Source organism: Acetobacter sp. UBA5411 (assembly GCF_002409645.1).
Lineage (GTDB): Bacteria > Pseudomonadota > Alphaproteobacteria > Acetobacterales > Acetobacteraceae > Acetobacter.
Genome location: NZ_DHNR01000019.1, coordinates 254,196 through 309,793 on the forward strand (window position 1 = coordinate 254,196; position 55,598 = coordinate 309,793).

At 56.3% G+C, this 55,598-nt stretch carries 57 protein-coding genes, 2 tRNA genes and 1 pseudogene (2 of these 60 cut by a window edge); 27 read left to right on the forward strand and 33 right to left on the reverse strand.

Annotated features, from left to right (window positions below; genetic code table 11):
• Together B3759_RS06315 and B3759_RS06320 are read left to right on the forward strand one after the other, a co-directional pair.
• On the forward strand, positions 1–330 hold the 3' portion of the coding sequence (locus tag B3759_RS06315; RefSeq protein ID WP_291364733.1) for an OprO/OprP family phosphate-selective porin. It extends 1,368 nt beyond the left edge of the window; 330 of the gene's 1,698 nt are visible here — the last part of the coding sequence; its start codon lies off the left edge, out of view; it ends in the stop codon at positions 328–330.
• 68 nt (positions 331–398) lie between these two features.
• Positions 399–1,658 (forward strand): MFS transporter, encoded by a 1,260-nt coding sequence (locus B3759_RS06320; protein ID WP_408736453.1) that lies wholly within the window; start codon positions 399–401, stop codon positions 1,656–1,658.
• A gap of 23 nt (positions 1,659–1,681) precedes the next feature.
• Here B3759_RS06320 and B3759_RS06325 read toward each other — a convergent pair whose 3' ends face one another.
• On the reverse strand, positions 1,682–2,341 hold the full coding sequence (locus B3759_RS06325; protein WP_291364735.1) for an HAD-IA family hydrolase: 660 nt from the start codon (positions 2,339–2,341) through the stop codon (positions 1,682–1,684).
• A 114-nt stretch (positions 2,342–2,455) separates the two neighbouring features.
• Between B3759_RS06325 and glmU the strand changes: the two genes are divergently transcribed.
• From glmU to B3759_RS06340, 3 genes are all read left to right on the forward strand, one after another.
• The gene (gene glmU / locus B3759_RS06330) at positions 2,456–3,811 is read left to right on the forward strand and encodes a bifunctional UDP-N-acetylglucosamine diphosphorylase/glucosamine-1-phosphate N-acetyltransferase GlmU (protein WP_291364737.1); all 1,356 of its coding nucleotides are present in this window, start codon (positions 2,456–2,458) and stop codon (positions 3,809–3,811) included.
• On the forward strand, positions 3,811–5,637 hold the full coding sequence (gene glmS / locus B3759_RS06335) for a glutamine--fructose-6-phosphate transaminase (isomerizing) (RefSeq protein WP_291364739.1): 1,827 nt from the start codon (positions 3,811–3,813) through the stop codon (positions 5,635–5,637). Before glmU ends, glmS begins: the two co-directional genes overlap by 1 nt.
• A gap of 352 nt (positions 5,638–5,989) precedes the next feature.
• A complete protein-coding gene (locus B3759_RS06340) occupies positions 5,990–6,955 on the forward strand; it encodes a DMT family transporter (RefSeq protein WP_291364741.1) in 966 nt (321 codons plus the stop codon).
• 206 nt (positions 6,956–7,161) lie between these two features.
• Here the strand turns inward: B3759_RS06340 and B3759_RS06345 are convergent, their stop codons facing one another.
• Both B3759_RS06345 and B3759_RS06350 read right to left on the reverse strand, forming a co-directional pair.
• Entirely contained in the window at positions 7,162–7,899 is a 738-nt protein-coding gene (locus B3759_RS06345) for a YfdX family protein (protein ID WP_291364744.1), read from the reverse strand.
• A gap of 171 nt (positions 7,900–8,070) precedes the next feature.
• On the reverse strand, positions 8,071–8,859 hold the full coding sequence (locus tag B3759_RS06350) for an inositol monophosphatase family protein (RefSeq protein ID WP_180952751.1): 789 nt from the start codon (positions 8,857–8,859) through the stop codon (positions 8,071–8,073).
• A 191-nt stretch (positions 8,860–9,050) separates the two neighbouring features.
• Here B3759_RS06350 and B3759_RS06355 point away from each other — a divergent pair, with 191 nt between their 5' ends.
• Together B3759_RS06355 and B3759_RS06360 are read left to right on the forward strand one after the other, a co-directional pair.
• Positions 9,051–9,611 (forward strand): VOC family protein, encoded by a 561-nt coding sequence (locus B3759_RS06355; protein ID WP_291364748.1) that lies wholly within the window; start codon positions 9,051–9,053, stop codon positions 9,609–9,611.
• On the forward strand, positions 9,611–10,129 hold the full coding sequence (locus B3759_RS06360; protein WP_408736454.1) for a cupin domain-containing protein: 519 nt from the start codon (positions 9,611–9,613) through the stop codon (positions 10,127–10,129). Before B3759_RS06355 ends, B3759_RS06360 begins: the two co-directional genes overlap by 1 nt.
• 57 nt (positions 10,130–10,186) lie before the next feature.
• On the opposite strand, the gene B3759_RS06365 is transcribed toward B3759_RS06360, so the two are convergent.
• A complete protein-coding gene (locus B3759_RS06365; RefSeq protein ID WP_291364750.1) occupies positions 10,187–10,564 on the reverse strand; it encodes a VOC family protein in 378 nt (125 codons plus the stop codon).
• A gap of 168 nt (positions 10,565–10,732) precedes the next feature.
• Here B3759_RS06365 and B3759_RS06370 point away from each other — a divergent pair, with 168 nt between their 5' ends.
• The 4 genes from B3759_RS06370 to radC all read left to right on the forward strand — a co-directional run bounded on the left by B3759_RS06370 (position 10,733) and on the right by radC (position 14,412).
• Positions 10,733–11,431, forward strand: a complete 699-nt coding sequence (locus B3759_RS06370; RefSeq protein WP_291365000.1) for an HAD hydrolase-like protein — start codon at positions 10,733–10,735, stop codon at positions 11,429–11,431.
• A 172-nt stretch (positions 11,432–11,603) separates the two neighbouring features.
• On the forward strand, positions 11,604–12,701 hold the full coding sequence (locus B3759_RS06375) for a branched-chain amino acid aminotransferase (RefSeq protein WP_291364752.1): 1,098 nt from the start codon (positions 11,604–11,606) through the stop codon (positions 12,699–12,701).
• 95 nt (positions 12,702–12,796) lie between these two features.
• Positions 12,797–13,519 (forward strand): Crp/Fnr family transcriptional regulator, encoded by a 723-nt coding sequence (locus B3759_RS06380; protein ID WP_291364754.1) that lies wholly within the window; start codon positions 12,797–12,799, stop codon positions 13,517–13,519.
• A 140-nt stretch (positions 13,520–13,659) separates the two neighbouring features.
• The gene (gene radC, locus B3759_RS06385) at positions 13,660–14,412 is read left to right on the forward strand and encodes a RadC family protein (protein ID WP_291364756.1); all 753 of its coding nucleotides are present in this window, start codon (positions 13,660–13,662) and stop codon (positions 14,410–14,412) included.
• Between the two features lie 56 nt (positions 14,413–14,468).
• Here radC and B3759_RS06390 read toward each other — a convergent pair whose 3' ends face one another.
• Complete coding sequence (locus B3759_RS06390) at positions 14,469–15,554, reverse strand: alpha-E domain-containing protein (protein WP_291364758.1); 1,086 nt, start codon at positions 15,552–15,554, stop codon at positions 14,469–14,471.
• Positions 15,536–17,044, reverse strand: a complete 1,509-nt coding sequence (locus B3759_RS06395) for a circularly permuted type 2 ATP-grasp protein (protein WP_291364760.1) — start codon at positions 17,042–17,044, stop codon at positions 15,536–15,538. Before B3759_RS06395 ends, B3759_RS06390 begins: the two co-directional genes overlap by 19 nt.
• A 206-nt stretch (positions 17,045–17,250) precedes the next feature.
• Here B3759_RS06395 and B3759_RS06400 point away from each other — a divergent pair, with 206 nt between their 5' ends.
• Entirely contained in the window at positions 17,251–18,093 is an 843-nt protein-coding gene (locus B3759_RS06400; RefSeq protein ID WP_291364762.1) for a DUF1217 domain-containing protein, read from the forward strand.
• A gap of 48 nt (positions 18,094–18,141) precedes the next feature.
• On the opposite strand, the gene B3759_RS06405 is transcribed toward B3759_RS06400, so the two are convergent.
• A complete protein-coding gene (locus tag B3759_RS06405) occupies positions 18,142–18,927 on the reverse strand; it encodes an alpha/beta fold hydrolase (RefSeq protein WP_291364764.1) in 786 nt (261 codons plus the stop codon).
• A 142-nt stretch (positions 18,928–19,069) separates the two neighbouring features.
• On the opposite strand from B3759_RS06405, the gene B3759_RS06410 reads away from it, so the two are divergent.
• Complete coding sequence (locus tag B3759_RS06410) at positions 19,070–20,548, forward strand: pyridoxal phosphate-dependent decarboxylase family protein (RefSeq protein WP_291364766.1); 1,479 nt, start codon at positions 19,070–19,072, stop codon at positions 20,546–20,548.
• On the opposite strand, the gene B3759_RS06415 is transcribed toward B3759_RS06410, so the two are convergent.
• From B3759_RS06415 to B3759_RS06425, 3 genes are read right to left on the reverse strand one after another with little or no spacing between them, the layout of a single operon-like run.
• Positions 20,531–22,435 carry a cobaltochelatase CobT-related protein gene (locus tag B3759_RS06415; protein WP_291364768.1) on the reverse strand — a complete coding sequence of 635 codons (1,905 nt, stop codon included), beginning with the start codon at positions 22,433–22,435 and terminating at the stop codon, positions 20,531–20,533. The genes B3759_RS06410 and B3759_RS06415 overlap by 18 nt on opposite strands.
• 19 nt (positions 22,436–22,454) lie before the next feature.
• Positions 22,455–23,447, reverse strand: a complete 993-nt coding sequence (cobS, locus tag B3759_RS06420) for a cobaltochelatase subunit CobS (RefSeq protein ID WP_291364770.1) — start codon at positions 23,445–23,447, stop codon at positions 22,455–22,457.
• 41 nt (positions 23,448–23,488) lie between these two features.
• Positions 23,489–24,094 (reverse strand): J domain-containing protein, encoded by a 606-nt coding sequence (locus tag B3759_RS06425; protein ID WP_099347462.1) that lies wholly within the window; start codon positions 24,092–24,094, stop codon positions 23,489–23,491.
• Between the two features lie 84 nt (positions 24,095–24,178).
• Here B3759_RS06425 and B3759_RS06430 point away from each other — a divergent pair, with 84 nt between their 5' ends.
• The 3 genes from B3759_RS06430 (at position 24,179) to B3759_RS06440 (ending at position 26,549) form a co-directional block, all read left to right on the forward strand.
• On the forward strand, positions 24,179–24,487 hold the full coding sequence (locus B3759_RS06430; protein WP_408736394.1) for a BolA family protein: 309 nt from the start codon (positions 24,179–24,181) through the stop codon (positions 24,485–24,487).
• On the forward strand, positions 24,484–25,044 hold the full coding sequence (locus B3759_RS06435; RefSeq protein ID WP_291364774.1) for a LolA family protein: 561 nt from the start codon (positions 24,484–24,486) through the stop codon (positions 25,042–25,044). The genes B3759_RS06430 and B3759_RS06435 overlap by 4 nt, the downstream gene beginning before the upstream one ends.
• An 86-nt stretch (positions 25,045–25,130) precedes the next feature.
• Positions 25,131–26,549, forward strand: coding sequence for a pilus assembly protein TadG-related protein (locus B3759_RS06440; protein WP_291364776.1), 1,419 nt, complete (start codon positions 25,131–25,133; stop codon positions 26,547–26,549).
• A gap of 49 nt (positions 26,550–26,598) precedes the next feature.
• On the opposite strand, the gene B3759_RS06445 is transcribed toward B3759_RS06440, so the two are convergent.
• The 6 genes from B3759_RS06445 to gpt form a co-directional block, all read right to left on the reverse strand.
• Positions 26,599–27,066 (reverse strand): hypothetical protein, encoded by a 468-nt coding sequence (locus tag B3759_RS06445; RefSeq protein WP_291365002.1) that lies wholly within the window; start codon positions 27,064–27,066, stop codon positions 26,599–26,601.
• Between the two features lie 279 nt (positions 27,067–27,345).
• Positions 27,346–27,422: transfer RNA gene (locus B3759_RS06450), tRNA-Arg, on the reverse strand.
• 75 nt (positions 27,423–27,497) lie between these two features.
• A complete protein-coding gene (locus B3759_RS06455; RefSeq protein ID WP_291364778.1) occupies positions 27,498–27,803 on the reverse strand; it encodes an ETC complex I subunit in 306 nt (101 codons plus the stop codon).
• A 43-nt stretch (positions 27,804–27,846) separates the two neighbouring features.
• Positions 27,847–27,923 (reverse strand) — tRNA-Pro (locus B3759_RS06460).
• Between the two features lie 15 nt (positions 27,924–27,938).
• Positions 27,939–28,859 carry an N-acetylmuramic acid 6-phosphate etherase gene (locus B3759_RS06465; protein ID WP_291364779.1) on the reverse strand — a complete coding sequence of 307 codons (921 nt, stop codon included), beginning with the start codon at positions 28,857–28,859 and terminating at the stop codon, positions 27,939–27,941.
• Positions 28,860–28,865: 6 nt separating this feature from the next.
• Complete coding sequence (gpt, locus tag B3759_RS06470; protein WP_291364781.1) at positions 28,866–29,348, reverse strand: xanthine phosphoribosyltransferase; 483 nt, start codon at positions 29,346–29,348, stop codon at positions 28,866–28,868.
• Positions 29,349–29,500: 152 nt separating this feature from the next.
• Between gpt and B3759_RS06475 the strand changes: the two genes are divergently transcribed.
• The 4 genes from B3759_RS06475 (at position 29,501) to B3759_RS06490 (ending at position 32,937) form a co-directional block, all read left to right on the forward strand.
• Positions 29,501–30,754 carry an MFS transporter gene (locus B3759_RS06475; protein WP_291364784.1) on the forward strand — a complete coding sequence of 418 codons (1,254 nt, stop codon included), beginning with the start codon at positions 29,501–29,503 and terminating at the stop codon, positions 30,752–30,754.
• The gene (locus B3759_RS06480; RefSeq protein WP_291364786.1) at positions 30,732–31,190 is read left to right on the forward strand and encodes an NUDIX hydrolase; all 459 of its coding nucleotides are present in this window, start codon (positions 30,732–30,734) and stop codon (positions 31,188–31,190) included. The genes B3759_RS06475 and B3759_RS06480 overlap by 23 nt, the downstream gene beginning before the upstream one ends.
• A gap of 79 nt (positions 31,191–31,269) precedes the next feature.
• Positions 31,270–32,169 carry an ABC transporter permease gene (locus B3759_RS06485; RefSeq protein WP_291364788.1) on the forward strand — a complete coding sequence of 300 codons (900 nt, stop codon included), beginning with the start codon at positions 31,270–31,272 and terminating at the stop codon, positions 32,167–32,169.
• Positions 32,170–32,175: 6 nt separating this feature from the next.
• Positions 32,176–32,937 (forward strand): ABC transporter ATP-binding protein, encoded by a 762-nt coding sequence (locus B3759_RS06490; protein WP_291364790.1) that lies wholly within the window; start codon positions 32,176–32,178, stop codon positions 32,935–32,937.
• A gap of 109 nt (positions 32,938–33,046) precedes the next feature.
• Here the strand turns inward: B3759_RS06490 and B3759_RS06495 are convergent, their stop codons facing one another.
• Genes B3759_RS06495 through B3759_RS06505 form a run of 3 tightly spaced genes read right to left on the reverse strand, consistent with a single transcriptional unit; the run spans position 33,047 to position 34,966 of the window.
• A complete protein-coding gene (locus B3759_RS06495; RefSeq protein WP_291364792.1) occupies positions 33,047–34,201 on the reverse strand; it encodes a 5-(carboxyamino)imidazole ribonucleotide synthase in 1,155 nt (384 codons plus the stop codon).
• Positions 34,185–34,727 (reverse strand): 5-(carboxyamino)imidazole ribonucleotide mutase, encoded by a 543-nt coding sequence (gene purE, locus B3759_RS06500; protein ID WP_291364794.1) that lies wholly within the window; start codon positions 34,725–34,727, stop codon positions 34,185–34,187. The genes B3759_RS06495 and purE overlap by 17 nt, the downstream gene beginning before the upstream one ends.
• A gap of 38 nt (positions 34,728–34,765) precedes the next feature.
• Positions 34,766–34,966, reverse strand: coding sequence for a YdcH family protein (locus B3759_RS06505; RefSeq protein WP_077812842.1), 201 nt, complete (start codon positions 34,964–34,966; stop codon positions 34,766–34,768).
• 256 nt (positions 34,967–35,222) lie between these two features.
• Here B3759_RS06505 and B3759_RS06510 point away from each other — a divergent pair, with 256 nt between their 5' ends.
• The gene (locus B3759_RS06510; protein ID WP_291364796.1) at positions 35,223–35,393 is read left to right on the forward strand and encodes a YdcH family protein; all 171 of its coding nucleotides are present in this window, start codon (positions 35,223–35,225) and stop codon (positions 35,391–35,393) included.
• 69 nt (positions 35,394–35,462) lie between these two features.
• Here B3759_RS06510 and B3759_RS06515 read toward each other — a convergent pair whose 3' ends face one another.
• Positions 35,463–36,038 carry a DUF1013 domain-containing protein gene (locus B3759_RS06515; RefSeq protein WP_291364797.1) on the reverse strand — a complete coding sequence of 192 codons (576 nt, stop codon included), beginning with the start codon at positions 36,036–36,038 and terminating at the stop codon, positions 35,463–35,465.
• A gap of 288 nt (positions 36,039–36,326) precedes the next feature.
• Positions 36,327–36,554: a 50S ribosomal protein L31 gene (gene rpmE, locus B3759_RS06520; protein ID WP_291364799.1), complete on the reverse strand. Its 228-nt coding sequence runs from the start codon at positions 36,552–36,554 to the stop codon at positions 36,327–36,329.
• Between the two features lie 280 nt (positions 36,555–36,834).
• Here rpmE and mscL point away from each other — a divergent pair, with 280 nt between their 5' ends.
• Positions 36,835–37,299 carry a large conductance mechanosensitive channel protein MscL gene (gene mscL, locus B3759_RS06525; protein WP_291364801.1) on the forward strand — a complete coding sequence of 155 codons (465 nt, stop codon included), beginning with the start codon at positions 36,835–36,837 and terminating at the stop codon, positions 37,297–37,299.
• Positions 37,300–37,458: 159 nt separating this feature from the next.
• Complete coding sequence (locus B3759_RS06530) at positions 37,459–37,965, forward strand: hypothetical protein (RefSeq protein ID WP_291364803.1); 507 nt, start codon at positions 37,459–37,461, stop codon at positions 37,963–37,965.
• Between the two features lie 140 nt (positions 37,966–38,105).
• On the opposite strand, the gene B3759_RS06535 is transcribed toward B3759_RS06530, so the two are convergent.
• The 4 genes from B3759_RS06535 to aceA all read right to left on the reverse strand — a co-directional run bounded on the left by B3759_RS06535 (position 38,106) and on the right by aceA (position 43,161).
• The gene (locus B3759_RS06535) at positions 38,106–38,849 is read right to left on the reverse strand and encodes an LrgB family protein (protein WP_291364806.1); all 744 of its coding nucleotides are present in this window, start codon (positions 38,847–38,849) and stop codon (positions 38,106–38,108) included.
• A gap of 2 nt (positions 38,850–38,851) precedes the next feature.
• Positions 38,852–39,265 carry a CidA/LrgA family protein gene (locus B3759_RS06540; protein ID WP_291364808.1) on the reverse strand — a complete coding sequence of 138 codons (414 nt, stop codon included), beginning with the start codon at positions 39,263–39,265 and terminating at the stop codon, positions 38,852–38,854.
• Between the two features lie 225 nt (positions 39,266–39,490).
• Positions 39,491–41,710, reverse strand: coding sequence for a malate synthase G (locus tag B3759_RS06545; protein ID WP_291364810.1), 2,220 nt, complete (start codon positions 41,708–41,710; stop codon positions 39,491–39,493).
• A gap of 170 nt (positions 41,711–41,880) precedes the next feature.
• Positions 41,881–43,161, reverse strand: a complete 1,281-nt coding sequence (gene aceA, locus B3759_RS06550) for an isocitrate lyase (protein ID WP_291364811.1) — start codon at positions 43,159–43,161, stop codon at positions 41,881–41,883.
• 133 nt (positions 43,162–43,294) lie between these two features.
• Here aceA and B3759_RS06555 point away from each other — a divergent pair, with 133 nt between their 5' ends.
• The 3 genes from B3759_RS06555 (at position 43,295) to B3759_RS06565 (ending at position 46,244) form a co-directional block, all read left to right on the forward strand.
• Positions 43,295–44,725, forward strand: coding sequence for a helix-turn-helix domain-containing protein (locus tag B3759_RS06555; protein ID WP_291364814.1), 1,431 nt, complete (start codon positions 43,295–43,297; stop codon positions 44,723–44,725).
• A 320-nt stretch (positions 44,726–45,045) separates the two neighbouring features.
• Entirely contained in the window at positions 45,046–45,585 is a 540-nt protein-coding gene (locus B3759_RS06560; protein WP_291364816.1) for a PadR family transcriptional regulator, read from the forward strand.
• Between the two features lie 35 nt (positions 45,586–45,620).
• Entirely contained in the window at positions 45,621–46,244 is a 624-nt protein-coding gene (locus tag B3759_RS06565; protein ID WP_291364818.1) for an O-methyltransferase, read from the forward strand.
• Positions 46,245–46,344: 100 nt separating this feature from the next.
• Here B3759_RS06565 and B3759_RS06570 read toward each other — a convergent pair whose 3' ends face one another.
• The 8 genes and pseudogenes from B3759_RS06570 to B3759_RS06600 all read right to left on the reverse strand — a co-directional run bounded on the left by B3759_RS06570 (position 46,345) and on the right by B3759_RS06600 (position 55,157).
• Positions 46,345–47,706, reverse strand: coding sequence for an amino acid permease (locus B3759_RS06570; RefSeq protein ID WP_291364820.1), 1,362 nt, complete (start codon positions 47,704–47,706; stop codon positions 46,345–46,347).
• A 170-nt stretch (positions 47,707–47,876) separates the two neighbouring features.
• Positions 47,877–49,301, reverse strand: coding sequence for a hypothetical protein (locus B3759_RS06575; protein WP_291364822.1), 1,425 nt, complete (start codon positions 49,299–49,301; stop codon positions 47,877–47,879).
• Between the two features lie 734 nt (positions 49,302–50,035).
• Entirely contained in the window at positions 50,036–50,572 is a 537-nt protein-coding gene (locus B3759_RS06580) for a DUF3035 domain-containing protein (protein ID WP_291364824.1), read from the reverse strand.
• Between the two features lie 11 nt (positions 50,573–50,583).
• Positions 50,584–51,120: a signal peptidase II gene (gene lspA / locus B3759_RS06585; protein WP_010666078.1), complete on the reverse strand. Its 537-nt coding sequence runs from the start codon at positions 51,118–51,120 to the stop codon at positions 50,584–50,586.
• Positions 51,121–51,124: 4 nt separating this feature from the next.
• A complete protein-coding gene (locus B3759_RS16940) occupies positions 51,125–52,306 on the reverse strand; it encodes a class I tRNA ligase family protein (protein WP_422652819.1) in 1,182 nt (393 codons plus the stop codon).
• Positions 52,292–54,277 (reverse strand): annotated as a pseudogene (ileS, locus tag B3759_RS16945) (isoleucine--tRNA ligase); the annotation flags it as partial. The pseudogene ileS and the gene B3759_RS16940, both read right to left, overlap by 15 nt.
• 131 nt (positions 54,278–54,408) lie before the next feature.
• Entirely contained in the window at positions 54,409–54,618 is a 210-nt protein-coding gene (locus tag B3759_RS06595; RefSeq protein WP_099349168.1) for a TOBE domain-containing protein, read from the reverse strand.
• 11 nt (positions 54,619–54,629) lie between these two features.
• Positions 54,630–55,157 (reverse strand): TlpA family protein disulfide reductase, encoded by a 528-nt coding sequence (locus tag B3759_RS06600; RefSeq protein ID WP_291364830.1) that lies wholly within the window; start codon positions 55,155–55,157, stop codon positions 54,630–54,632.
• A gap of 72 nt (positions 55,158–55,229) precedes the next feature.
• On the opposite strand from B3759_RS06600, the gene argH reads away from it, so the two are divergent.
• Positions 55,230–55,598, forward strand: the 5' portion of a protein-coding gene (gene argH, locus B3759_RS06605; protein WP_291364832.1) for an argininosuccinate lyase. 1,071 nt of this gene lie beyond the right edge of the window; 369 of the gene's 1,440 nt are visible here — the first part of the coding sequence; the start codon lies at positions 55,230–55,232; its stop codon lies off the right edge, out of view.

The following is a 55,598-nucleotide window of genomic DNA, read 5'->3' on the forward strand; positions in this document are numbered from 1 at the left end:
GGTCACGCTCGCGCCTTCGACGTCAAGAGAGCCTCTTTCCTACCGCCCGGTATCACGGAAGATTTTGATCCGTTCCAGAATCACTGGGGAGCGATGGAACTGTCTGCCCGATGGGACGAAACCAATCTCAACGACCGTCCTGATGCACTGACGGGATTTCGGGGTGGTCGCTCCACAACATGGGAGAGCGCCGTAAACTGGTATCTGAGCCAGCATTTCCGTCTTACGCTGGATTATTCTCACTTCTCTGTCAGCCGCAACAGCCAGACCTTCAATATCCTCGGTCGGAGTGGCAATGCTCTTGCCGGGCGGGTGCAGGCTGCGTTCTAGGTCGTCGACCTGATCCGGATAAAACAGAAAAGAGTGGGGTTTCTGGCGGAACCCGCCGGAGAACGTACATGACCCGACAGGCGATGGCTCCTTCCTCAGGTTCCATAAGGGAAGGGGGATATGAATACGACCTGACAACCGCACGTCATGTCGTTGCCGCCTCCCTGCTCGCGTGGCTGCTCGATGCCTGTGATTTCTTTATTGTCCTCTTTACACTTGATGATGTTGCAAGAAGTTTTCACGTTCCGCTGGAAAGTGTCCTACTCGCGCCGACACTGACTCTGCTGACACGTCCTGTCGGCGCGTTTGTGTGTGGTCGTGCGGCTGACCGGTATGGCCGCAAGCCAGTGATGATCACGACCATCACTGTCTATTCCCTGATCGAGGTTCTTTCTGCTTTTTCCCCCAACCTGACGGTTTTCCTGATTTTGCGCGCCCTGTTCGGCATTGCGCTGGGTGGAGAATGGGGTGTGGGAACGTCCCTGATCATGGAAAGCGTTCCGCCGTCATGGCGGGGCGCTGCGTCCGGAATTCTTCAGGCCGGTTATCCTGCGGGCTACCTGCTCGCGTCTCTTGTTTTTCTGCTGCTACCCGTCATGGGCTGGCGCGGCCTGTTCATTCTGGGAGGCAGCGCGCTCGTCGCTGCGGTCTATATCTGGCTTCGCGTGCCCGAAAGTCCGGAATGGCTGCGAGCCAGACAGAAACAGACCTCCACCCGTGCGCCTGCGCTATGGCCGGTGATACGGGATAATGTGGGTCTGTGCCTGTTCGCCGTGGCCCTGATGACTGCATTTAACTTCATGAGTCATGGGTCACAGGATCTATATCCGAAGATATTTCTGGGGCTGGAACGCGGTCTTTCTCACCCCACCATCACGCTCGTTGTCGTGCTGTATAATATTGCCGCCATTGTGGGTGGGCTGTTTTTCGGGATGCTGTCCCAGAAGATTGGCCGCCAATACAGTATTGCGCTGGCGGCCCTGCTGACATTGCCGTTTCTGCCGGTCTGGGCGCTTTCCCATTCCGTTTTCTGGCTGGCGGTAGGAGCCGTGTGCGTACAGTTCTGCGTGCAGGGCGCGTGGGGCGTGGTGCCAGCCTATCTCAGCGAACTTTCGCCTGTGTCGGTCCGTGCCACATTCCCCGGTCTGGCCTATCAGTGCGGTAACCTGATCGCCGCCAGCAACGCGCTGCTCCAGACCAGAATGGCGTCCCTGTTCGGAAAAGGTCTGGCTCCTGTGCTGATGCTGACGGTCGGCGGCGCATCTCTTGTGGTTCTTACCCTCATCCTGCTGAACGCACGCCTGCATGGTCGTCAGACTTCGGCCTGACATGACCGCCGGAGGTGGTGGCTTCAGGAAACTTTCAGGAGCGTATCGGCGATGACCGGTATGTCCGAAATCCTGTCCGCTTCTGCCGTTGCGCCATCGGCATAGGCGGGGAGGCCATATCCCCAACGGGCAAAGATCGATTTTGCGCCCGCTCCACGCGCGGCCAGAATGTCATTGGCATGATCGCCAACCATGATTGAGCGGGCAGCCGTGCCATTGGTGAGCGCAATGGTGCCCAGAAGGTGCGCAGGATCGGGTTTGCGGACAGGGAAGGAATCTCCGCCACCGACGGCGGCGAACAGATCCATAATACCGAATGTCCGTAGAATATCGTTGGCGGCGGCAACGGGCTTGTTGGTGCAGACCGCCAGCGTCCAGCCCTCGCCGACAAGACGACGCAGCGTTTCTTCCGTGCCGGGAAACAGGCGGGATCGTTCCGTCACACGCGGCCCGTAAATTTCCATGAAGCGGTGAATCGCGGTCTGTCGGTCGATATCCTTTGTGTTCGCGTGATCAAGCGCCCGCTCGACCAGCTTGCCCACGCCGTCGCCAATCATGCTCCGAACGGCGTCCTGCGATGGGGCAGGAAGACCATATTCAGCCAGTAACAGTCCCACACAGTCCGAGAGATCAGGGAGTGAATCCACAAGCGTGCCGTCGAGGTCAAAAACCATCAGTCGCATGAAGTGCTGCTTTCTTCTTCACCGTGTTCGGAAAATGAGAGTAACGCGAAGTGAAACAGAAACATACCTCACGGGTTTGACAGTCTCCCGGCAGTGGCTTACCGCCAGAAAGCTATGACAAAATCGTCCGTAAACCGTTCTTCCACAGCCGTTCTCCTCGCAGCCGGTCTCGGCACGCGGATGCGCTCGTCACTGCCCAAGGCGCTTCAGCCGCTGGCGGGGCAACCCATGCTGAGCCACCTGATCGCCAGCGCGGCCAAGGTGTTTGACAGCGTCGTTGTCGTTATCGGTCCTGACATGGACGATCTTGCCCGTTGTGCCGCGCCCCATGCGACGGTGATCCAGCATGATCGCCTCGGCACGGCGCATGCAGCGCTTCAGGCGGAGGATCTGTTTGGTGACGGCGATGTGGCGGTTCTCTACGCTGATAACCCGCTCATCACGCCAGAGACGCTCCAGCGCATGCTCGACACGCGTCGCAGTGAAGCTGAACGGACAGACCTCGCTCTGCTGGCCATGCGTCCGGTCAATCCGGGTCGCTACGGTCGGGTGATCCTTAATCATGACGGCACGGTCGAAAAAATAGTCGAATGGGCTGATGCTTCAGAGGCCGAGCGTGCCGTTGATCTGTGCAATGCCGGTGTTTTCTGCGCCGATGCCGCCCGTTTCCGTGAGTGGCTGCACAAGGTCGGCAATGCGAACAGCAAAGGCGAATACTACCTGACCGATGTGGTCGGTATCGTCCGGGAGCAGGGTGGTATCATCCGCGCCGTCGAAGCGCCGGAAAGTGAACTGCTTGGCGTAAACTCCCGCGTCGAACTGGCGGACGCCGAGGCCACGGTTCAGCGCCGTCTGCGCCGTGAGGCGATGGAGCGGGGCGTGACACTGACCGCGCCGGAGACTGTATTCTTCTCGTTTGATACGGTGCTGGAGCCGGATGTCGTCGTGCAGCCGAACGTTGTTTTCGGACGTGGCGTGACAGTGCGTTCCGGCGCAGAGATCAAGGCGTTCAGCCATCTGGAGCAGTGCGAAGTCGGACCGAAATCGCTGGTTGGCCCTTATGCGCGACTGCGGCCCGGCACGACGCTGGGCGAGGGCTGTCACGTCGGCAACTTTGTCGAACTCAAGGCCACCACCATGGGTAACGGCGCGAAGGCCAATCATCTCACCTATCTCGGCGATGCAAGTATCGGTGCGGCCACCAATGTCGGAGCCGGGACGATCACCTGCAATTATGATGGCGTGTTCAAGCACCGCACGACCATCGGCGCGAACGCCTTTATCGGCTCCGATTCCATCCTCGTCGCACCTGTGAAGATTGGGGATGGCGCGCTGGTGGCGGCGGGAAGTGTCATCACCAGTGATGTGGAGCCGGACGCAATGGCGGTTGCGCGTGGGGTGCAGACAAATAAAACTGGATGGGCCGCACGCTTCCGTGCAGCGCTCCGGGCAAAGAAGGAACAGGGCTGATGTGCGGTATCTGTGGCGTCGTAGGACACAGACAGGCAACGCCGATCGTCTTTGAAGGTCTGCGGCGGCTGGAATATCGAGGCTATGACTCGGCTGGTATCGCCACACTGAACGCGGACGGCCATATCGAGCGCCGTCGTGCGGCAGGCAAGCTGGACAATCTTGGCAAGGTGCTGGAGCAGGCTCCGCTGCACGGCAAGACCGCCATCGGTCATACCCGTTGGGCCACGCATGGCGCGCCGACCGAGAACAACGCGCATCCGCATGGCACAGCGCGCGTGGCGATCGTGCATAACGGCATCATCGAGAATTTCGAGATCCTGCGGACCGAGCTTGAGGCCGAAGGCCAGAGCTTCGAGACCGAGACGGACAGCGAGACGATCGCCAAGCTGGTCGATCATTATCTCGGTGCCGGCCAGTCACCGCGTGAGGCCGCTTTTGCCGCGCTTCGTCGTCTGGAAGGCGCTTATGCCGTGGCGATGATCTTCGCCGAGCACGAAGGGCTGATGATCGGCGCGCGCCACGGCGCACCGCTTGCCGTAGGCTTTGGCGAGGGGGAAATGTTCCTCGGTTCTGACAGTCTCGCGCTGGCGCCGCTGACACGTCGTATCGCCTATCTCGATGATGGTGACTGCGTTGTCCTCAGTCGGGAAGGGGCCGAGTTCTTCGATCACTCAGGCGAGCGTGTCGAACGGACCATCCAGACGACGGCTCTCATTGCTGGTGCAGTCGGCAAGGACGGCTACCGTCATTACATGGAAAAGGAACTGCACGAGCACCCGCTGGTGATCGGGCAGACGCTTCAGCGCATGATCGACCCAGCCACCCGTAAGGTGGTGCTGCCGGAGATGCCGTTCGACCTCGCCAGTGTGCCGCGTGCCGTTATCACGGCCTGTGGTTCGGCGTTTTTCGCGGGTGTTGTCGGGCGTTACTGGCTGGAAGAAATCGCCCGTCTTCCGGTGGACATCGATGTCGCCAGCGAGATGCGCTACCGCAATCCGCCGCTGACGCCGGGTTCGCTTGGTATTCTGATCTCCCAGTCGGGCGAGACGGCGGACACTCTGGCTGCAATGCGCGGGCTGAAAAATGCCGGTCTGCCGATCCTCTCCGTCCTGAATGCCGAACACAGCAGCATGGCGCGTGAGAGTGATGTGGTGCTTGGCACGGTCGCGGGGCCGGAAATCTCCGTGGCTTCGACCAAGGCGTTCACAGCGCAGCTGACGGTACTGGCCTGCCTGACCATCGCGATTGCCCGCGCACGTGGGGAACTGGATGAGACGGGCGAAGAAGAACTGGTTTCTGCCCTGCTTGATCTGCCCAGCCGCGCTGCTGAGGTGTTCACCCATGACGACGCCATTCGCAAGATGGCGTCCGTGGTGGCCGAGGCGCGGGACGTGCTTTATCTCGGTCGAGGCAGCGCCTATCCGGTCGCGATGGAAGGTGCGCTGAAACTCAAGGAGATCTCCTACATTCACGCCGAAGCCTATGCCGCTGGCGAGATGAAGCACGGACCGATTTCCCTGATTGACCGTACAGTTCCCATTGTGGCCACGGTGCCGTCTGGCGTGCTGTTCGACAAAACCCTGTCCAATCTGCAGGAAGCAAAGGCTCGTGGCGGTCGTCTGCTGGCCTTTACTGATGAGGCCGGGGCAGACCGTTTGTCCGCCATCGCCGAACAGACGATTGCGCTGCCCAAGGTGCATCCGTTTGTCACGCCCATCATCCAGACGATCGGCGTCCAGATGCTGGCTTATGAAACGGCTCTCCTCAAAGGCACGGATGTGGATCAGCCCCGCAATCTGGCGAAGTCAGTTACGGTCGAATAAGGCCGACTATCGGGGAGCGGTCATGCTCCCCGATATAAAAAGACGCACAATAAATATATATTTTATGGTGGAGTGTATCTGACGCACGATTGCACGTTGGATTGATGCTATATTCAGTTTTCATATAAGTAATATAAAATTTTAGAGTTAATATTATTTGAAATGGCAGGCGGCTATCTTTGCCGGAGACCTGCGTATTTCGTAGTGCAGAAAAACACGGTGTAAATTTTTTTTTGTGTCGGCGGCATAATAGTGCGTGACGTTATATGGCGCGACGATTATACGCGGCTCCCTGTTTCAGATCTGCCCGACAGTTTTTCTCATTTCTCCAGCATACGGCGAACGAACTTCCATGACTCCGAGAGACCTTTTCACCGGAATGACGCTCGCGTTTGGAGCTTATGCGGCGTTCTCCATCAGCGACGCCTTTTCCAAACTGCTGGCTGGATCGCTGGACCCGTTTGAAGTCGCTTTTTCAGGCGGTATTTTCGGTTTCCTGATTCTGCCGTTCATCCGGCAGAAAGGGGAATCCTATCTCGATATCGTCCGTCCGCAGCTGTGGAAAATGTGGTTCCTCAGAGCGATCTGTGTGTTCGTCGCGACAGCGGCCAGTGTGGAAGCCTTCATGCTGCTGCCCATGCCTGAAGCATTGTCGCTGATGTTCCTGATGCCGCTGTTCGTGACGGTTATTTCTGTCGTTTTCCTGAAAGAAAAGGTCACGTTCTGGGCCTGGCTTGCGGTCATTCTGGGCTTTGTCGGGGTGCTGATCGTGCTGCGTCCCGGCTTCCGCGCCCTGCATTTCGGACATCTGTGCGCCCTGCTGGCAGCGTTTGCGAATGCGGGTAGCGTGATCGCCTACCGTCTTGCCGACCGTGAAAAGACCCGTCTGTCCCTGTTCGGTTCCAGTCTCATCGGACCGATTGTTGGAAATGGCATCCTGATGGGTGTGCATGCGACATGGCCTGCATCTGTCAAAGACTGGATCTTCCTGTTTGGCTACGGTTTTCTGGCGGCGCTTGGTCAGTTGCTGATGATGATGGCGACGGCGAAAGCTCCGGCAAACCGTGTGGCTCTGCCGCAATACAGCCAGATGGTCTGGGGTGTCGTGCTCAGTTACATCGTCTTTAAGGAGCCGCTGGATGGCTGGACCTTTGTCGGCATCACGGTGCTGATGTTTTCGGGCGTTCTGAACTGGATCCGTCAGCGTATCCGTTACGAGCGGATGGCCATGAGAGAGCGCAAGGAGCGTAAACTGGCCGCCAAGCGCGCCAACGAAATCGCGCGAGCCTCAGTGGTTACGTCGTCGAAGCGTTTTTGAGAGGAGAGTCAGGCGTCTGTATGATCTTCGAATACAGGCGTGTCGTTTTCTGGGCTTTGTCCTGCACTGCGCAGGGAACAGAGTCCACTTTGCCTGGATTGACCGAAGTAAACCGGAAAGCGGCAGCTTGGCTGCTCACGGAAATCAAGCATTAAAAAATTACTCCTGATCTCCACAGTGAATGATCAGGAGTAATCGTATCGGCCTTACTGGGCAGCTTTGGCTGCGGGCTGTGTCGCCGCCGGAGCTGCTGGTGCAGCAGAGGCAGCGGCAGGAGCGCCTGCGGGAGCAGCCTGCGCATCAAGCAGATCGTCTTCCACAAACACGAGGCCGTTCAGCGCCTGTGTCACTGCGTCAAGCGCGTCCTGCGGGTTATGGCCTTCCGTGAAGACCTGCGCACGGTTCACTGCGCCCTGCGTCTTGTTCAGCGGGGCCAGAGCCACGATGAAGTCCAGCTTGTCGTCAACAACCTGCATGGTCTCTGCGGCCTGAGGAGCCTTGCCAGCCTTGATCTGGCCGTTTGCGGCTGCGATAGCGGCTTTCTTCTCGGGAGCCAGAGTTTCTGTTTCCACGAATTCACCGCCGACCGGGATCCATACTTCCTGTGTGGTGGAAGGGGTGTGACCCGGTGCTGCCGGATGCTGAGGCGCCGGCGTCAGGGAAGCTTCAGCCGCAACAAACTTTTTGTCCGCTGTTGAAGCTGCTGTCAGGCTTTTATTCGCATCGTAGAGGAACGGGATGGCCTGATCCGTCTTGCCTGCAGCAAGCAGGTCATGGGCCTGAATCAGGTCACCGAAAGCGCGCTGACCGTCAGCGGAAAGATGCTTCAGGGAACGACCAGCCTTGTACTTCTCCCATGCGACATGCGCCGATGCTGCGTGAGCGAATGTCGGTGCTGTCGCCAGTCCGGCTGCCAGCATGAGAGAGAGTGCAATTTTCTTCATGTTTCAAACTCCTTGTCGTCATTCGAAAATGACATGGGCCGGAGGTTATCGTGCGGGCGTGCCGACGAGAACCCTGTTTGGGACATGAAAGGTAATAGTTTTGTAGCCATCGGTTACATGACGAATATCAAGACAGATCGCCGGATGGCATGACGCCACCCGGCTGCTACTTCAGACCAGCGGGATATTCACGGCCTTTGACAGTGTTTCTGCAATGCCCGGAGCGACGGCGAGAATGGTCGCGCCGCCGGTCAGACCACCGTCACGGAGAAAGGGAGAAACCTTTGCGCCTGCCTCTGCCAGAATGGGGAGAGCACCGGCGACATCCCAGAGATTGATAACGATTTCGATGTAGGCATCCAGTCGGCCGCAGGCCACATCGGTCAGCGCCAGCGCACCGGAACCTCCTGAGCGCGGCATCGCACCAGAGTCCAGAATGGCCCCGATCTTCTCCATGAAAACCGGTTTCGGCACCCGATTGCTCCAGCCCATCTCGATCATGGCGCTGCGCGTGTCGCTCACAGGTGACGCCTTGATGGGTTTGCCGTTCAGGAAAGCGCCCTTGCCGATCAGCCCGGTATAGGTCTCGCCAAGCGCAGGGGCGCAGACGATCCCGGCAACCGGACGGTCATCTTCCAGAAGGCCGAGCGAGACACACCAGCGATTACGTCCGCGTGCGAAATTGGAAGTGCCGTCGATGGGATCAACAACCCAGCGCAGGCTGCCGCTGCGTGTCGCGCCTTCTTCCTCGCCCTGAAATCCGTCGTCCGGAAAAAGAGCCGCCATACGCTTGGAGATGAATGCTTCAACCGCGCCATCTGCTTCCGTCAGCCAGTCCTGAGCGGATTTCTGCGTGCCCACCGGTCCGCCCGGAGGCGGTCTCATCGAAAGGGCCAGCCGTGCGGCATCATCCACAACGGCACGGGCCGCTTCAAAACGGCGTTCAATGGCAGCAGTCATGAGCATGTTTCCCGGCGCAGGCCGGTCTCCTGTCAGTCAGGATGACGATGCGTCACCCTTTCTTGAAACGGGACAAGAAATAGGCCGGAGAGAGGGCGTGCGTCGAGGGCGCCGGTTCCGGTCATCGGGTTTTATATGCAACTGACCGGCACAGGCTCCGTTGTTTTTACAGATAACCGGGAGGAGCAAGCATGAAAGAGGCTCAGGATCAGTCAGGTCTGCCGAGGGGGATTGATCATGTCGGCGTCACTGTTCCCGATATCGACGCGGCTCTTCATTTTCTGGAACAGGCCTTCGGAGCGGTTCCGCTTTATCGTAATGTGACGCCGGATCACCCGCAGGAAGGAAGCAGGGTTGAGAAGATCCTCGACCTTGTACCCGGAACGGTCGTGAAAGAAATGTGCATGGTGGCGCTGGGGCAGGGGCCTTGTATCGAGCTTTTTGAAATGCACGGGCCGGAGCAGCATGCCGCCCTGCGTCCCAGTGATTTCGGGCTTCAGCATTTCGCGGTCTATGTGGATGATATCGAAGCAGGATGCGCCCGTTTCACTGAAGCTGGTGGTGTCCTGATGACAGAACCGCAGAAGCAGCCTTCACTGGAAGAAGGGCCGGGCAATCTGTTCTGCTACGGAAAGACACCGTGGGGAATGATCGTGGAACTGCTCGCCACACCCAGTCGGGAGCGCTTCGATGCAGTGTCGCCGGAAAAACGCTACCAGCCCCCACGCAGGTCCTTGGAGGACGCAAAATAATGAAACGCAGCGCAATTTTTGTCGCTTTGGCGGGGCTTGTGAGTCTGTCGGGAGGAGCTCAGGCTGACGAGACACCGCCTCGCCCAACCATGTGGTACTGGCATAACTGGAGCGATCATAACGGCATCAGTCATATGACACGCTGCCCGATCCGTGATTTCGATCTGAAAACCATGTCGAAACCGGCGGGACCACAGTGGCAGAACCGGCTGAAGGAAGGTCCAGCTCAGGTAATCTTCACCGTGCAACCCGCGCACTGGAACGGAGCATGGCATCCGGACCCGAAGGTGCAGTGGATCATTCCGCTTAAAGGCTCATGGTATGTGACGGCCATGGATGGGCACAAGGTGGTCATGGGGCCGGGCGAAGTCTCGCTGGGTGAGGATCAACTCAGCCGTAAGGATCAGCAGGGCCGTATCGGGCATGATGCAGGAAATGTAGGGGATGGTCCCGTCGAACTGATGGTCATCCAGACAGATGAGACGCCGACCAGCGATCAACCCTGTCGTTTCAAATAAAAGTAGACCGTCTAACCGGTATCGGAAAATCCTCCGATACCGGTTGAAGAAACAGACTTACATGGAGTGCAGGGCGCACAGCTTGTTGCCGTCGGGATCGCGCAGATAGGCAAGATACATGTCGCCAGCGGGATTCTTGCGCACGCCCGGTGGGTCTTCGATCTGGGTGCCACCGTTCTCACCGCCAGCTTTCCACCATGCGTCGATTTTCTCCGGCGTCTCGATGGCGAAACCGATGGTCAAGCCGTTACCTGCGGTGGCGGGTTCACCGTTGAGCGGTTTGCCGATCACAAGGCGTTCGCCCTTGTGGATATAAACAAGGCGACCTTTCGGGTTCAGGGTTCCCGGTGTTCCACCGATTGCCGTGAAGATGGCGTCGTAGAATTTGCGTGATCTTTCGATGTCGTTACTGCCAAGCATGACGTGGCTGAACATAGGCGATCTCCAGAGTTTCTGATCGTGTCCGGGTCTGCCGTATCGAAAGCAGACCTGTCGGACACCATCCACGGTCCGGCACGCTACAGTCAGCCCGGACGATCCTACAAGAGTTCCTGTAGGAAACGCTGCATTGACGGCGGCCCGGATGCGTATTCAACTGCAACCATGACAGCGCATCCTCTCGCCGGTTCCTCGGTCCTTTTCGATCTTGATGGAACAATCATCGACTCCCGCGCAGGGATCATCGCAACAATCCGGAAAGTGATCCGTGAGCTTGGTCATGAACCTGATCTGGATCAGGATCTGACCTGGGTCGTGGGCCCACCGCTGCGAGATCTGATCGGAGAAGTTCTCCGTCATTATGGCGATGACCGGTGTGACGACGCGATGGCGTGTTACCGGCGGCATTACGAAGCTGAAGGCATGTTCCAGACACCGGTTTTTCCCGGAATGCGGGAGGCCATCGCGACCATCAAAGAGGCGGGCGCTACCCTCTATATTGCGACATCAAAACCCAAGGCGCTGGCCCGCGCCATTCTTGAACGTGCAGGGTTACTCGGAGAGTTCCGGGAAGTTTATGGCGCTCGACCGGATGACAGCGGTGCGGAAAAGCCGGAACTGATCGGCTCGGTTCTGTCGGACCACGGGATTGAAAAGCATCACGCCATCATGCTCGGTGATCGTCGGTTCGATATTTCCGGCGCGCATGCCAACGCCATCCGTGCAATTGGTATTGCGTGGGGATATGGCGGGGAAGGCGAACTGATCGAAGCGGGTGCTGAGGCCATCGCCGAGACGCCTTCCGAACTGCCGGACCTTGTTTCCAGACAGCTTCAGGCTGCCCTGAAGCATGTTCATGCCTGAAGAGCGGTTCCCAAGGGATTGACCAATCGGTCACCTCATTGGAAACAGTCGGCAGAATTGCGTTGCAACCGGATTGCCCAAAGCGGGAATTTCCGCTCAAGTGTGGCGCAATATCGGCCCTGAGGGCCATGAAACCATAGGTAAGCCCCTTGAAAGGGCAGGAGAGCAGGCCGTGAGTAGCGCCGAGGACATCAGCTTCGAAACCCTTCCGCATCCTAACCTCACGTCCCCGGAAAAGCGGGCGGAGCTCATGGCCAACCCGGCATTCGGGCGGATTGCAACCGATCATATGGTCATGATCCACTACAAGGACGGCTTGGGCTGGCACGACGCAAAGGTCATGCCGCGTGGTCCGCTGACACTCGATCCATCCGCTGCGGTCCTGCATTATGCTCAGGAAATCTTTGAGGGCATGAAGGCTTTCCGGACAGAGGATAATGGCATCGCCATCTTCCGTCCGGACGCCAATGCCCGCCGTTTCCGTTCTTCGGCGGAACGTATGGCCATGCCGCAGCTTCCGGACGCCCTGTTCATGCGGGCTGTCGATGAACTGGTGAAGGCGGACCGTGACTGGGTGCCGTCTGGCGAGAATGCCAGCCTGTATATCCGTCCTTTCATGTTCGCCAATGACGCGTTTCTTGGGGTCAAGCCGGCATCAGAATATCTATTCATGGTGATCGCAGCGCCTGTGGGAGCCTATTTCAGCTCCGGCGCTGTGACTGTCTGGGTTTCCGAGACCTACACGCGTGCGGCTCCCGGCGGTACGGGCGCTGCGAAATGTGGTGGCAACTATGCCGCCTCTCTGCTGGCGCAGGCAGAAGCCAAGGCCGAAGGGTGCGATCAGGTCGTGTTCCTTGACGCCGTTGAGCATCGCTACATCGAGGAGATGGGCGGCATGAACATCTTCTTCGTGTTTGATGACGGCTCCATCAGCACGCCAGCCCTGACCGGAACAATTCTGCCCGGTATCACACGTGATTCGATCCTGACGATCGCACGTGAAAAAGGCATGACGGTGCGTGAGGAAGCGTATTCCGTCGATCAGTGGCTCGCGGATGCAAAGTCCGGTCGTCTGACCGAGACCTTCGCCTGCGGCACGGCGGCGGCGGTTTCTCCGATTGGCACAGTGCGCAGCAAGAATGGCGGCGAAGTGAAGATTTCGGGCGGAAAAGGTCCGGGTCCGGTAACAAGCGCCCTGCGGGAAGCTCTGATCGGGACACAGCGTGGTCGTGTGAAAGACACCCATAACTGGGTGCACCGCGTCTGCTGACTCTGTTCTGCGGACAGATCTGACCATTCCCATGGAGCCGACACTTCTCAAGTGTCGGCTTTTGCGTTTCAGCTTCTTCAGTCACACAGGTTTCGATGAAGATCCTTGCCGTCGCTTTGCCGAAAGTCCGTATCTGCGCCGTGGGACACTGGCCTGCGGACCGTATTGACAAGGATGGCTTCCTGATTCTGGACAGTGTGGTTCAGAAGGAGCTGGCGGAGATCGCCTCACTCGTTTCCTACGAATGCAAGGAACAGATCTTCGCTCAGGCGACGCCCGCGCAGTATATTTACATTCCGCACTCAGGCGCGGTGCGTGTTGCTCATCAGCTTGCGGACGGCAGAAATCAGATCGTCGCTTTCTATATGCCGGGTGAGCCGTTTGGGCTGGGGGAGAACGGCGTTTATCTGAATTCGGCCTGTGCGCTGACAGATTGCCTGCTTATCCGTGTGCCGCGTGCTGCGCTGGACGCACTCTGCGCTCATGAGCCGCGGCTGCAACAGGATTGTCTTGTGGGAGCCATGGCGCAGTTGCGGCTTTCCCAGCGGCATCTGCTGATTGTCACGCATCAGAGAGTGCTGAAGCGGGTTGCCGACTTTCTGCTGGAATGCAGTCGGCAGCAGGAAGTTTTTGATCCTGCGCGAAGTGTTCTCAGCCTTATCATGGATCGTTCCGATATCGCCGATTATCTGGGAACGTCCGTCGAAACAATCAGCCGTACGCTGGGGAAACTTGAGGAAGATGGTCTGGTGAAACGGCTTGATTCCCGTAGTCTCTGGCTTGATGTACCCAAACTTACGAATCTTCTCAATAATTAGGGATGTATTATAAAATACATCATATTAAGTTTAAGTCTAATTTTTAGTATTTATTTATATAAAAAAACAAAATAGCTAGTATTCACTGAAATAACATGCCTGTAGACTTTCGATGTTTTCTATTTGCGTCGAGGTCTTTCGTGAGTAATGGATTTTCGGATGGGGCGACATTTCGCAACCTGAATGTCCGCGACACAAAACTGGCTCCTGACCCGACCAGAGCACTTCACAACAGCGAACAGGCTGACCCGGAAGAGAGTGGCCTTGTCACCGATCTACCGGTTCTGGATGATATTGACGCCCTCTCGGCGTTGGTGCATCTGGCCATGCCAAAACATGAGGAACCGAAGGTAATGGCGGGAATGCTTCTTGCCCGGTTCGGATCATTTGCGGGAACCCTGACGGCTTCCACGCAGGCTTTGCGCTCTGTGGCCGGGATCGGGCCATACATGCTTGCGGCCGTAACCGTCTTTCGTGAAGCTGCGGTCAGGTTCCAGAGATCTCAACTCGCGGACAGTGAAATTCTTTCTGATCGGAAAAAGCTGTATGCCTATTTATCAGCGGTTCTGGCGCGGGAAGTCATAGAGCAGTTTCACATCCTTTTTCTGGACGAGACTGGCCTGTTGATCGCCGATGAAGCGCAGGCGAGGGGGACGGTCAATCATACTCCTGTTTATCCAAGAGAGGTTGTCCGCAGGGCGCTTGAACTGAAGGCGACCGCACTTGTTCTCGTGCATAATCACCCGAGCGGCGATCCGTCACCTTCAGCTGAAGATCTTGCCATGACCAAACAGGTCGCCTCTGCCGCCAGTGTTCTGGGCATTACCGTGCGGGATCATGTGATTGTCGGAAATGGTAAATGGCTGAGTTTCGCAGAGTCGAAATTGATTTAGGAGCTTCCCCTGAAGGACTACAGCCGGGCATAACCCGACCATAGCCCCAAGCCCCCTCAAATCTGACTCTGGCTTTGCGTCTGCGATGAGAATGCCGGAAGCGGCTCAAGCGGCGGCAATGACTGAAGCGGTGTCGCCAGGACAGGTTCCGTTGGCCAGAAAGCCTGGGCAATTTCATTCTGAACCTGCTGAAGCTCGCTCTGAATCCAGTCGCAGAACTCATGCAGTCCGCTGACGATAATCTGGGTCGCCGTCTGACTTTCCAGCACGGCGGAGAGATGCTCCACACGCTCCAGAATGTTGGAAGATGCGAGCAGGCGGTAATCCCGGCGGAGCTGTGTCAGGCTATTGTGAAGTAGCCTGAGATTCGTCGTCAGTGAACGCGGAAAAGCGGCGCTCTTCAGCAGAAAACCGATGATGCTGGAGGGGCGGATATCGCCCGCCATGACCCGTCTGTAAGCATGATAACCCGCAGCCGAGCGCAAAAGAGCGGACCACTGGCTGATATCAACTTCCGATCCCACACCGGCCTCCGAAGGCAGGAGCGTATGGTATTTGATGTCGATCAGACGTGTGATCTGATCGGCGCGTTCAATATAGCGTCCAATATTGTAGAAGACCGACACCTGATCCCGATAGAGCGTTCCCTCGGTAATACCGGTATGGGTTTGGCACTCTTCCTTGATCTTCGTGCACAGGGTGGAAATTTCGCCGGGGCGGATGTCGTTGGCTTTCAGGTCCCGGACAAAATTGGTGAAGACGTTGAGCTGCGCCCACATTTCCACAGAGATGAACGGACGCAGGGATCGGGCGTTTTCACGGGCGGCATGAGCCAGAGCGGCGATTGAAGTCGGGTTGTCCCTTTCAATCACATAAAAGGAGATCACCTGTTCCGCGGCGTATTTGCGGTGCGCCTTGAAGAATCTTTCCTCATCCGCATTGATCTGAATGATGGCCTTCCATCCGTCTGTCGCGCCGGACCGAACAAAGGTCTCGGTGATATCGATGATACGCGCCAGATTTTCGATGCGTTCCATATAACGGGCGAGCCACATGGAACATTCTGCATACCGTGAGAGAAGCGGCTGCGGAGGAAGGGTTGCGATCGGATCGACAGTAATGGTCATGATGCCAGCACCCATGTGTCCTTGGAGCCACCGCCCTGGGACGAATTGACGACGAGTGAGCCACGTTTCAGCGCTACGCGGGAGAGACCGCCCGGAAGCACCCATGTGTCCTTGCCGGTAACAGCGAAAGGACGCAGGTCGACATGGCGATTTTCGAGGCCGGTTTCACAAAGTGTCGGGCACACGGAAAGCTGCACGACCGGCTGACTGATGTAGTTGGCTGGATCATCCTTCAGCTTGCAGCTGAAATCGGCGAGTTCCTCTTTCGTGGCATGTGGCCCGATCAGAAGGCCGTAGCCGCCTGATTCACCAACGGGTTTGACAACCAACTTGTCGAGATTTGCCAACGTGTAGGCCAGTCCTTCCGGTTCGGCGCAGATATGCGTTTCCACGTTGGAAAGGATCGGTTCTTCGGAAAGATAATACTGAATGATTCTCGGCATGTAGGCGTAGACGGCCTTGTCATCCGCCACGCCGGTTCCGATCGCGTTGGCGATGGTCACATTCCCCTTGCGATAGGCCTGCACCAGTCCGGGCACACCCAGCATGCTTGAGGGATCAAAGGCTTCCGGATCAAGAAAGTCGTCGTTGAGGCGGCGGTAGATGGAATGGACCGGACGCAGGCCCGCTGTCGTGCGCATATAGACGCGGTCGTTTTCAGTGACGAGGTCGCGTCCTTCCACGAGCGGAACACCCATCTCGCGAGCGAGGAAAACATGTTCGAAATAGGCAGAGTTGTAGATACCCGGCGACAGCAGGACGACCTGAGGATTGTCCACACCTTCAGGGGCAACTTCCGAAAGGGCATTCTGTAGGCGCATGCCATACTCGTCCACGGGCATGAGATCGATGCCTGACGCGATATCCGGCATGACACGCAGCGTCGTATGGCGGTTCTCGATCACATACGAGACGCCGGAAGGTGTCCGTCCGTTATCTTCCAGAACGAGAAAGCGCCCCGTCTCGTCACGCACAAGGTCGGTGCCGTCGATGTGAATATAAGTGCCGCCGGGAACGTCCAGCCCCATCATGGCGGGACAGAAATTGGAATTTCCGACGACCAGTTCACGGGGGATGATGCCATCTTTGAGCACGTTCTGATCGTGATAGATGTCCCACAGAAACATGTTCAGGGCTTTGACCCGCTGCTTTACGCCGGCTTCCACATGCCGCCATTCGGGTTGGGTCAGGATACGCGGCACAAGATCAAATGGAAGGATGCGGTCAATGGCGTTCTTGTCCGAATATACCGTAAAAGTAATGCCGAGGTTGTAGAGTTCCTGTTCGGCCTGTGCCGCACGGGTGCGAAGGTCATCCAGAGGAAGGGCGTTCAACCTTTGCCGAAGCAAATCAATCCGGGGGTCGAGCGGAGCTCCGGTATTGGTGAGTTCACAGAAAAAATGGCCGTTTTGATAAGTGGAGAACAGGCCTTCAGACGGTGTGCTTGCGGAGAATCCGCTGGCAGTCGGGGAAGGTCCGGTCTGTTTGTGCGTAGAGTTGCCCATTCGTGCTCCTGACCGCTTTTCTCCTGGAAAACGTAGGCCGCCCGGAGAAGTTCGTTACAGAAGAGCAAGAAAATTTCGTGTAGCCAAGCCTAAAATGAATCTTGGGCATTTGTTTTGCGTATATGACTTTAACTGGTTGTTAGTAATGGTGAGGCACCCTGCGGACAGACGCAAACGCCGGAAAAGCCGGCTGATGGAGGTCTGTCATGTCAGTTATCACCGGTCTGTCACCTGTCGCCCTGTATGAGCATGATCTCAAGGACGAGGCAAAATCAGCTTCCGATTACGCCAAGACAGATGCGACGGTGACAAACTATACATCATCCTTTGAGGAAGACGCCGTAACAATCACCTCTGCTTCAGCCTTGATGAAAAACTACAAGGCGCTTTCCGTTGTCCTCGGTGCCTATGGTCTCGGGTCGATTCAGAATTCCACCGCGCTGGTAAAAGATCTTCTGACGCAGGATCCGACGGACTCCAAGTCCGTGTCGGCCAAATCAGGTAATGCAGCGTGGACTGCGTTCGCAAAAGCTTTTTCTGCATTCAATACAAGCGGTTCTTCTGCTTCGACGACATCACCTTTCGCTGACCAGTCGACTGTTGATTCGATCGTCACGAAATACGAAGAGAAATCTTACGAAACCGCACTTGAAGCGCAGCAGAGCACGTCCGGTGTTGGTAATGCTCTCTATTTCACGAGAACAATGACGACAGGCATGACTGTCGATCAGATCATGTCTGATTCCACACTTCTAAAAGTTGTTGAAACTGTCAGCGGATATAATCCAACACAGTTTGGTGTTCTCGATTATGACGAACAGAAGCGTCTGATTGAGAAAACATACAAGGCATCGGACTTTTCATCTGAAGCGAATATTCAGAAGTACGCAGAGCGTTATCTAGCCATCCTTCAGTTTAATCCTCAGACGGTCACCAAGCCAACTACAATGCTGTCACTTTATGGTTCGGATGGATCAACTGACCCAACCCTTAGTCTGTTCGGAATAACCTCAAGCGGTACCTCGCTGGTTTCCTCATTGTTCGGTTAAGAACCCCAAGGCTTCCGTTCGCCAGAAGCGGTAGAACGTGTGCTTGGTTCATGAGATGTCGTTTAGAAAATCCTGAATGGCGGAAAGTGTTTCTTCAGGCACTTCTTCCGGAAGAAAATGCTCGCCCGGGAGCGCATGGCCAATCACTTTGCCGGTCGAAACTTCCTGCCAGGGCAGAACCGGATCATACCATCCTCCCATGCGTCCTTTTTTACCCCAGAGAACAAGAATTGGGCAGAGGAGCTCGGGACGTGCCGCAGGCCATGAAAAGGGCGTGCTGTTTCGCCATACTGACGCAGAGAGGTAGTCTTTTACTGCCTCTGGAGAAAAGAAACTGTCCTCTGCAATAGGATCATCGAGCCATTCAGCAGGTATCTGAACGGCATTGGCTTCCGGTTTCGGGTGACGTTGGCCAAACCAGCAACTTTCATAGTGTGTCAGGGAAAAAGCCATATCATCCCGTCCGGTGTGATCCGGGCCGGGCAGGGCTTCAAGCAGAACCAGCGCTTTCGCCCGAGATGGTTCCTGCCCAGCCACTTCGCACGCAACCCGCGCGCCATAGTCCTGCCCTGCCAGAATAAGGCTTTCATGGCCAAGGCTATCCGCCAGACCAAGCAGATCATTAGCCTGCTGGGCGAGAGAACGCTCAGGATGCAGATCCGGGCACAGCACTGTGTAATGGGCTGCAAGGGCTGGAGCCACCTTATGCCACATGGCGTGCGTTTCTGGCCGACCATGCAGAAGCATGAGGAGAGTGCCACTGCCACCAAGACAAAAGCGGTAAGGAACGCCGTTCACCGTCTTGGTTGTGAGAGCAAAACCGTCGAACAGCATGATTGGCCTCGCTCCAGATTGTGGAAATCAGTTCTTTACAGGTATCAGATTGGCCTGCTTGGTTTTCATCAACTCAGTTCTGTATGAAAGCGTAGTGATCTCCTAAGTTTCCTGACAGCACATTTCTTGAGAAAGCCTTTTTATGATGGATGATACCGACCCGTTTCTTTCTCTTGACCCGCAGGGCGCAGACTGGGACAGGCTCCGGGCCACAGGCCATCATATGCTCGATATGATGTTCGATAATCTGCGGGATATCAGGGAACAGCCCGTCTGGCAGCCTTTGCCCGATGATATACGGACCGATTTTCGTCACGCCCCGATTCCTGAACATGGGATGGATGCTACGGCATTTGGGGAAGCGTTCAGGGAAACGGTCCTTCCTTACAGCGTAGGGAACCGTCATCCGGGCTTCATGGGGTGGGTGCATGGCGGCGGAACGCCGGTCGGTATGCTGGCGGAGATGCTGGCTGCGGGCCTCAACGCCAATCTGGGAGGCAGGGATCATGCACCTGTAGAAGTCGAGCGCATGGTCATTCGCTGGGCTGCGACCCTGATGGGCTTTCCGGAAACGGCTTCAGGTCTGTTTGTCACGGGCTCTTCAATGGCGAATTTTATTGCCGTTATCGTCGCCAGTCGCGCAGCAAAAGATGGCCTGTCCTTGAGGAAAAACGGTGTCGGAGGCCGATCTCTCGTGGGATATGCCGCATGCAGCGCTCATGGATGCGTCAGTCGGGCATTCGATCTTGCCGGCCTTGGTTCCGATGCGCTCCGGCTGGTGCCCCTAGATGACACATTCCGCATGGATACCATGTCTCTGAAGGCCATGATCGCCGCAGACAGGGAAGCGGGTTTTGAGCCATTCCTTGTGGTCGGAACGGCGGGAACCGTCGATGTGGGCGCTATCGATCCCCTGGATACGATTGCCGCAATCTCAGCCGACGAAGGGCTCTGGTTCCATGTGGATGGTGCTTTCGGCGCGATGGCGATGCTCTCTCAGCAGTTCAAGGAGGCGTTGTCAGGTCTTGAAAAAGCCGACAGTCTTGCGTTCGATTTCCACAAATGGGCGCAGGTGCCGTATGATGCGGGCTGCGCGATCGTGCGGGATCCCACAAAACATGCTGCGGCTTTTGCACAGACCCTGTCCTACCTCTCTCGGGAAGATCGGGGACTGGCTGCGGGCGCGCCATGGTTCTGCGATCTCGGTCCGGATCTGTCACGGGGATTCAGGGCGCTGAAAGTCTGGGCGACCCTGTCTGTCTACGGCACGCAGCGGCTTGGCCAGATGGTGGATCATTGCTGCGCTGTGGCCTGTCATCTTGCGGAGCGCGTTGGTTCCGAGCCGAAGCTCGAACTCATGGCGCCTGTAACGCTGGATATCGTCTGCTTCCGGCTTCGTGATCCTGCCCTGACGGAAGAGCAACTCGACCACCTGAATGGTGAGGTCGTGAAGGATGTTCAGGAGTCTGGATTGGCGGCTCCTTCGACGACACGCATCAATGGGCATCTGGTGATCCGGGCTGCCATCGTCAATCACAGAACAATGGCAGCGGATGTGGACCGGATGGTGGATGCCGTTCTTAGCTTTGCTGCAAAGCGTCGCTCAGGCCTGCCTGCCTGAGCGACGTGTACCCTCATCGAAGAGTTCGGACAGCTTCTTCATCATTGTACCGCCGAGCTCTTCGGCGTCCGTGATGGTCACGGCGCGTCGGTAATAGCGCGTTACGTCATGCCCGATGCCGATGGCGACCAGTTCGATCTCACTACGGCTTTCAATCGCCGTGATGACTTCCCGAAGATGATCTTCGAGATACGAACTCGGATTGGCCGACAGAGTGCTGTCATCCACGGGAGCGCCGTCTGAAATCACCATCAGGATGCGGCGCTGCTCCGGACGGTTACGCAGCCTACGGGACGCCCAGAGAAGCGCTTCACCGTCGATGTTTTCCTTGAGCAGACCTTCACGGAGCATCAGTCCGAGGTTGCGACGAGCCCGACGCAATGGAGTATCCGCCGCCTTGTAGATGATGTGGCGCAGGTCATTCAGGCGTCCGGGATTTTTCGGTTTGCCATCGGCTGCCCATTTCTCACGGCTCTGGCCACCTTTCCACGCACGCGTGGTGAAGCCGAGAATCTCCACCTTCACACCACAACGCTCAAGAGTGCGGGCGAGGATATCGCCACACATGGCTGCCACGGAAATCGGCCGCCCGCGCATGGAGCCGGAATTGTCGATCAGAAGTGTAACGGCGGTATCACGGAATTCCGTCTCACTTTCCTGCTTGTAAGACAGGGAAAGGGTCGGGTTGACGACGATCCGCGAGAGACGCCCGGCATCAAGGATGCCTTCTTCGAGATCGAAGTTCCATGAACGGGTCTGCTGCGCGAGCAACTTACGCTGGAGGCGGTTGGCCAGTCGTGAAATGACGCCGGTCAGTGACGCCAGCTGAATGTCCAGTTGCTGGCGCAGACGTGTCAGTTCGTCTTCATCGCACAGATCTTCTGCGGCGACTTCTTCATCAAACTGGGTGGTATAGGCGTGATAACCGGCAGCCGTGTCACCGGGGGCAGTCTGTCGCCCCTCATTGGGGCCGGAAGGCTCACCCGTTCCGTCGGTATCACCAGATTCTGCATCCGCGGCTTCATCCGGATCGCCGGTTTCACCGCTTCCATCCATTAACTGAGGTTCGGCTGCCGCCTGTTCCTCTTCCATTTCATCGGCTGAAGGCTGCTCTTCCGGTGAGGCAGGCGGCTCGTCCGCGCCGTCTTCATCCTCTCCGGTCGCATCATCTTCTCCGTCTTCATCGTTTTCGGGCTGCTCGTTATCGAGTTCGACAAGAGAGCAGGCGGCCATCAGCTTTTGTGACGCTTTGGAATAGGCGACCTGATCATCCTGAGCGGCATTGAGGGCCTCAAGAGCCTTCAGGGCATCAGGAGACAGCGTGCGGCTCCAGTCATCGAGAAGAGGACGGACACTTTCCGGAACCGGTCGTCCACTGAGTTTTGCGCGGGCAAGTAGCCCAAGCGCAAAAGCGGTGGGAAGCTGTTCCTTGCTGGACATGTGGGGCACGCCGAGCGCGCGGCATTCCTCTTCCAGCTTCTGGTCCAGATTGGCGGCCACGCCCAGCATGTAGCGTGAGCCAACAGACTCGATGCGGGCCTGCTCAAGCGCGTCATAGGCGGCGCGTGCAGCACCGTCATCCGGCTGATGGGAGCGATGAAAATCGGCATCGTGATGTCTGAGTTTCAGCGCTTCAGCATCGGCAGCGCCACGAATGCGGGTGGCTTCCTCAACCGTCGCATGACGCGAAGGTTGGGGCAGGCGGATCGGTCCATCCTGATCCAGAGGCCCCGGCGGCATGTTGCCGGAATGGAAGGTGACATTGGTGTCAGGCCGTCCACCCATGGCGCGGATAGCCCCGATCGTCGCACGCCGGAACGCTTCGGCCTTGTCGGCCGCTTCAGTCGCGGTGGAAGGTTTTTGCGAAGAACGGGGGCTTTCCGCCATGTTCAGTCTTTCCTGTCAGTCAGTTCTTGCGCTTGCCCATGGGGTCGGCGTTGAAGCAGCGCTGGTAGTATTCAGCCACCATGCTGCGTTCGGCTTCATCACACTTGTTCAGGAATGTCACCCGGAAGGCGAAGGCCAGATCACCGAAAATCCGCAGATTTTCAGCCCAGGCGATGACCGTGCGTGGCGACATGACAGTGGAGATGTCACCAGCCATGAAGCCGGACCGTGTCAGACCGGCGAGGGCGACCATGTTGTCGATGGTCTGGCGCATCTTCTTGTCATCGGCGGCGATGCCCAGCTTGGACATGACAATTGCCACTTCCTGCTCGTGCGGCAGGTAGTTCAGGGAGGTGACGATGTTCCAGCGGTCCATCTGTCCCTGATTGATCTGCTGTGTGCCGTGATACAGGCCGGTCGTGTCGCCAAGTCCCACAGTGTTGGCGGTAGCGAACAGACGGAAGAACGGATTGGGACGGATGACGCGGTTCTGGTCGAGCAGGGTCAGGTTGCCGTCCACTTCCAGCACGCGCTGGATGACAAACATCACGTCTGGACGGCCTGCGTCGTATTCGTCGAACACGAGGGCGCAGGGGTGCTGGAGACACCACGGCAGCAGACCTTCACGGAATTCGGTCACCTGCTGACCGTCTTTCAGAACGATCGCATCCTTGCCGATCAGGTCGATACGCGAAACATGACTGTCGAGGTTGATGCGGACGCACGGCCAGTTCAGACGGGCGGCGATCTGTTCGACGTGTGAGGATTTACCGGTGCCGTGGAAGCCCTGCACCATCACGCGGCGGTTGAACGCGAATCCCGCCAGAATCGCGAGCGTCGTGTCGTGATCGAACCGGTAGCTGGTGTCGATTTCGGGCACATGCTCGGTGCGGATCGAGAAGGCGGGAACCTTGATGTCGCTGTCAATTCCGAAAACCTCACGCGCCGAGACCTCAAGGTCAGGAACCGAGATCGCAGATGTTGGTATCAGGTCAGCAGACTCAGCGTTCATGATGCATCCGTTCGTTAATGTTCAGAGTGACCCTGCCACGATCAGGCAGATTTTTCGAGGTCACTCTCAATGTTGGAGGTGAAATGCGTGCGAAGGGTTGAATAGGCCACGTTGATGACTTTCAGACGCTCTTCGGCATGTGGATCACCATGATTGGTGTCCGGATGGTGTTTCTTGGCAAGAGCCTTGTAGCGGGACTTGACCTCGTCGAGAGAGACCGGCCAGCGCAGCCCCATTGTGGCGAGTGGTTCACGCAGGGGTTCCGGCGTTTTCGGCTCGCGGGACTGACGGTGGCGACGGGCGCGATCGGCGCGGGAGGCGTTGAGGATATCGAGGGGGTCAAGCACATCCTCCTCGTTGAATCCTTTCTGACCGATATGCCCGATTTTCCAAGAGGGGCGATCCCATGACATATCAGCGCGCAGATGGGCCTCAATCTGCGCCGAACTCATGCCTTTGTAATAGTCCCACCGTGCATTGTACTCGCGAACGTGCTCAAGGCAGAACCAGAAATATTCGTTCAGACTATCGCGGGACCGAGGCGCACGATAGCCGGCCTCCCGCTCGCAGCCGGGGGCGTCGCAACATTGCCTCGGGGCATCCGGATCGGGATCAAATGCCCGATGACGTGTGTTTCGTCTGCTCATGCAGCCTGTTATGTGTGCCACGACGGTCCGGATGCAAGAGGCTTGTTGACGGAGAGTGACATGCAGAAGGCGGAGATAAGATCGATGGCAGGTATTGCAACAGGTCCACGGGCTCAGCGCGTGGAGGCGCTTCTGCAGGAGAAGCTGCATCCGGTTCGTATGGAGATTATCGACGAGAGTGATCGCCATGCGCATCACATCGCACGTCCGCGTGGACCGCAGGAGGGAGCTTCAGAAACTCATTTCCGCCTGACGGTGGTGAGTGACGCCTTTTCGGGGCTTTCGCGCGTTGCCCGGTCGCGTCTTGTTCACAAATATCTCGACCCGGAGTTTGCCGACGGTCTGCATGCGCTGGCCTTGACGCTGAACACGCCAGCCGAGGTGGCGGCATGATGCGGCTACTCTCCCGCAGAAGCGCTCTGCTGTCCGGACTGGCGCTGGCGGCCTGCTCACAGACCAGAACCTTTCCTCTGACAACACAGGATCAGCAGGATATCGCGCGTGTGGAGGATTATCTGAATGGTCTGACCACTCTGCAAAGCTGGTTCGTGCAAACCTGGCCAGACGGAAGCCGAGGCTCAGGTACGCTGAATTATGCGCCTGGACAACTAAGGCTGGATTACAGCAACCCGAAAGGTATGACACTTACGGCGGGTGATGGACATCTGGTGCTGGATAACCCCCAGACAGGCGCCGTGACGCGCATGGGGCTTTCGCACACACCGCTTGGACTACTGCTTGCGCGTCCGATCCATATGCAGGGAGCCGTTACAGTGACAGCCGTGAGGCGTGGACCTGCGACACTTCAGGTTTCCATAGCCAAAACAGGTAGGCTGTCAGATGGTCTGCTGACACTACGGTTCAGGGATGAGGGTGTAAAACTGGTATTGTCAGGACTGGTTATTGTGGATGACCGGCAACATGTGATTACACTGGATTTCTCTGAATAATATTTGAAAAAAGACGTCTCACATTAATGCGCTGTTGATAATTAAATTTATATTTTGACAAGGAGTTTGTTATACGGAATTCAGTCTTGTTAAGAAAAATTCTTTTTCGACAGTTTCTTTCAAATCAGGCCGGTGGCGTCATTATTTTTGCTGTATTCGGCTCTCTGGTTATCATGACCGCAATAGCTGCTGCGGTCGACTATTCCCAAATGGTCGCCACAAAAACAAAGCTTCAGAATTTTTCGGATTCTGCTGCTTTGTCTGCGACCAAAATCGCCAGTAATTATATGTTCAGTCACATGGGTGACAGTAATGCACAAGCGGCTGCCCAGCAGATTGCTGAGACAACAGCCATACAGTCTGTTACCCAGAATGCTCAGATTGCCGGTATTTCACCTGTTCCCACCGTTACGGTCCAGTATACGTCGACATCTTCCATTTCAGGGACGGTCTCTGTTTCTCTTTCTTATACATCTAATATGTTTATTGCAAATCTTTTGAAATATTCAGGATATCCAATAACAGTGAAATCGACTGCGACCATGGATGAGGGAGAAACTTATTTTCAGATCATTTTTATAGTGGATATTTCAAATTCCATGGCTATCGGAGGTGATCCTACGGCTATTTCCACTCTGGAAGATGGAAGCAGCCAATGCGTGTTCGCCTGTCATGATCCAAATGGTTACGGGATGTCTACGGAGGCCTGCTACGCTTCCGGCACACGCAAATCATCTTCAAGGACGTGGCCTTGCGATATGCGCACATATGCCAAGCAGCAGGGAATAAATCTCAAAATAGATTATGTTAATCAGGCTCTTGAAGAATTTATGGAAAGCATGTCAGAATATTCTTCGAATTACCCAGATAAAATTTCGATTTCAATCAATACGATTGGTACAAATTTCAATCAAATCCTTAGCTCAACTACGGATATGACTGCGGCAATAAATGCAGCATCTTCCATTGATGTTGAAAATGCTACACAATGGTCGAACTCAAGCAATAATGGAATTTCTCCTTATGATTATAAAGACTATAATTATGGTTATACAAATACATCAGATTACTTGAATAAATCTTTATCTCTAATAGAAAATATTGGGGATGGAACATCACCCACAGAAAGAAAAACGTATGTTATTTTTCTTTCTGATGGAGCGCAGGATGTGTGGGATGGGGATACCGATGAATCTAATGATCCAGATACGAGACATCGTATTGTAAGTGTTGATTATAGTGACGCGTGTCAAAGTATAAAGCAAAGTGGCATAAAATTATTTTCTGTCTGGGCAACGTATTATTCAATTAATGATTATATGATAAATCCACTTTTGGGGACAGGATCTGGCTCCATGCAGGGAGCTATGCAAGCCTGTGCCTCTGACGCAGATGATTTTTTCGAGGCTGATGACGGCCCGGCCATTCAAAGTGCTATTACGTCTATATTCAGTTCTATCATGAGTGATGTCTCGTTGCGATTGATAGGCAATAATCAGAATTAAGCTTTTTGTGGTTGCCCTTTACCCTTCAAATGTGGTGAAGGACGGCTTTCTAGTCGCCTAAGTCTTTTTCTTTTTTCTCTCGTTCAGCATTTACACTGAGTTTCTGGTAAATGCCTAATGCAACCACCATACATGTGGCCACGACCAACAGTACTGCCGGATAGAGAATGTCTTGAGGCTGCTCACCACTTCTTTCAAAAACTCCAACAAGACCTTCAATAAATACTGCAATAATGATTGTCGTCATGAATTTTGTAAGGCTATCTCTCGCTTCAGATAGGGACTGTTTTCCTTTGGGACGCAAGACCTCTTCTTCAATGAAATATTTAGCAACATCAAAAACAGCTATAGAAATTACAACGTAGCTGATTGCACGAACAATCTCCGTTCGTCCATCATTAAACGACAATATGAAAGCCGATATTAAACCAATCCCTCCAGAGAATATCAGGAGAGACGCGAGTATAATTAAAATTATACTCGCAAATAAAAAGACAATTCTTGATGTGTTTTTGATTAGATTAATGGCGTTATTCCTTTTTTGACGAGCCGTATTAGCTAGGGAAAGAGTGTTCAGGCTTAGTCTGGCAGATTATCTGAAATACATTTCCCCTGTATTCAGAGGAAAGAGAAACCTGTCTGGGTGATGCTTCGAAGGATGACATCACCCCGGATCAAATTTTGAAAACAGAATTATGCGACCAAAAGGGGATAAGGCAAAAATTCATAAAGCAGGCGCAACAACTCACGGTTACCACAAACTATATGCACGCCAAAGAACGTCGAATATAAGAATTGGCGCGCCCTAATGGATTCGAACCATTGACCCACAGCTTAGAAGGCTGTTGCTCTATCCAACTGAGCTAAGGGCGCGCAGAACCGCTCTTGAAGACCGGCAGGCGTTTTATCCGTTGTTCCAACAGAAAAAACAAGAGCCGTTGAAAAACTTCAGTGCGTCCAGTTCTGGATGCGGTTCATCGCGAAGTTATCAGCATACACCTTCGGGACACGAATGCGCTCTACCGTCGACTCAACCTCGTAAGGAATGGCGTGGTGGCGGGCATAAGCTTCAGCCTGCTCACGACTCTCAAACTTCAGTCGAACCTGAGATTTTGTGTCGCTGCTTCCGGTCCATCCCATGAGGGGAGTGGGACGATGCGGTGCGGATTGACCGTATTCGAAAATCCAGTTCCGGGCACCATAAAGGCCCGACTGTCCTGCACTCTTGGGCTGTTTGTAAATTCTTGCTGTCATCACTCGCCACTCCGTTGCTTTCAACGAGACCGTGTCGAAAAAGTGGTCGGGGCGCCCGGACTCGAACCGGGGGCCTCCTGTACCCAAAACAGGCGCGCTACCAGGCTGCGCCACGCCCCGAACCTGCGGCGGAACCTAGGTGCACAGAGAGGTTCTGGCAAGCCCTAATCGGCTCAAAGCATTACGCAAATTATCGTCAGACTGGGAAAGGGCAGTCTCAGCAGCTTTTTTCTCAGCACCCAGTGCTATCAGAACGGCTGATTTTACATGGCCTTCTGTCTGCTCAAGCGCGATTCGGGCGCTTTCCTCGGTGCAATTCGTAAGATTGATGACCATGCGGACAGCCCGTTCACGCAGCTTGGCGTTGCGGCTGCGCATATCGACCATCCGCGCCTTATAAACGCGTCCCAGTCCGGTCATGAGGGAAGTGGACAGCAAATTGAGAACGATTTTCTGAGCCGTGCCTGCCTTCATGCGTGTCGAACCAGCAATCGGCTCGGCTCCCGTGCCAACGAAAATGGCATACTCGGCAGCAAGCAGAAGAGCCGTCTCTGGCACGTTAGCGATCCCCACAGTCAGTGCGCCTGCACTCCGGGCCGCCTTGATGCAGGCGATGGTGTAGGGCGTCCTCCCACTGGCTGCGATCCCGACCACAACATCATTGGGAGTCAGTGCGAGCGCTTCAACTTCGGCACTGCCCGCCGCCGTATCATCTTCTGCGTTCTCAACGGCATTGAGCAGGGCCTTGCTGCCTCCTGCAATCAGCAGACACATCCGCTCAGGAGGCCAGTTGTAAGTCGGCTCAAGTTCCGCACCATCCTGCGCGGCAAGTCGACCTGAACTTCCCGCGCCAGCATAGACCAGACGACCGCCTGCTTTCAGACGAGGCAGGGCGGCTTCAACGGCTTCTGTCAAAGCGGGCAGGGCGGATGACACAACTGCTGCTGCTGCAAGCTGGGATTGCCACAGGGCCGTTAATTGTGTGGCGACAGGCCATGTGTCGTAATCCAGAAAAGCCGGGTCGGCGCTTTCAGTCGCGGGCAGGGAAGAGGGCATGAGAACTCAGTTTCCGTTCGTCGCTTTTTTGGCGAGAGGCGCGATGAACAGCGGAGCCGTATCCCACGGAAAGAGCACCCATGTGTCCTGCGGTACTTCCATGACGAACAGATCGGTCAGAGGCTTGCCCGTAGGCTTGGCGTAAAGGCAGGCGAACAGCGCTTTTGGCAGACGTTCGCGGACGACACGCGCGGTGATGCCGGAATCGACAAGATCATCCACCACAAGGAAGCCTTCGCCATCTCCGGCAGCCTGTGGATCCTTGATTATTTGTGGTGAGCCTTTTGATTCTTCATCATAGGTCACAACAGAAATTGACTCGATCAGACGGCAGTCAAGTTCACGGGCGAGGATGGCGGCCGGGATCAGACCGCCTCGGGTAATGGCGACAATGCCTTTGAACGGCCCCTTGGACATGAGGGTTTCCGCCAGAGTGCGGGCGTCGCGGTGAAGCTGGTCCCAGGTCACTGTTGCATAAGTCGTCGCCATCGCACCGCGTCTCCAATTATCTCAGTCTCTGCACCGCTAGCTCGATAAAGGCTTATGGCGGCGTAACGAGTGTATTGCCTCCCGCACACTGTCTTGGCAACGTGACGAGCGGGATGGTGTCAGCAGAATAATCACCTGCTAGAGACATCTGCATGTCAGCGTCCGAAACATCCGTTCCTTCTTCTCCCGATCCTGCTCTGCTGCGGCAACCGGGACTGATCAGCTGTCTGGTTGGTCGTAACCTCTCTGCATTCTCCTCACAGGTGCAGGCGGTCGCGGTGGCGTGGCAAATCTACTCCCTGACGCACAGTTCTGCCTCGCTGGGATTTGTCGGGTTGGCCCAGTTTCTTCCCATGATGCTGCTGACACTCCCTGCCGGGCATGTGGCGGATCAGTTCAACCGTCGCCGTATCGTGATGACCTGTCAGGTGGTGGAAGCGCTCGCGGCATTCGGTATGGCGATTGCTTCATGGCAACATCTTATCGGACCGTGGGCGCTCTACCTGTTGGTCGCGCTCTTCGGAGCCTGTCGCGCCTTTGAGATGCCCGCTCAGCAGACGTTTCTTCCCGCCATAGTCCCGGCATCGCTGTTTCCACGGGCGGCAGCCTTGTCATCCTCCCTGTTTCAGGTGGCCTGCATCGCCGGACCGTCTCTCGGTGGTGTGCTGTATGGTTTTGGCGCAGACACCTGTTACGCGCTGTGTTGTCTTGGTTTTGCTGCATCGGCTTTGGCGACAGCGTCGATCAGAATGAGTTTTCCGGAGCGGCGACGTCAGCCCATCACGTTGGAATCCGTGATGGGCGGCATCGCCTTCCTGCGCAGGCAGCATCCCATGCTGGGCGCGATCTCGCTCGATTTGTTCGCTGTGCTGCTTGGCGGCGCGACGGCGCTTCTGCCGGTTTATGCCGAAGACATCCTGCACGCTGGTCCCATCGCGCTTGGTCTGCTCAGGGCCGGTCCCGCCATGGGAGCCGTTCTGATGGCGGTCATCATGACGCGCTGGCCCATCCGAGGAAGCGCGGGAAAGATCATGTTTCTGTCGGTGGCCATATTCGGGCTTGCGACAATCGTTTTCGGCGTGTCCCGCTCCATCCCGCTCTCCATTCTGGCGCTTATGGTTCTGGGTGCTGCGGATGTGATCAGCGTGATGGTCCGGGGTGCGCTGATTCAGCTTGGTACACCTGATGAAATGCGTGGGCGTGTCTCTGCCGTGAACATGCTGTTCATTGGCTCCTCCAACCAGCTTGGTGAGTTCGAGAGCGGCATGCTCGCGGCCTGTGTCGGAGCGGTGCCTGCTGTGGTGATCGGCGGCGTCGGCACGCTGATTGTGACAGGGCTCTGGATGCGTCTTTTTCCGGGACTGCGTGAACTGGATCGGCTCGATGACATCAAGCCAGCAGCCTGAACCGCGAGGCGCGGTTATTGCCGTTTGCCGTAATCCCATCGACGGGCGCTTTCTTCTGGTCCGACGCGCCAATCCTCCCGATGCTGGGCTGTGGGGATTCCCGGGCGGCCGTATCGAACCCGGAGAGGATCTTCTGACGGCAGCCGGGCGTGAGCTTGCAGAAGAAACTGGTATCGACGCCCAAGGTGCCAGTGTGCTGACAGCTTTTGATTCGATCCATCGGGACGGGAACGGCTTTCTGCTGTTTCACTATGTCATTGTCGCGGTTCGGTGCGATCTGAGACATCCACGGGACACGCGGGAACCTGTCGCTGCGGACGATGCGCTTGATGCGGGATGGTTCAGTCTGGACGCAATCCGCGAGTTGGGTGCTCAGGCCAGCACCGGTGTCCTCGCATTGGCGCAGCGAGCCGAGGAGGCTGCCGGGAGTTGCTGACCTTGCGCTTCTCTGCGGGGTTGTCTATCGCGCAGGCATGAACAGCACAGAACGGCCGGACGACGAGAGGGAGCCTCCCGTGACGTCAGAACCGACAGGGGGCGCAGAGCCCATAACGGACGAGCCCCATGTTGCAGCAGAGCTTGCGGCGCGTGGCGAGGTGCCGGTCATGGATCTGCAGCCCGAGCGTGGAGCGGCCTACATCGCTCACGCGCTGAATGATCTGTTCGGTAGCTTCCGTCTATTCCGCCTCGGCTGGACGCTGGGCTGGCTCGATATAAAAATGCGTTACCGCGGCTCTCTGCTGGGGCCGTTCTGGGTCACTTTCTCCACGATCATTCTGGTTGCGGCGATGGGGGTGCTTTACGCCACGCTGCTGCACACGGATCTCAAGGCCTACCTGCCATTCCTGTGCTTTTCCCTCGTGCTGTGGGCCTATCTGAGTGGCATTGTGACGGACGGATGCAGTGTGTTCACCAGCACGGTCAATTTGATCCATTCGATCAGGATGCCTTTCACAGTGCATGTCATGCGGGTGATGGTCAGGAATCTTCTGACTTTTCTGCATAGTGTCGGCGTCATTGTGGTGCTCTTTGTCTTCTTTGGCATCATGCCGACACTTAACTGGTCACTGCCTGCTGGTGTCTTCCTGTGGTTTGCTGATCTTTACGCCCTCACTCTGCTGCTGGGCGTGCTGGGCGCCCGCTTCCGGGACATGCCGCCAATTGCTGCCAACATCATGCAGATCCTGTTTTTTGTGACGCCAATCCTCTGGAAGCCCGATCTTATTTATATGGGGCGGCAATATATGCTGCTCGACCCCTGTTATCCTCTGATCGAGATCGTGCGTGGGCCATTTATGGGATTACCAGTCAGGCCATCCATCTGGCTGGCGGCTGTGGTCTACAGCGTGGTCCTGTGGGGCGTTTCCTTTCTGCTGTTCGCCCGCCTCCGCGGTCGTCTGGCTTACTGGGTGTAAGGCGATATGGCCGGAATCGACGTCACAAACCTGTCCATCTCCTTTCCGCTCTATCATGGCGATGCACGCAGTCTGAAAAAGACCATGAAGAGCACTCTGAATGGGAAAACGGCTTCCAGTCGCTTCGCCCGTGATGATCGCAACCGGATCATGGTGCAGGCCCTGAGCGACATCAATTTCTCCCTGAAACCCGGTGAGCGCCTTGGACTGATCGGACGGAACGGGGCGGGCAAGACAACGCTGCTTCGGGCACTCAGCGGTATTTATGAGCCGGTCGAAGGGCGCGTGCTTGTCCGGGGGCGGGTAGGGACGCTGCTGGACACATCTCTTGGCATGGACCTCGAATTGTCTGGGCGGGAGAATATTCGTCTGAGGGGGCTGTTTTTCGGATTGTCCAATGAGGCCATCCGGGAGGTCGAGCAGGATGTGGAATCCTTCGCCGATCTGGGGGCTTTCATGGACCTTCCGCTGAAGACCTACAGTTCGGGCATGAGTCTGCGTCTGGCGTTCGGATTGGCGACGGCGATCATGCCAGAAATCCTGATCATGGATGAATGGTTCATGGCAGGAGACGCCACGTTCATACAGCGTGCGGAAGGTCGGATCGCAGGATTGGTTGAGGGGGCGGAGATTCTGGTGATTTCCAGCCACATGCCGTCCATTGTCGAGAAATGGTGCACGCGCGTGCTCTGGATGGAGCAGGGCAAAATTGTGATGGATGGTAGCCCTGCGGATGTGCTGCCAGTCTATCTGGATGCCGGAAGTTAAAATCGGCACACCCGTTCAGTGGCGCTACCTTTATGCTCGTCTGACTTTGACGTGTGACGGCATTCGGGCAACCGTTTGCTGAAAGCACAGGTTGCCCGAAGTAGAAAAACTATTCTGTCGAACCGGCCAATGGTCCCAGCGCAGCCTGCACGCCAAATTCTCCCGGCATCGAGCCGTAAGGGAAAAGCACATTGACGTGGCCCATCTTGCGACCGGGCCTGGCTTCCCGTTTGCCGTAAAGGTGCGGGATCAAACCCTGTGTCGCGACGATTTCAGGCCACAAGGCCATGTCGTCCGGCCCCACAAGATTTTTCATGACCGCATCTGAGTGACGTACAGGCTCCGGCAAAGGCAGCCCGGTCACGGCACGCACATGCATCTCGAACTGGTCGCAAGGACAGGCATCCATCGTCCAGTGGCCGGAATTATGGGGGCGCGGAGCAATCTCGTTGACGAGCAGTTCGCCCTTGCGGCCGACAAACATCTCGACGCCCAGAATACCGATCAGATCCAGACCTTCCGCAATACGGCAGGCGATCCTGCTGGCTTCGGCTGCCATTTCCTCGCTGATACGGGCAGGAGCGAGACTGATATCCAGAATGCCGGAGACATGCCGGTTCTCAGTCGCAGGGAACGTGCGGATGGTCCCATCCACACCACGGGCCACCATGACGCTGATTTCCATGGCGAAATCAACCATCCCTTCCGCCACAAGTGGTTTGGGGGAAAGAGTGGCCAGCGCCTCATCCAACTGTTCGGCATTATGGACGCGGAACTGGCCCTTGCCGTCGTAGCCCATGCGGGTCGTTTTCAGGATGAAGGGATAACCTACCGTTTCAGCGGCTTCCGCGAGGTTTTCCTTATCCGTGACAATTTTCCAGGGCGCGACCGGAATGTCGATGGAACCAAGAAATGTCTTTTCCTGCTCACGATCCTGACTGATCCGCAGGATATTGCCGGAAGGGCGCACCGGGCGCAGGTCCGACATCAGATCAAGGCCATTTGCAGACACATTCTCAAACTCGAATGTGATGACATCAACGGCTTCGGCAAAACGTTTCAGAACGTCGGGATCATTGAAAGAGCCGATGGTGGCTCCGTGCGAGACCTGTAGCCCCGGTTCATCTTCGTGCTGCGCGAGAATATGGGAGCGGAAGCCGAGACGGGCGGCAGCCATGGCGGACATACGGCCCAATTGGCCGCCACCCACAATACCAAGAACCGAATTGGGCGGTAGAAAATCGTTCTTACTGTTCGGGTTCATCGCGTACCGAGGCAGTCTGGAGTGCGCGCCATGTATCGAGCCGGGCTGCAAGGTCTGCATCCGAGATGGCGAGAATGGAGGAGGCGAGCAGGGCGGCATTGATAGCGCCCGCCTTGCCGATCGCCAGCGTGCCGACCGGTATGCCGCCGGGCATCTGGACGATGGAGAGCAGGCTGTCCATGCCCTTCAGCGCCTTGGACTCAACAGGCACGCCCAGAACGGGCAGTCGTGTCCATGCCGCGCACATGCCGGGCAGATGGGCCGCGCCGCCCGCTCCAGCGATGATGACTGACAGGCCCCGGTCAGTGGCCGTGCGGGCATACTCCGCCAGACGGTCAGGAGTGCGGTGCGCCGAGACAATCTTCGTCTCATAAGGGACTTCCAGCGCGTCCAGAGTCAGCGTGGCGTGCTGCATGGTTTCCCAGTCGGACTGGCTTCCCATGATGATTCCGACACGTGGCGCCTCGGATTCCTGTTTCACAGCATCATCCGCTGCCGCTTCAGGCTGGTTTTCAATATTATCCATGATCTCTCAAATCTCGGAACCTGATCAGACCATTGCGGTTATGCAATATTGTCCGGAATAAGATGACTCTCGATCCACGCAATTTCATCCTTAAGGAGGAGTTTGCGTTTCTTCAGCCTCTGAAGCTGGAGATGATCCATCGGTTCATGAACCAGACGGTCAATGACCGTATCCAGATCACGATGTTCGCTTCGCAGCTCATGAAGCCTGCGCAGCATACTTTCCCGATCACTCAGCATCGCACCTCCGGCATTCTCGTCCAGTGATATTCACCACGAACAGCTGCTTTACACATCCGTGAGACCATCAGCCCTGATCTTTGTCACGTTAAGCCAACGGATTGTCTTGCACCAGTGCCCAGAATCTTCTCCGGAAGGAAGAAAGTGCGGCGGGGTAGAAAATAAACCGTGAAACATGAGCAATTTTTCATGTCAGATTGGTGACAGACAGCGCTAGCATCAGGCTGTTGCAACTATCCAATCGGAGAGTGAAACAATGAGCAAGCAGTCACGCCTCGAAAGCCTCAGCCGCCGCCATTCCGTCCTCGATGCGAAAGTCCATGATGAAGGGCATCGCCCCATGCCGGATCAGCATGTTCTGATGCGCCTCAAACTGCAGAAACTCACGCTTAAGGAAGAGATGGATCGGGTCAGGGCAACGTCCTGAGGGAGCGCCTCCTGACTGGCTGCGTCTGTCTGGCTGCGTCTGTAACGACAGGCGCAGCCTCGATTACTCTCAGTCTTCGTTTTCGATCGGCATGGGCTGCGGCACTTCCTGCCCTTCGCGCGTCAGACGCTCATTCGCAGCGGCGACGGCAGCGTTGAGATCCATCTGACTGCACAGGCCCAGCGTCACCGGATCACGTGGCTTGATGTTCTGGCTGTTCCAATGCTGACGATCACGAACCTTGGCAATCGTGTCCTTGGTTGTGCCGAGCAGCTTGGCGATCTGCTGATCCTGAATCTGCGGGAAATTGCGCAGCACGAACGCAATACCGTCCGGACGGTCATTACGACGCGCGACCGGGGTGTAGCGAGCGCCTTTGGCGCGGCGTTTCACCTGATTAACCGTTGAAAGAATTTTCAGTTTTGCATTGGGGTCAGCTTCGCACCGGCTGATTTCTTCCGCAGTGACCTGACGGTTGGCGACCGGATCATATCCCACAATTCCCTGAGCGACTTCGCCGTCAGCGATCGCCTGTACTTCCAGCGGGTGCATGCCGCAGAATTCAGCGACCTGCGTGAAGGTCAGGGCAGTCTTTTCGATCAGCCAGACGGCTGTCGCTTTGGGCATAAGAGGAAGCGTGCTCATCGTCGATCCTGTTGCTGCGTGGTTTCTTGGCGCTCACGCAGGCACCGGGATCGGTTTTTACGGGCAAGGCCTTCGTCGGGCCCGTCCCAGCGTGCCTGCCGGCGCGCGGTTATGTACGGTAATGGCCGCCGCTTGCGATGGGGTCAAGCGAAAATCGTAAGTCTGGACAAACGGAAAGGTATCGCAGGACAGCAGGTCGAAAAAGAAAAACCCTGCGACCGGGTTACGGTGCAGGGTTTTCCTGGCTCATCCCTGAAAGGAATTGTTCTTTTCAGGAAGATCCTTTTCTCAGGAGCTGCGCTTGCCGATGCCAGCAAAACGCTTGTTGAACTTGGCCACCTGGCCTCCGCTGTCGATCATGCGCTGGACGCCAGTCCAGGCCGGATGAGACTTCGGGTCGATATCAAGACGCAGGGTGTCACCAGCGGAACCCATGCACGAATACGTCTTGTATTCGGTGCCGTCGGTCATGATGATGTTGACCTCGTGATAGTCGGGGTGAATATTCTGTTTCATTTCAACGCTCTCTAAGGAAAAGTTCCCGATGCCGACCGGGAATGGATCGCGCACGTATAGGCGGATCGCGCAGGTATGGCAACGAATAAAGCGGAGAAAATGGCAATTTCCCGCACCTGAGTGGGTGACTACTCATCAGAAAATCGTTTGATGGATTTTTTACTTGCTGTGGCAGAAAAGACAGCTTGTTCGCCCATTTGTTGCCATAAGGTTAATCTATTGTTGTAAATCAGAGTAGGCAGTCGGTAAGACTGGTCTACATCATTTCTTAGAGGATCTCATGGCAGACAAGAAACTTGCTGTGCATACCCCGGGTTGGGTCAATGACTTCAAAGCCTTCATCATGCGCGGCAATGTCGTTGATATGGCCGTCGGTGTCATCATCGGTGCAGCTTTTACGGCAATTGTGAACAGTCTGGTTAAGGACGTGTTCAACCCGGTGCTTGGGCTGGCTACAGGCGGTATCGATTTCAGCAATCTGTTCGTGACGCTTAAAGGTCCCGTCGAGCCGACGCTTGATGCAGCCCAGAAAGCCGGTGCGGTCACCCTTAACTATGGTGTTTTCATTAACGCCGTTATCCAGTTCCTGATCGTCGCCATTGTCATCTTCTGGATGGTGCGTCTGCTGTCCAAGCTGCACACAAAGCAGGCTGCAGAACCGGTTGCACCGCCGCCGCCGACGAAGAGCGAAGTGCTGCTTCAGGAGATTCGCGACGCGCTTGTCCATCAGCAGCCACACGGCTGATACAGTTCTTCCGTGTGAAACTGCAGAAAAGAGGAGCTTCGGCTCCTCTTTTTTTATCTGCGGCTGCGATGTCGGACGAAGTTGTTTTGCTCTCAACAGGATCGGACTGTTATGCAGGACAGCGTTTCATGAAAATGCTTTGAAAAATGGAAAAATTTTATGATCTCCGAAGAACAGGAAGTGCGCCCTGTCGAACAGACAGACCCGGAGCGCGATGCATCACCGCATCCCGCAGAAAAAGATCAGGGCAAACGGGTTCGTTCAAAGATTTCAGGCTCTTTAAAGAAAATTGCGGATGTCAGAGGAAATGCTGTCTGGTTCAGGAATAAAACCCTGTCCCTGAAAGAAGCTGCGATCATCAGAAAATATTGGCCTTACATTGAAGGGGCAATATCAAAGATTGCCGGCTCTGCTGCCTTTGAAATCATCGCGGATGAATTGATCATTGTCAGGGTAGCCAATATTGTTATCGATCATCTGCCCCTGCATATGCGGCTTATTCTGCGAAAAACAGGCATGGACCGGCTTCTTGTCGCGGCACTGTCCAAAATCAAGAAACAGATCATTCAGAAAATTTCCGTCCTGCGAGCAGAAAAGTTGGCAAGAGAGGGGAAACCGACTGTGGAAACACACATGGATAGCGACAGGGGCAAAAACGAACACTAGCTGTTTCTGAAACGGATAAATAAACAGCTTTCTTATGCCTCTGTGTCACTGAAGCAATAAGTGATGATACTACAAGTAATTTTCAGAAAGCCGGTTTTTCGGTGATTTTGTTTTTAGTCATCCTTCTCTGAAATAGCCGTTTATCCGGGCAGAAAATACAGGATCAGCGGCACAATAATCGCCGTTACCAGCCCGTTCAGACCAATCCCCAGAGCCGCAAACGCAGCCCCCACAGGATCACGTTGCGCCACCTGAGCCGCTGCAATGCCGCTGCCTGCGATACCAGCCGCCAGTCCATGCGCGCGCCAGTCTGTAATCCCCAGCCGTCGCAGGGTTGTCTCGCCAATCATGGCCGCGATGATCCCGCCCAGAATGGCGAAGGCCGCCGTCAGCGCCGGAATGCCGCCAATCTGCGTGGTGATGGCAATGGCGATCGGGGTCGTTACGGCTTTCGGAGCCATGGACAGGGCGACATCATGTGAGCCACCTAACAGCAGAACAAGTAACACACCGCTGACCACGGATGTGATCGACCCAGCCAGCAGCGCAAGTGTCATGGCGGGCAGACTGCGGGTGACGAGACGAATGGAATCAGCCAGCGGAATAGCCAGCGCCACGGTGGCAGGTCCAAGCAGAAAGTTGATGATCTTCACCGACTGAAAATACGTGCCGTAGGGCGTTTCCGTAATCAGAAGTCCCAGCGCGACGAAAGCGATCGCAAACAGCACGGGATTGGCCCACGGCGCACGACCAAGCCGGATCTGTAGCCTTACGCCCAGCGCGAAGACCGCAAGTGTTACGCTCAGCCAGAACAGGGTTTCCATGTTCGGCTCAGGCAGAAAACGCGCATAAATCTGATGGAGCGTGTGAGAAAGGGACTGCATTGTCAGAGCACCTGTCCACCAGTGTCGGGAATACGCTCGGGCGAGGGACGATCACGGGTCGCCTTGTGCATCACGAACGCTGTCACCATCAGTCCGAGAAGTGTCGAGCCGAACAGCGCCACAGCAATCGGCAGACCATTGGCGAGCAGCACCGGCATCTGCGTGACCAGTCCCACTCCAGCCGGGACGAACAGCAGTCCGAGGCAGGCGATCAGACTGCGGGACAGCGAGGACAGGGCTGGACTGTCAAAGGAAGAGGCAGGCTTGTCCGTACGTGTCCGGCTGCGTTTCCAGAGCAGGGCAGCGGCCAGCAGGAACATGCCGATCACCGGACCGGGAACCGGGAGATGCAGAACCGTCTGCAAAGCAGACCCGACAAGCTGGAACAGAATCAGAATAAGGAAAGCTTCCGGCATGGCTTTTCTTCTTTTTGGAGGCGCAGCAAACGCCCGAACCGAAAAAGAGAGGGCCGGGTGTCGTGCTCCCCGATTTGTAAAGGGTTGCGAACCTGAATGTTGCCCGCAACCGGATCACTGGCAAACCACATTTATGCGTGCCCGACTAACGGGAAGGCGTTCCGACCCCCGGGAACTGGTCGGAACGCCTCGCGCTGGTCGTCACATGGAAGAAATGGACCACCGTCAGTCGGCAGCGAACTCCATGTCTTCATGTGTGACACCTTCGATGCGGTGGCGGCTTTTTGCCTCCCTGCGTCGTCTGTGAAGGATGCTTTCCGTGTAACCGTTCGGCTGACGCGCTCCGTCGAACACCAGTTCACGGGCCGCCATGAAGGCAGGGCCATCCTGATGGGTGGAGAGCGGAATATAACCGGCCTCGTCCTGATTCTGCTCGTCCACCATGCGCGCCATGCGGATGAGCGCGGCCTCGACCTGCGCTTCCGACACGACCCCATGCATCAGCCAGTTGGCGACATGCTGCGAGGAAATCCGCAGCGTGGCCCGGTCTTCCATCAGCCCGACATTGTTCAGGTCAGGCACTCTGGAACAGCCAACGCCCATATCCACCCAACGCACCACATAGCCGAGGATGCTCTGGAGATTGGTGTCGAGTTCGGCAGCGATTTCCTCTTCCGACCAGTGTGCGCCCTGAGCGAGGGGCAGGGAGAGCAGATCCTCCATCGGCAGCGGCGCGTGATATCTGAGCTCCTTCTGGACCTCCATCACGTCGACCTCATGATAGTGCAGTGCGTGAAGAGTGGCTGCCGTAGGGGAGGGAATCCACGCCGTACTGGCGCCCGCCCGCATCTGCGCACCTTTCTGTTCCAGCATGTCGGCCATCCGGTCGGGGATCGCCCACATGCCTTTGCCGATCTGGCCATGACCACGCGGACCGATGCCTAGACCACATTCCAGCCCGATGGCGACATTGCGCTGCTCGTAGGCCTTGATCCAAGGCTCCTTCTTCATGTCGCCTTTCCGCACAACGGCTCCGGCCTTCATGCAGGTGTGGATCTCATCGCCCGTGCGGTCGAGGAAGCCGGTGTTGATGAAGAACACGCGCTCGCGGGCCGCATTGATACACGCGGCAAGATTGCAGCTTGTGCGCCGCTCCTCGTCCATGATGCCCATCTTGAGTGTGTTGCGCGGCAGGGACAGGATCTCCTCGACCGAGGTGAAGATGGCGTCGGACAACGCGACTTCCTGCGAGCCGTGCATCTTCGGACGAACGAGATAGATCGAGCCCATGCGGCTGTTGCGGACCGGGCTGTTACCGCGCAGATCATGCAGGGCGATAGCGGACAGGATGGCAGCGTCGATCACGCCTTCCGGGGTTTCGTTGCCTTCAGCGTCCAGCACCATGTCGGTGAACATGTGATGGCCAACAGTGCGGACCAGCATCAGGCTGCGACCGTGCAACGTCAGCGGCGCGCCGTCCGGTGCGGTGTAGGTGCGGTCCTGAGCCAGTGTGCGGTTCGTGACCTGACCATTGCGGGGAACCGCCGCCGTCAGCGTGCCGCGCATCAGGCCGAGCCAGTTGCGATAGACCAGAACCTTGTCCTGCGCGTCCACGGCGGCCACGCTGTCCTCGCAGTCCATGATGGTGCTCAGGGCGGCTTCGACAATCACATCGGCGATGCCGGCCTTGTCCACACTGCCAATCGGAGAAGAGCGGTCGATCTTCAGTTCGATATGCAGACCACGATTGTTGAACAGCACAGCCCGAGGCTCTCCCGGCGCACCTGCGAAACCGGCGAACTGCGTCGGGTGCTTCAGCCCTGTCGTGCGGCCGCATTCGAGCTTCGCGTGCAACTCGCCATGATGTACATAGTAGGACAACGTATCGGCATGGCTGCCGATGAGCAGCGGCACGGTTTCATCAAGGAACAGCTTGGCGCGACGGACGACAATGCGGCCTCGGAGCGGATTGTATTCCGTGCCGCACTGGAAGGGCGGTGTCTGGGGCAGGGCGTCCGTTCCATAGAGCGCGTCATACAGGCTGCCCCAGCGCGCATTGGCGGCGTTCAGGGCGTAGCGGGCGTTGTTGACGGGCACTACGAGCTGCGGTCCGGCGATCCGACCGATCTCCGCGTCCACATTCTGGGTGGAAACCGTGAATTTCGGTGGCAGTTCCTCGACATATCCGATCTCTCGCATGAAGCGGGTGCGGAGATGCATGTCTGTGCCGCTGCTGCCAATCAGGAAGTTGTCGATTGCCTTCTGGAGCCGGTCGCGCTGCGCGAGCGCATAACGGACTTTAGGGGAGTATTCGGCGACAAGACCGGAAACGCCCGCCCAGAACGTCTCCGGCGAAACGCCGGTTTCCGGCAGAACTTCGGTGTTGACGAACGTATGAAGACCGCGATTGATGCTGATGCCTTCAATCTGGATATGCGTGGTCATGGTCGTGTCTCCGGGTCCGTGACGGCCTGCCGGCGGCGCCTTTCTGGATGTATAGGGGCCGGAAAACCGTCACGGATGCTTCGATAAAATGAGGACCATCGTCCCGCCCGCCTCCGCAGTTGGACGGGACGATGTGCGCCGGATCGGCTCCCGGCGCGGGAGGTCAGTGCCTAGTGATGGTTGAACTGGTCATGCTCGGTGGAGCCGTGCATGGCCGTTGTGGAGGACTGCCCACCACTGGCCGTCGTGGCGACTGCGTCGAACCAGCTCGTGCCAACCTCGCGCTGATGGCGGGTTGCGGTGTAGCCTTCCGGCTCCGCCGCGAACTCGGCCTGCTGCAACTCGGAGTAGGCCGCCATGCCGCGCTCGGCGTAGCCTTTCGCAAGCTGGAACATGGAGAAGTTCAGTGCGTGGAAGCCTGCAAGCGTGACGAACTGGTATTTGTAGCCCATCTTGCCGATGGTCTTCTGGTATTCGGCAATCTCCTTTTCCGAAAGCTTCTTCTTCCAGTTGAAAGAAGGCGAACAGTTGTAGGCCAGCAGCTTGCCGGGGAACTTCTTGTGGATCGCCTCAGCGAACTGCTCGGCTTCCTTCAGGTTCGGCTCGGACGTCTCCCACCACAGCAGGTCGGCATACGGCGCGTAGGCTTCGCAACGAGCGATCGCATATTCAACGCCGAGACCTTCCTTGATCCGGAAGAAGCCTTCCGCCGTGCGCTCGCCGGTGAGGAACGGGCGGTCGCGCTCGTCCACGTCCGATGTGAGAAGCTGTGCGGAATGCGCATCCGTGCGGCAGACCAGCAGGGTTGGCGTGCGCTCGACATCGGCGGCGAGGCGGGCGGAGTTCAGCGAACGCAGGTGCTGTGAAATGGGGATCAGCACCTTGCCACCGAGGTGACCGCACTTCTTCTCGGACGCAAGCTGGTCCTCGAAGTGAACGCCAGCCGCACCCGCTGCGATCATGGAGCGCATCAGTTCGAACACGTTCAGCGCGCCACCGAAACCGGCCTCTGCGTCGGCCACGATCGGCGCCATCCAGTAGGTCTTGTCGCCTTTGCCTTCCAGAGTCGCGATTTCGTCACAACGACGCAGGGCGTTGTTGATGCGTGACACGACGTTCGGCACGGAGTTGGCCGGATAGAGCGACTGGTCTGGATACATCTGCCCTGCGAGGTTCGCATCCGCCGCAACCTGCCAGCCGGACAGGTAGATGGCCTTGAGACCTGCCTTGACCTGCTGCATGGCCTGGTTGCCAGTCAAAGCGCCCAGCGAGTTGATGTAGGGCTCTTCATGCAGCAGTTTCCACAGGCGCTCTGCACCCATCCGTGCGATCGTGTGTTCGACGGTGAACGACCCGGAAAGCTTCGCCACATCCTGCGCGGTGTAATCCCGCTCGATACCGGCAAAACGGGTCTTGTCGCTGATGAACTTTTCGATGGCTTCAACGGACATGGCGTTGTTCCTTCTTGTTTGTGATGTTTTCAGTTAATATGGTTCCATTGATTACTTCTACAGAAAAGGAACAGTTTCCAATGAATGCTGTAAATTCGTTTACAAAAATAACTCTATATTTGTAAATCATGTCATGACGGGATCATCTTCAACACGCATTGGCCGTATTGTTCGTCGTCTCAGGCAGGAGAGGGAGCTTTCGCAGCAGGCTCTGGCCGCCAGACTGGGAATTTCAGCGAGTTATCTGAATCTGATCGAACATGATCAGCGGAGTGTCACGGCCACTCTCCTGATCAAGTTTACCCGCGCGCTCGATGTCAGCATCGAGGCGTTGTCGGGCTCGGAGGAGCAGAAGCTGGAGGCCCAGCTCAGGGAAGCGCTGTCAGACCCGGAACTGGGGAACGACATGGAGGGGACGGCCCATGAGGTCGCCGCAGTCGCTTCGCAGGCTCACGTCGCCAAGGCGATTCTGGCGTTGCATCAGGCCTATCGGGCCGCGCGTCACGATGCTGAAGGAATGGCGTTGCCGGGAGGGCGTCGTCTTGTTCTGCCACAGGAGGAAGTGCGGAAGATCTATGACGAACATCGCAGTTATTTTCCTGCATTGGAGGAAATCGCCGAGGCCGTGCGCGAAGAAATGGCGCGGGATATGGGATTTGTCCGCGGAGAGGGATTGCCGCAGGCGGAAGTGAATCACGCCGTGGCGACACGACTGCGTCAGAAACATGGTGTGGTTGTGCAGGTTCTGCCGCTTGATGATGCCCTGAGACGTTATGATCCTGTCACGCGCCAGCTTGTTCTTTCCGATCTTCTGCCGCGCGAAAGCCGCGGATTTCAGCTGGCGTTTCAGCTCATGCTGCTGGAAGCGCGGGATGTGGTGGAGGCTCTTCTTACGGAAATGGAGCCTAGCACCAAGGAAGCCCGGACGTTCCTGCAGATTGGTCTGACCAATTATGCCGCTGCGGCGGTGCTGATGCCTTATATGGCGTTTCTGAAAATGGCTGTCGCCAACCGCTACGATATGGAAGTGCTGAGCTTCCGTTTCGGTGTATCCTATCAGCAGGTGGCCCAGCGTCTCGCCAGCCTGCAACGTCCGGGCGCTCGCGGGGTGCCGTTCTTTTTTGTCAGGACGGACCCGGCAGGAAACATCAGTAAAAGTTTTTCAGCCTGCGGTTTTCCCATTCCCCGTCAGGGCAATCCCTGTCCGCAATGGAACGCCTGCACAGCCTTTACAACGCTCGGCCAGATCAAGACGCAGATTGTCGCCTTCACGACGGGGCAGTCCTTTCTGTCGATTGCCAAAAGCTCAATGGGCATGGCCCAACGATGGGGCGATGCGCGTCCCATACGAACTATCACCATTGGGTGTGATCTCTCCCGGGCGCGGGAGGTGGTGTATTCCGACCATCTCAATCTGGATGCACGACCGACCTCAATCGGCATTTCCTGCCATCTGTGTGATTGGGAGGATTGCCGGTCCCGGGCTTTCCCACCGCTGAATCATCGCCTGATTCCGGACATCAATGAGCGTGTCCTACGACCGATACCGTTTGAAGGGCCGTAAGGCGAAGACGGGTTCATGAAGAAAAAGGAAAAGATGGAGGCTCATCTTTTCCTTTCTGGACTGCTCCTTTCGGCAGAGCTGTTTCTCTGATGCAGATCCTGTCTTTGTCTGAAACCATTGATGGCTCGTTACGGAATGCCATAGGGCAGGGCAAAGAGCGGAATGATTCTGGATCTGTCCATCAACCGTTCTTGGGCAGGATCTCCTCCAATATTGTTGCTCTTGGCGGCTTGCTGCTGATGGGGCCGCACTGTGCCTCGCGTTGAAAGGAGCCCGCCGACTACTTGCTGCTTCTGAAATGATGGATTTCTCCTGAAGGCATGGCTGGCGGCAGTGAACTCCGTCGTCCTCATGGGCGCGGCGGACATCACGGCGGTGGGCGCAGGGGCGGGCGTCATCGGCTTTTTGACTATGGAGAGATGCGCCTGCTGGTTCTCAGCCTGATCGCGGAAAACCCGACCTACGGCTATGAACTCATCAAGACCATCGAGGAGAAATTCGGTGGCAGCTACACACCAAGCCCCGGTGTGATCTATCCGACGCTCACCTGGCTGGAAGAGGCAGGCTATATCCGTCCGGCGGCGGAAGAAGGGCGCAAAAGCTACGACATCACTCCCGAAGGGGAAGCGTTCGTAGCGTCCAACCGGGCCGCATTGGATGAAATCCTCGCACGGGCAGCGACTGCTGAAACCGAAGGGAATGGTAACCGTCGCTCTCTGTCCGTGCCGGTGATGCGCGGGATGGAAAATCTCAAGACCGCCCTGCGCCTTCGCCTCCGCAATGGTGGGCTTGATCCCGAAGCCGAGGCAAAGATTGCAACGGTGCTCGACGAGGCAGCGCGCGCCATCGAACAGGTCTAAGGGCGACAGCCATAGAACGGTCCAAGGAGCGTATCATGGACGAGAAAATTACGACGGTTCTCGACCTCTATCATGCCCGGATGCAGGAAGAACGCAGCCGCCCACGCGAAGAGCCGCCCGGTGGCCGGGATGGCGGTCAGGATCAGCGCATGCGTGCCATCGGACCCGACACGGGACGATTAATGAACATTCTGGCGCGCAGCCTCTCCGCTCCAACCATTCTCGAGTTGGGCACATCCTTCGGCTATTCCGGGATATGGCTTTCCGAGGCAGCCCGCGCGACCGGCGGGAAGCTGATCACGATGGAACTGCACGAATACAAATCGGCCTATGCTCGCGATATGGCCGAGAAGGCCGGGTTGGCCGACTGGATCGATTTCCGTGTTGGTGATGCTGTTTCCATGATCGGAGATCTCACGCAGAAGGTCGATTTCGTCTTCGTCGATCTGTGGAAAGATCTCTATGTGCCCTGTCTTGAAGCGTTCTATCCGCGCCTCAATCCGGGCGCGATCATTGTGGCGGACAACATGATCCGTCCCGGAACGGAGGACGTGAAGCGCTATGGGCGCGCCATTCGTGCGTTGCCTGGCATCTCCAGTGTTCTGCTTCCTGTTGGGACCGGCATCGAGGTCAGCCGTTTCGAACCAAACGCGGGATAGCAGTCAATCTTTTTTCGACGGTAATTGAAAACAGCCAGGCCCACATAGGGTCTGGCTGTTTCTGGTTGATTGACGGATCCAATATCTCGTCTTCAGGTGGTTATGCTGCCTTGCGTGCGAAAATACGCGCCAGAATGTAGCATCCTACAGCAGTCAGCAGAGAACTGAGCGCCGTCATACGCTCTTCAGGATCGATCAGCATGGCGATGAACACCAGAACCACAGCGCCGATCGTGATGTAGTTGATCACAGGAAACAGGGGCAGCGCGAAGTTTTCTTTTTCCGTTCCATCCTTACGAGCCAGATGTCGCGCAACGATGTAGGAAGAGGCGATCAGGCAGTAGATCAGCAGGATCAGGCCACCACTACAGTTCAGCAGAAAAGCGAAAACCGTTTTTGGCGCAAGGATGGATGAGAAGGCGACGACTGCTCCGGCAATGCTGCTCACCAAAATAGCCAGACGAGGGGCTTCAGCCGTCGAATTGCGGGTGAGGATAGCGGGAGCGTCACCCTTGTCGGCCAGTTCCGTCAGAATGCGGGAGGTGATGTACATGCTTGAGTTAAGGCAGGACAGAACCGCACTCAGGATGACAATGCGGGTAATGAGACCAGCGCCGGGAATACCCATTGCATCCATCGCCGTCACGAAAGGAGACTTTCCGGCGACAACACTGGTCCACGGAATAACGAGCAGGATCATGGTGACGGAAGCAAGATAGAACAGCGTGACGCGGATGCCGACGCTGCGCGTCACCCGGGCGACATTCTTGCCCGGTTCAGACGATTCAGCTGCGGCGACAGTCGCGATTTCCGAACCCATCATGGTGAACAGAATGGTCGGGATCAGGGAAAGAACGGAAATGAAGCCGTGAGGAAAAAAGCCCCCATGGCCAAGGAAATTTTCAGCAGCAGGTACGCCCGGACCAAAGATATGGAAAACGTACAGCAGGGAAATGCCGACAAAAAGCAGAATGCTGAGAACCTTGATGCCAGACAGCCAGAATTCGCATTCACCAAAGATGCGGGGAGCAGCGAAATTGATCAGCTGAAGCAGGATGATCAGACCGAGAGACAGAACCCAGACAGGCAGATTGATCCAGTCCTGCAGCAGCATGGCGCCGGCAATGGCTTCACTACCGAGAACGACAACCCAGAAGAACCAGTAGAGCCAGCCAGATGTAAACCCAACGTGGTCGCCGTGAGCCTTGCGGATATATTCCACAAAGGATCCACGTCCCGGGTCGGCGATCACCATTTCCCCGAGCATGCGCATGATCATGAAGATCAGGATGCCGACCATAAGGAAACCCAGAAGGATGGCGGGACCGGTTGCCGCAATCGCGGCGCTGCTTCCGACAAACAGACCAGCCCCAATGACGCCACCAAGCGCAATCATCATAATGTGTCGGTTTTTCAGGCCGTTTTCCTGTAGCGTGCTCACTGCGTTATTCTGCTCCGCCATGAGAGATAGATCCTCTGTAGATGTCTGTTTCCGTCACCTCTGCCTGGCAGAAGAAAGAAAAACCCTGATGATAGATCAGCAATGTTGCTGAATGAGAAAGCATGGCGCTTTTTTGTTCCGGAGTCATTACAGTTTAGGTGCTGGCTCAGGTCAAGGAACGCCATACCATTTTAGAAGTGTTTGTAGAAATAGGCCTCGATGATGCCGGCATGCTGGCCGATGGTGGGGGTCTTGAACCCTTCCGGTATGCCTGACCGGGCAAAGGCCTTGGCTGTTGGACCGGAAAAGGCAACGCCACCTGCGACCGCTCCTGAAAGTGTCTCATCATATTTGTATTCGGCCGAAAAATCGATTTCATCCGAGATATGCCGTTTTGTGTTCTGCGGCAGTCCCATTCCTCCCGGATAGAGCAGTCCAAGGTCGTAGAAATGCGCACCGATTGTCAGTTCGTCATCTTTTCTTAGAATATGTACCGGCGGTACTGCCGTTATATTGAACTGATGAATCTCCACGTCGGAAAGTGGCGACAGATACATGCCGACAATTTCACCCGGCCAGTAACCGCCGTATGTATAGCGGCGGCCATCATAGAGAAACAGGGGATCGTAATTTCTCTTTACAGAACCATGCGAGTTCTTGGCGCCCCCGAACCGGGTGTAACGATAGAAAACGTAGGGTTTCCACGGCAACATTGAAAAAACGTAGCCGGGTTCGAAATACATTCCATAAGCTTCTGTCGACTGATAGCCGTTGCGGGCATGACTGTTTTCTTCCGCGACAAAATCTCCATAAAATGTAAAGTTTTTCGATATCCCCAAAGATTTTATGGGAATGGGTGTTCCTCCCCAGCTCAGTGAGGCGACATTCATTCCATCACGGCTGCCTCGGTAATTGTAATTGTAGTGAGAGGAGCTGTCAGAATCACGAACATGGAGATAGGTCAACGTTACATAAGCAGCCCGATCTTCATACAAAGATGCGCCATGTCCGCCTGGCTTGTTCCTGAACCAGGTAACGTCAAAACCTTCAAACTTCGTTTTGGGGCGGTCGTATCCCTGATCCTGATCATTGTCGCTGTTGTTCTCGAGCATGAAAACATCTGCCCGCACTGAATCCGCTTCGAATTTGACAACGCCGGGACCCGAAAAAGCAAAGCGTGGCGCATACCACCAGGCACCGCGACTGCCGGAGCTATACGCGCCTTTGCCGATCATGAAACCATCGTCAATCTGAAAACGCTGGCGTCCACCTTCAATAATCAGTTTCTGCTTGCCTTTCAGGAGATGGAGCGGGATCTCAACCCCAAGATTGGCATCTTCCAACGTGACAGCGCGGGGAGTGCCGGATGTCTGTGAGATGCTTTCAGCATCACCATCACCGAGAGTGGTGGAGCCGACTGCGGAGATCATGCCAAAAACATTGAAGCCCCAAGGAGTGTCCCACCGCCCGCTCAGGATCGGCTTGCCATACAGTTCGCCGTACGAGGAATTCTTGTTTTTTACGTAGCTTCCGTCTTTGCGGGGCTCATAGGAGCCGGCACCGAAATTGGTATTGGGGAGAAAGAATGCTGATCCACCAATATCAAGAGCACCCATGATAGTAACATTTTTGGCAGAAACCAGTGTAGTTTCTGCCTGTGCATCCTTGTCGCAAAGAGGAGAAAGAAGTGCAGTGAAAGTGAAAAGAGCAATTCTGCTGTTCTGATGAAATAGACTCGTTTTTATACGGTCTGCAAGCGACTCATTTCCATCAAGAAACGACTTGAATTGTATCTGTTTTTTCATTCCACTCGCCGGATTATCACGGAGCAGGCCGCACCTGATTTTTCATATTTATCCCATAATGATATATTATATTCAAGCGTCAACCGCTTTTGAGGAGATAAAGTATAACAAGGATTTTCTGTTTTGTTCTTTCATAGAAATGAAGGTCTATTTCGTTTGTTTTTTAAAATTGCTTCGATATGGAAATAAGAAATTTTATATGAAAGAAATTCTTTCTCTCTATATTTCTGAATGAGTTTAATGCTGTTTTGTGTTTTTTTATGTCAGGACAGTCTTAAAAGGCATCTCAAAAGCATTTGAAGAGCCTTTTCCTGAGAGGGCATAGCATCAGGAAACATGTATCTTATGTCTTCTTTTTAAGCGGTCGGAAGTTCTCAAAGCTAACCAAAGGAATTATGGAACATGGCTTATCGAAGGAATAACTGTAGGAGAGACAGGAAAAGTAACTTCCTGACTCCTATGTGTTGATCAAAACAAAAAAGCAGCCCGCTGAGGGCTGCTTCAGATACGGGGCTTGTGAAACCCTGATTATTTCAGAATGCCTCTCAGAGAACCCCAAGAACCTTGGACTTCTTTGCTTTCTTGGTCGGGGTGGCGCCTTTGGTCGGCGGATTTCCCAAGGCAGCGTTGGCTTTCAGACGACGATTTTCCGCATCACCATCCACCACAGATCCCGCACCGCCACCTTTCCAGAATAGCAGAGCATCGACATAGCCTTCACCGGCTTTGCCCAGCTCTCCCTGATCCGCTTGTTCGGCAGCATCATCGGCTTCGTTAATGAGCATCGTCTGCCCTGAACTGTCCGGACCGGACGTGCCATGCAGTGCAACATCCGGCGACAGGGTTTCCAGAGCTTCCATCCGCTGACTTTCGTCGCGGGTATGATCAATGCCGGTGCCAAGCTTCACCAGTTCGGTTGAAGGCGGCATGGACAACGGTGCCCGCGTTGTGACCGTATATTCATCCGGCACATTCCGCTGGAGGCCAAAGGCACGGGTGACATCACTGCCTGCACACCCTGTCAGCAGAGTGCTTAGTCCAAGTCCAAGAGCTACATGTCGAAATCCGACGATTACTCGCATTCTGTTCTGCCTCACTTGTCCCCGGCGCTCCGTTCGACTACCCGACCGGCATCCTGTCTGGGAGGATGCTGCCGCTCCCGATACAGACTGTCCAGTATCAGACCTGCTACACTACACACAATCGCTGCGTCAGCGATATTGAAGACATACCACGACCAGCCAAAAGCATGAGCATGGATAAAGTCGACAACAGCGCCATAACGTAGACGATCCAGCACATTACCAACCGCGCCACCTGTAATGGCCCCGGCCAGCCCGGCAATCAACAGGCGAGGGGTCCGGGCAATCCATGTCAGCAGACCTGCGACGATAGCCAGTGAAATGACGGAAAAAATGATTCGGCCCGCCGCACCGGCACCGCCGAACATCCCGAAGGTAATGGCGTGATTCCAGACCATGGTGAAGTTCAGGCCCGGGCAGATGGCGACAGAGCCTTTTTCCGGCAACTGGAAGTCGAACAGAATCCAGTATTTGGAGAGCTGATCGACCAGAAAGACGATGGCGGCACAGAACAGGCCGAGCGCCAGCGAACGGTAATGAAGCCGCATACGCTCAGTGGCCAGTCGCGGAAGAACAGGCCAACCCGCTAGCCACAACATCTGCACACCGCACGCACAGCGTCGGATAGGCCGCGTTCTGTCCTACTTCAGGCAGCACTTTCCAGCAGCGAACACATTTCTCACCATCAGCCACACTCACGACAGGCACACCACAGGGAACACCCGCACCATTTTCAGGCTGAGGTGCCTCCTCAGGAATGATGGAGAATTCAGCCTGCGAGACAATCGCCAGATCGGCCCAGTCCACACCGTCAAACAGGGAGACCTTGTCTTCATACACAGGCAGTTCGATCGCCGCCTGTAGCGAAGAGCCGATCTGCCCCGACCGGCGGGCTGTTTCGATTTCCGTGGTGATGATCCGCCGCACAGCACGCAGGGTTGTCCAGCGATCACCAAGTTCCGGATCATTCCATTCTTCCGGAACGACAGGGAAAGCCTCCAGATGAACGGAGGAGTCTTTCCCGAAGCGGGCCGTCCACGCATCGTCAGCCGTAAAGACCAGAACCGGCGCGAGCCACGTGGCGAGGCAGCGATGCAGCACATCCAACACCGTGCGCGCCGCACGACGGCGCAGACTGTCGGGCGCGTCGCAGTAGATCGCATCCTTGCGGACATCGAAATAGAACGCTGACAGGTCGGTAGTGCAGAAGCCGTGCAGGGCAGGGTAGACGCCCACCCATTCATGCGTCTCGACGGCCTGACGCATCATCGCGTCGAATTCGGTCAGACGATGCAGCACCCATTTCTCAAGCTCGGGCAGGTCTTCGTAGAGAACAGCTTCGGCATCCGTGTAACCATCCAGCGCACCGAGCAGCCAGCGCAGGGTGTTGCGGAGACGACGGTAAAGCTCGCCCTGCTGCTTGAGGATTTCCTTGCCGATACGCAGGTCATCGTTCGTATCGGAATTCATCACCCACAGGCGCAGGATGTCAGCACCAAGCGAATCGTTCACGTCCTGCGGGGCGATGACGTTGCCCAGTGATTTCGACATCTTGCGGCCCTGCTCGTCGAGCACGAAGCCATTGGTCACAAGCGTCTTGTAAGGAGCGACGCCGCGTGTCCCGACGCTTTCAAGTAGGGAGGACTGGAACCAGCCGCGATNNTGTTTGAGAATTTCCTTACCAATGCGCAAATCATCATTGGTATCGGAGTTCACCACCCACAGGCGCAGCACGTCTGCACCCAGGCTGTCATTCACATCCTGCGGGGCAATCACGTTGCCGAGGGATTTAGACATCTTGCGGCCCTGTTCATCCAGAACAAAGCCGTTGGTCACAACCGCCTTGTAGGGTGAAACGCCGCGCGTACCCACACTTTCCAGCAAGGAGGACTGGAACCAGCCGCGATGCTGGTCGGATCCTTCCAGATACAGGTCGGCAGGGAAGCGCAGGCCGGGCTGGTTCAGCACGAAAGAATGCGTCGATCCACTCTCGAACCAGACATCGACAACGTCGAAAACCTGCTCGAAATCAGCCGCGTTATACTCATTGCCGAGGAAGCGTGACGGGTCGCTGTCATACCAGGCATCAGCGCCATCCACGCGGAAGGCTTCCACGATCCGGTCCATGACGGCAGCGTCACGCAGAACTTCGCCAGTCTGCTTGTTTACAAACACGGCAATGGGCACGCCCCATGCGCGCTGGCGGGAAATGCACCAGTCCGGGCGATCAGCCACCATGGAGGTCAGGCGGTTGCGGGCCTGAGCAGGAACGAAAGTCACATCGCCCAGCGCCTGAAGGGCCTTCTCGCGAATCCGGTTTTCGCCATCCATGCGGATGAACCACTGCGGTGTGGCGCGATAGATGATCGGTTTCCGTGACCGCCAGGAGTGCGGATAGGAATGGACAAGTTCACCGCGAGCAAGAAGACCGTTGGGCGCGGAATCGCTCTCGACAGCCTTGGTCATGGTCTCGGACAGGGCTGCGCAGACCGGATCAGCGGCCTTGAACACGTGTGTGCCAGCAAACAGCGGCACACGCTCCACATAGCGACCGTCATCCGCGATCAGTTCCGGAATTTCGATTCCATTGGCCTTGCCGACCGCAAAGTCATCCTCGCCATGAGAGGGGGCGATGTGAACGAGACCCGTGCCGGCATCATCAGTGACATATTCAGCCGCCAGCAGAGGCACGTCGAAGTCATATCCCTGACCACGCAGCGGATGGGCCGCAATGGCTCCGTTCAGAGCAGAACCCGGCATGGTGTAGAGAATATGGTGTTCGAGGATGCCGCAATCCCTGCAGACCTGCTCGACAAGACGTTCGGCGACCAGCAGCTTCATGCCGGGTGCGATAGCCGCATCAGCAGCGGTTTCGTCAGCGCGCAGAACCACATAGGTGATTTCAGGATTGTAGGCGATGGCGCGGTTGGCCGGAATCGTCCACGGAGTCGTCGTCCAGATGACGGCGGATACATCCTGAAGCGCCCCAGCTGAAGTCGGGTCTGTGATGATGGGGAACGCGACGTAAATCGTCGTGGATTTGTGGTCGTGATACTCGATCTCGGCTTCCGCCAGCGCCGTCTTTTCGACCGGGCTCCACATGACGGGGCGCAGGCCGCGATACAACGCGCCATTGAGCAGGAATTTGCCGATTTCACCGACAATGGCGGACTCGGAACTATAATCCATCGTTGAATAGCGATGAGCCCATTCGCCCTGCACGCCAAGGCGCTGGAATTCGCCCATCTGCACGTCGAGCCACTTCGCGGCCCATGCACGACATTCACCACGGAACTGGAGGACGGGGATGGAATCCTTGTCGCGTTTGGCCTTGCGGTATTCCTCTTCAACCTTCCACTCGATGGGAAGGCCGTGGCAGTCCCAGCCGGGGACGTAATGGACCGCATAGCCTGTCATCCAGTGACTGCGGTTGATCACGTCCTTGAGAATCTTGTTCAGGGCGTGACCGATATGCAGGTTGCCGTTGGCATAGGGAGGGCCATCGTGCAGCACGAACAGCGGCCGACCTTCGCTCTGGACGAGAATCTTGCCGTCGAGATCCAGTTCCTGCCAGCGGGCAAGGAGTTCCGGCTCGCGTGTCGGCAGATTGCCGCGCATGGGGAACGAGGTCTTCGGTAGGAAAACGGTGTCGCGAAAACCGTCTGCCGCAGCGTTGCTCGTGTTCGTCTTGTCCGATCCGGTCATCGTTCCCGCTTGGTCATTCGCTAAAATTCATGATGGACTTACGTCCTGCCGCCTAGGAGGAGGCAGGACGTTATGAAGAGGACCAACCGGCCCGGTCAAGTTTGTGCGTCAATGTGCCGCATTCTGACGGTTCAGTCTTCCACGCCCACCAGCACGTCCGAAGCCTTGATGACGGCGTAGGCAGGTTTACCGACTGTCAGCCCCAGATCGGCCACGGCTTCATTGGTGATGGCAGCCATGACCGTCGTTCCACCGATGTCGATGCTGACGTGAGACGTGGTCGCGCCTTTTGCGATGGCGGTCACCGTGCCGCGGATCTGGTTGCGTGCGCTGAGTTTCATGGTGATGTCCTTCATGTCATCAGACGCAGGAGAATAGCGGCTGCGTCCGGAGTGTTCCACAGGAGAGGGCCTGCATGACGGCAGACCAGCTCTGCCTGTGCATTGAGAAAAAGGGTCAGCGGCAGGCTGGTTTCCTCAAGGCTGGCCGGTATGGCCCGCCTTGTATCGTAGAAGGAAGGAAAATCTTCCATATGCAGTTTTTTGAGAAAAGGCAGGACGACTTCAGGTCCTCGATGGTCGACCGAAACAGGCACCGCGGCGATACCGCTTGCTGTCAGTGAGGGAATGAGACGGGCGAGGGCAGGGAGTTCAGTGATGCACGGCCCGCACCATGTCGCCCACAGATGCACGATCGTCGGTCTGCCGCGGAAATCTTCCAGAGAGTGCTCAATGCCGTCTCTATCGGTGATGGTCTGTCCAGACAGAGGCTGAGGAGATTCTTTTGTCAGCGTTGACAGCGAAAGCGGGGTATCTGTGATACCTTCTGCATGAAGAGGTTTGCGCGGCGTCATGCCTGCGACTAGGGTGCCGGCCAGCATGAGAATGGAACGCCGCTGCAGTTTCAGTTTCGCGGACGGGACGCGGGGGCGAAAGTGATGTTGAGGCATTTGATGAGTGTGGACGAGCAGAACGCTGTGAGCAAGCCGACAGAAAGCAGAGCGAACGTGCAGTGGGGCGGCCGGTTCGCAGGTGGTCCATCCGCCATCATGCGTGAAATCAACGCGTCCATCGGCTTCGACAAGATCATGTGGCGGCAGGATATCGCCGGATCGCTCGCTCATGCCGCCATGCTACAGAAGGTCGGCATCATCAGCGCCGACGATGAAGCCGCCATCAAACGTGGCCTGACCGAAATCGGCACCGAGATCGAAGCGGGCTCATTCCCGTTCGATGAGGCGCTTGAAGACATCCATATGAACATCGAAGCGCGCCTGAGCGACAGGATAGGCGAGGCGGGCAAGCGTCTGCACACCGGTCGC

Excerpts from the sequence above, each read along its gene's own strand:
- B3759_RS06430 (WP_408736394.1), top strand. The coding sequence starts at position 24,179 with ATGGCAGGTATTGCAACAGGTCCACGGGCTCAGCGCGTGGAGGCGCTT.
- rpmE (WP_291364799.1), bottom strand. The coding sequence starts at position 36,554 with ATGAAACAGAATATTCACCCCGACTATCACGAGGTCAACATCATCATG.
- B3759_RS06355 (WP_291364748.1), top strand. The coding sequence starts at position 9,051 with ATGAAAGAGGCTCAGGATCAGTCAGGTCTGCCGAGGGGGATTGATCAT.
- B3759_RS06580 (WP_291364824.1), bottom strand. The coding sequence starts at position 50,572 with ATGCGAGTAATCGTCGGATTTCGACATGTAGCTCTTGGACTTGGACTA.
- B3759_RS06435 (WP_291364774.1), top strand. The coding sequence starts at position 24,484 with ATGATGCGGCTACTCTCCCGCAGAAGCGCTCTGCTGTCCGGACTGGCG.
- lspA (WP_010666078.1), bottom strand. The coding sequence starts at position 51,120 with ATGCGGCTTCATTACCGTTCGCTGGCGCTCGGCCTGTTCTGTGCCGCC.
- B3759_RS06320 (WP_408736453.1), top strand. The coding sequence starts at position 399 with ATGACCCGACAGGCGATGGCTCCTTCCTCAGGTTCCATAAGGGAAGGG.
- B3759_RS06530 (WP_291364803.1), top strand. The coding sequence starts at position 37,459 with ATGATCTCCGAAGAACAGGAAGTGCGCCCTGTCGAACAGACAGACCCG.
- glmS (WP_291364739.1), top strand. The coding sequence starts at position 3,811 with ATGTGCGGTATCTGTGGCGTCGTAGGACACAGACAGGCAACGCCGATC.
- B3759_RS06350 (WP_180952751.1), bottom strand. The coding sequence starts at position 8,859 with ATGACTGCTGCCATTGAACGCCGTTTTGAAGCGGCCCGTGCCGTTGTG.
- B3759_RS06560 (WP_291364816.1), top strand. The coding sequence starts at position 45,046 with ATGGCTGGCGGCAGTGAACTCCGTCGTCCTCATGGGCGCGGCGGACAT.
- B3759_RS06455 (WP_291364778.1), bottom strand. The coding sequence starts at position 27,803 with ATGACAGCAAGAATTTACAAACAGCCCAAGAGTGCAGGACAGTCGGGC.
- B3759_RS06465 (WP_291364779.1), bottom strand. The coding sequence starts at position 28,859 with ATGCCCTCTTCCCTGCCCGCGACTGAAAGCGCCGACCCGGCTTTTCTG.
- B3759_RS06400 (WP_291364762.1), top strand. The coding sequence starts at position 17,251 with ATGTCAGTTATCACCGGTCTGTCACCTGTCGCCCTGTATGAGCATGAT.
- B3759_RS06535 (WP_291364806.1), bottom strand. The coding sequence starts at position 38,849 with ATGCAGTCCCTTTCTCACACGCTCCATCAGATTTATGCGCGTTTTCTG.
- B3759_RS06575 (WP_291364822.1), bottom strand. The coding sequence starts at position 49,301 with ATGGGTGCTCTTGATATTGGTGGATCAGCATTCTTTCTCCCCAATACC.
- B3759_RS06425 (WP_099347462.1), bottom strand. The coding sequence starts at position 24,094 with ATGAGCAGACGAAACACACGTCATCGGGCATTTGATCCCGATCCGGAT.
- gpt (WP_291364781.1), bottom strand. The coding sequence starts at position 29,348 with ATGGCGACGACTTATGCAACAGTGACCTGGGACCAGCTTCACCGCGAC.
- B3759_RS06415 (WP_291364768.1), bottom strand. The coding sequence starts at position 22,435 with ATGGCGGAAAGCCCCCGTTCTTCGCAAAAACCTTCCACCGCGACTGAA.
- B3759_RS06490 (WP_291364790.1), top strand. The coding sequence starts at position 32,176 with ATGGCCGGAATCGACGTCACAAACCTGTCCATCTCCTTTCCGCTCTAT.
- glmU (WP_291364737.1), top strand. The coding sequence starts at position 2,456 with ATGACAAAATCGTCCGTAAACCGTTCTTCCACAGCCGTTCTCCTCGCA.
- B3759_RS06600 (WP_291364830.1), bottom strand. The coding sequence starts at position 55,157 with ATGCTGGCCGGCACCCTAGTCGCAGGCATGACGCCGCGCAAACCTCTT.
- B3759_RS06380 (WP_291364754.1), top strand. The coding sequence starts at position 12,797 with ATGAAGATCCTTGCCGTCGCTTTGCCGAAAGTCCGTATCTGCGCCGTG.
- B3759_RS06475 (WP_291364784.1), top strand. The coding sequence starts at position 29,501 with ATGTCAGCGTCCGAAACATCCGTTCCTTCTTCTCCCGATCCTGCTCTG.
- B3759_RS06395 (WP_291364760.1), bottom strand. The coding sequence starts at position 17,044 with ATGGGCAACTCTACGCACAAACAGACCGGACCTTCCCCGACTGCCAGC.
- B3759_RS06510 (WP_291364796.1), top strand. The coding sequence starts at position 35,223 with ATGAGCAAGCAGTCACGCCTCGAAAGCCTCAGCCGCCGCCATTCCGTC.
- B3759_RS06370 (WP_291365000.1), top strand. The coding sequence starts at position 10,733 with ATGACAGCGCATCCTCTCGCCGGTTCCTCGGTCCTTTTCGATCTTGAT.
- B3759_RS06345 (WP_291364744.1), bottom strand. The coding sequence starts at position 7,899 with ATGAAGAAAATTGCACTCTCTCTCATGCTGGCAGCCGGACTGGCGACA.
- B3759_RS06515 (WP_291364797.1), bottom strand. The coding sequence starts at position 36,038 with ATGAGCACGCTTCCTCTTATGCCCAAAGCGACAGCCGTCTGGCTGATC.
- B3759_RS06405 (WP_291364764.1), bottom strand. The coding sequence starts at position 18,927 with ATGCTGTTCGACGGTTTTGCTCTCACAACCAAGACGGTGAACGGCGTT.
- B3759_RS06340 (WP_291364741.1), top strand. The coding sequence starts at position 5,990 with ATGACTCCGAGAGACCTTTTCACCGGAATGACGCTCGCGTTTGGAGCT.
- B3759_RS06505 (WP_077812842.1), bottom strand. The coding sequence starts at position 34,966 with ATGCTGAGTGATCGGGAAAGTATGCTGCGCAGGCTTCATGAGCTGCGA.
- B3759_RS06365 (WP_291364750.1), bottom strand. The coding sequence starts at position 10,564 with ATGTTCAGCCACGTCATGCTTGGCAGTAACGACATCGAAAGATCACGC.
- B3759_RS06495 (WP_291364792.1), bottom strand. The coding sequence starts at position 34,201 with ATGAACCCGAACAGTAAGAACGATTTTCTACCGCCCAATTCGGTTCTT.
- B3759_RS06480 (WP_291364786.1), top strand. The coding sequence starts at position 30,732 with ATGACATCAAGCCAGCAGCCTGAACCGCGAGGCGCGGTTATTGCCGTT.
- B3759_RS06565 (WP_291364818.1), top strand. The coding sequence starts at position 45,621 with ATGGACGAGAAAATTACGACGGTTCTCGACCTCTATCATGCCCGGATG.
- aceA (WP_291364811.1), bottom strand. The coding sequence starts at position 43,161 with ATGTCCGTTGAAGCCATCGAAAAGTTCATCAGCGACAAGACCCGTTTT.
- B3759_RS06540 (WP_291364808.1), bottom strand. The coding sequence starts at position 39,265 with ATGCCGGAAGCTTTCCTTATTCTGATTCTGTTCCAGCTTGTCGGGTCT.
- B3759_RS06325 (WP_291364735.1), bottom strand. The coding sequence starts at position 2,341 with ATGCGACTGATGGTTTTTGACCTCGACGGCACGCTTGTGGATTCACTC.
- cobS (WP_291364770.1), bottom strand. The coding sequence starts at position 23,447 with ATGAACGCTGAGTCTGCTGACCTGATACCAACATCTGCGATCTCGGTT.
- B3759_RS06545 (WP_291364810.1), bottom strand. The coding sequence starts at position 41,710 with ATGACCACGCATATCCAGATTGAAGGCATCAGCATCAATCGCGGTCTT.
- purE (WP_291364794.1), bottom strand. The coding sequence starts at position 34,727 with ATGGATAATATTGAAAACCAGCCTGAAGCGGCAGCGGATGATGCTGTG.
- B3759_RS06390 (WP_291364758.1), bottom strand. The coding sequence starts at position 15,554 with ATGGGTGCTGGCATCATGACCATTACTGTCGATCCGATCGCAACCCTT.
- B3759_RS06570 (WP_291364820.1), bottom strand. The coding sequence starts at position 47,706 with ATGGCGGAGCAGAATAACGCAGTGAGCACGCTACAGGAAAACGGCCTG.
- B3759_RS06595 (WP_099349168.1), bottom strand. The coding sequence starts at position 54,618 with ATGAAACTCAGCGCACGCAACCAGATCCGCGGCACGGTGACCGCCATC.
- B3759_RS06360 (WP_408736454.1), top strand. The coding sequence starts at position 9,611 with ATGAAACGCAGCGCAATTTTTGTCGCTTTGGCGGGGCTTGTGAGTCTG.
- B3759_RS06410 (WP_291364766.1), top strand. The coding sequence starts at position 19,070 with ATGATGGATGATACCGACCCGTTTCTTTCTCTTGACCCGCAGGGCGCA.
- mscL (WP_291364801.1), top strand. The coding sequence starts at position 36,835 with ATGGCAGACAAGAAACTTGCTGTGCATACCCCGGGTTGGGTCAATGAC.
- B3759_RS06555 (WP_291364814.1), top strand. The coding sequence starts at position 43,295 with ATGACGGGATCATCTTCAACACGCATTGGCCGTATTGTTCGTCGTCTC.